At 37.4% G+C, this 52,649-nt stretch carries 42 protein-coding genes and 2 tRNA genes; 19 read left to right on the forward strand and 25 right to left on the reverse strand.

The annotated features are described in order from the left end of the window. From LIV57_RS19935 to LIV57_RS19975, 9 genes are all read right to left on the reverse strand, one after another. Positions 1-2,761: DUF6443 domain-containing protein (locus LIV57_RS19935; RefSeq protein WP_227943999.1), on the reverse strand; the 2,761-nt coding region annotated here is incomplete at its 3' end. Positions 2,762-2,831: 70 nt separating this feature from the next. Beyond that, positions 2,832-5,576, reverse strand: a complete 2,745-nt coding sequence (locus LIV57_RS19940; RefSeq protein WP_227944000.1) for a hypothetical protein — start codon at positions 5,574-5,576, stop codon at positions 2,832-2,834. 11 nt (positions 5,577-5,587) lie between these two features. Next, on the reverse strand, positions 5,588-7,249 hold the full coding sequence (locus LIV57_RS19945; RefSeq protein WP_227944001.1) for a T9SS type A sorting domain-containing protein: 1,662 nt from the start codon (positions 7,247-7,249) through the stop codon (positions 5,588-5,590). A gap of 827 nt (positions 7,250-8,076) precedes the next feature. Then, a complete protein-coding gene (locus tag LIV57_RS19950; protein WP_227944002.1) occupies positions 8,077-9,726 on the reverse strand; it encodes a DNA repair protein RecN in 1,650 nt (549 codons plus the stop codon). A gap of 176 nt (positions 9,727-9,902) precedes the next feature. Continuing rightward, positions 9,903-10,808, reverse strand: a complete 906-nt coding sequence (locus tag LIV57_RS19955) for a DUF4835 family protein (protein WP_227944003.1) — start codon at positions 10,806-10,808, stop codon at positions 9,903-9,905. A 36-nt stretch (positions 10,809-10,844) separates the two neighbouring features. Beyond that, the gene (gene coaBC, locus LIV57_RS19960; protein ID WP_227944004.1) at positions 10,845-12,050 is read right to left on the reverse strand and encodes a bifunctional phosphopantothenoylcysteine decarboxylase/phosphopantothenate--cysteine ligase CoaBC; all 1,206 of its coding nucleotides are present in this window, start codon (positions 12,048-12,050) and stop codon (positions 10,845-10,847) included. A gap of 123 nt (positions 12,051-12,173) precedes the next feature. Beyond that, on the reverse strand, positions 12,174-12,497 hold the full coding sequence (locus LIV57_RS19965) for a DNA-directed RNA polymerase subunit omega (protein WP_029298198.1): 324 nt from the start codon (positions 12,495-12,497) through the stop codon (positions 12,174-12,176). A 42-nt stretch (positions 12,498-12,539) separates the two neighbouring features. Further along, the gene (locus LIV57_RS19970) at positions 12,540-13,535 is read right to left on the reverse strand and encodes an outer membrane protein assembly factor BamD (RefSeq protein ID WP_110011530.1); all 996 of its coding nucleotides are present in this window, start codon (positions 13,533-13,535) and stop codon (positions 12,540-12,542) included. Positions 13,536-13,638: 103 nt separating this feature from the next. Continuing rightward, positions 13,639-14,268, reverse strand: coding sequence for a TetR/AcrR family transcriptional regulator (locus tag LIV57_RS19975; protein WP_034692722.1), 630 nt, complete (start codon positions 14,266-14,268; stop codon positions 13,639-13,641). Positions 14,269-14,364: 96 nt separating this feature from the next. On the opposite strand from LIV57_RS19975, the gene LIV57_RS19980 reads away from it, so the two are divergent. The 4 genes from LIV57_RS19980 to LIV57_RS19995 all read left to right on the forward strand — a co-directional run bounded on the left by LIV57_RS19980 (position 14,365) and on the right by LIV57_RS19995 (position 16,937). After that, positions 14,365-14,991: a TatD family hydrolase gene (locus LIV57_RS19980; protein WP_227944005.1), complete on the forward strand. Its 627-nt coding sequence runs from the start codon at positions 14,365-14,367 to the stop codon at positions 14,989-14,991. Continuing rightward, positions 14,984-15,715 carry a ThiF family adenylyltransferase gene (locus LIV57_RS19985; protein WP_110011532.1) on the forward strand — a complete coding sequence of 244 codons (732 nt, stop codon included), beginning with the start codon at positions 14,984-14,986 and terminating at the stop codon, positions 15,713-15,715. Before LIV57_RS19980 ends, LIV57_RS19985 begins: the two co-directional genes overlap by 8 nt. Then, on the forward strand, positions 15,715-16,086 hold the full coding sequence (gene rnpA / locus LIV57_RS19990) for a ribonuclease P protein component (RefSeq protein WP_227944006.1): 372 nt from the start codon (positions 15,715-15,717) through the stop codon (positions 16,084-16,086). The genes LIV57_RS19985 and rnpA overlap by 1 nt, the downstream gene beginning before the upstream one ends. A gap of 242 nt (positions 16,087-16,328) precedes the next feature. Continuing rightward, complete coding sequence (locus LIV57_RS19995) at positions 16,329-16,937, forward strand: DUF4126 domain-containing protein (RefSeq protein ID WP_227944007.1); 609 nt, start codon at positions 16,329-16,331, stop codon at positions 16,935-16,937. Positions 16,938-16,976: 39 nt separating this feature from the next. Here LIV57_RS19995 and LIV57_RS20000 read toward each other — a convergent pair whose 3' ends face one another. From LIV57_RS20000 to LIV57_RS20050, 11 genes are all read right to left on the reverse strand, one after another. Then, positions 16,977-19,115: a hypothetical protein gene (locus LIV57_RS20000; protein ID WP_227944008.1), complete on the reverse strand. Its 2,139-nt coding sequence runs from the start codon at positions 19,113-19,115 to the stop codon at positions 16,977-16,979. A gap of 1 nt (position 19,116) precedes the next feature. Further along, a complete protein-coding gene (locus tag LIV57_RS20005) occupies positions 19,117-19,668 on the reverse strand; it encodes an LptE family protein (protein WP_227944009.1) in 552 nt (183 codons plus the stop codon). Beyond that, the gene (locus LIV57_RS20010) at positions 19,658-20,362 is read right to left on the reverse strand and encodes a hypothetical protein (RefSeq protein ID WP_227944010.1); all 705 of its coding nucleotides are present in this window, start codon (positions 20,360-20,362) and stop codon (positions 19,658-19,660) included. The genes LIV57_RS20005 and LIV57_RS20010 overlap by 11 nt, the downstream gene beginning before the upstream one ends. Positions 20,363-20,375: 13 nt before the next feature. Beyond that, the gene (locus LIV57_RS20015; RefSeq protein WP_227944011.1) at positions 20,376-21,665 is read right to left on the reverse strand and encodes a sigma-54 interaction domain-containing protein; all 1,290 of its coding nucleotides are present in this window, start codon (positions 21,663-21,665) and stop codon (positions 20,376-20,378) included. A 36-nt stretch (positions 21,666-21,701) separates the two neighbouring features. Then, positions 21,702-22,499: a tetratricopeptide repeat protein gene (locus LIV57_RS20020; RefSeq protein WP_227944012.1), complete on the reverse strand. Its 798-nt coding sequence runs from the start codon at positions 22,497-22,499 to the stop codon at positions 21,702-21,704. A gap of 226 nt (positions 22,500-22,725) precedes the next feature. Continuing rightward, complete coding sequence (miaB, locus tag LIV57_RS20025; RefSeq protein WP_227944013.1) at positions 22,726-24,162, reverse strand: tRNA (N6-isopentenyl adenosine(37)-C2)-methylthiotransferase MiaB; 1,437 nt, start codon at positions 24,160-24,162, stop codon at positions 22,726-22,728. Positions 24,163-24,341: 179 nt separating this feature from the next. Next, positions 24,342-24,824 (reverse strand): hypothetical protein, encoded by a 483-nt coding sequence (locus LIV57_RS20030; protein ID WP_227944014.1) that lies wholly within the window; start codon positions 24,822-24,824, stop codon positions 24,342-24,344. A 127-nt stretch (positions 24,825-24,951) separates the two neighbouring features. After that, on the reverse strand, positions 24,952-26,685 hold the full coding sequence (locus tag LIV57_RS20035) for a thiamine pyrophosphate-dependent enzyme (protein ID WP_227944015.1): 1,734 nt from the start codon (positions 26,683-26,685) through the stop codon (positions 24,952-24,954). Positions 26,686-26,929: 244 nt separating this feature from the next. Then, positions 26,930-28,132, reverse strand: coding sequence for a diaminopimelate decarboxylase (lysA, locus tag LIV57_RS20040; protein ID WP_170872057.1), 1,203 nt, complete (start codon positions 28,130-28,132; stop codon positions 26,930-26,932). A gap of 261 nt (positions 28,133-28,393) precedes the next feature. Beyond that, entirely contained in the window at positions 28,394-29,617 is a 1,224-nt protein-coding gene (locus LIV57_RS20045; RefSeq protein ID WP_227944016.1) for a PolC-type DNA polymerase III, read from the reverse strand. A gap of 150 nt (positions 29,618-29,767) precedes the next feature. Further along, entirely contained in the window at positions 29,768-31,294 is a 1,527-nt protein-coding gene (locus LIV57_RS20050) for a helicase HerA-like domain-containing protein (protein ID WP_227944017.1), read from the reverse strand. A 141-nt stretch (positions 31,295-31,435) separates the two neighbouring features. On the opposite strand from LIV57_RS20050, the gene LIV57_RS20055 reads away from it, so the two are divergent. The 4 genes from LIV57_RS20055 to LIV57_RS20070 all read left to right on the forward strand — a co-directional run bounded on the left by LIV57_RS20055 (position 31,436) and on the right by LIV57_RS20070 (position 34,817). Further along, on the forward strand, positions 31,436-32,497 hold the full coding sequence (locus LIV57_RS20055) for a hypothetical protein (protein ID WP_227944018.1): 1,062 nt from the start codon (positions 31,436-31,438) through the stop codon (positions 32,495-32,497). Positions 32,498-32,712: 215 nt separating this feature from the next. Beyond that, positions 32,713-34,122, forward strand: a complete 1,410-nt coding sequence (locus LIV57_RS20060) for an MBL fold metallo-hydrolase (RefSeq protein ID WP_227944019.1) — start codon at positions 32,713-32,715, stop codon at positions 34,120-34,122. 4 nt (positions 34,123-34,126) lie between these two features. After that, positions 34,127-34,504: a rhodanese-like domain-containing protein gene (locus tag LIV57_RS20065; RefSeq protein WP_227944020.1), complete on the forward strand. Its 378-nt coding sequence runs from the start codon at positions 34,127-34,129 to the stop codon at positions 34,502-34,504. Positions 34,505-34,517: 13 nt separating this feature from the next. Further along, positions 34,518-34,817: a thioredoxin family protein gene (locus LIV57_RS20070; RefSeq protein WP_076595323.1), complete on the forward strand. Its 300-nt coding sequence runs from the start codon at positions 34,518-34,520 to the stop codon at positions 34,815-34,817. 134 nt (positions 34,818-34,951) lie between these two features. Here the strand turns inward: LIV57_RS20070 and LIV57_RS20075 are convergent, their stop codons facing one another. Further along, complete coding sequence (locus LIV57_RS20075; protein WP_227944021.1) at positions 34,952-35,704, reverse strand: nitrilase family protein; 753 nt, start codon at positions 35,702-35,704, stop codon at positions 34,952-34,954. Positions 35,705-35,924: 220 nt separating this feature from the next. Between LIV57_RS20075 and LIV57_RS20080 the strand changes: the two genes are divergently transcribed. From LIV57_RS20080 to LIV57_RS20105, 6 genes are all read left to right on the forward strand, one after another. Next, entirely contained in the window at positions 35,925-36,365 is a 441-nt protein-coding gene (locus LIV57_RS20080) for a DUF6646 family protein (protein ID WP_202840121.1), read from the forward strand. 106 nt (positions 36,366-36,471) lie between these two features. After that, on the forward strand, positions 36,472-37,962 hold the full coding sequence (rseP, locus tag LIV57_RS20085; protein ID WP_227944022.1) for an RIP metalloprotease RseP: 1,491 nt from the start codon (positions 36,472-36,474) through the stop codon (positions 37,960-37,962). Between the two features lie 80 nt (positions 37,963-38,042). Next, positions 38,043-38,116: transfer RNA gene (locus LIV57_RS20090), tRNA-Asn, on the forward strand. Positions 38,117-38,388: 272 nt separating this feature from the next. Next, on the forward strand, positions 38,389-41,538 hold the full coding sequence (locus tag LIV57_RS20095) for a S41 family peptidase (protein WP_227944023.1): 3,150 nt from the start codon (positions 38,389-38,391) through the stop codon (positions 41,536-41,538). Between the two features lie 369 nt (positions 41,539-41,907). Next, positions 41,908-41,981, forward strand: a tRNA-Asn gene (locus LIV57_RS20100). A gap of 275 nt (positions 41,982-42,256) precedes the next feature. Further along, a complete protein-coding gene (locus LIV57_RS20105; protein WP_227944024.1) occupies positions 42,257-44,788 on the forward strand; it encodes a DUF5686 family protein in 2,532 nt (843 codons plus the stop codon). An 88-nt stretch (positions 44,789-44,876) separates the two neighbouring features. Here the strand turns inward: LIV57_RS20105 and LIV57_RS20110 are convergent, their stop codons facing one another. The 3 genes from LIV57_RS20110 to rplU form a co-directional block, all read right to left on the reverse strand. After that, positions 44,877-45,041, reverse strand: a complete 165-nt coding sequence (locus LIV57_RS20110; RefSeq protein WP_227944025.1) for a bacteriocin-like protein — start codon at positions 45,039-45,041, stop codon at positions 44,877-44,879. A gap of 176 nt (positions 45,042-45,217) precedes the next feature. Continuing rightward, entirely contained in the window at positions 45,218-45,475 is a 258-nt protein-coding gene (gene rpmA / locus LIV57_RS20115; RefSeq protein WP_002984034.1) for a 50S ribosomal protein L27, read from the reverse strand. Between the two features lie 12 nt (positions 45,476-45,487). Further along, positions 45,488-46,066 carry a 50S ribosomal protein L21 gene (rplU, locus tag LIV57_RS20120; RefSeq protein WP_110011737.1) on the reverse strand — a complete coding sequence of 193 codons (579 nt, stop codon included), beginning with the start codon at positions 46,064-46,066 and terminating at the stop codon, positions 45,488-45,490. 184 nt (positions 46,067-46,250) lie between these two features. Here rplU and LIV57_RS20125 point away from each other — a divergent pair, with 184 nt between their 5' ends. Together LIV57_RS20125 and LIV57_RS20130 are read left to right on the forward strand one after the other, a co-directional pair. Further along, entirely contained in the window at positions 46,251-47,138 is an 888-nt protein-coding gene (locus tag LIV57_RS20125; protein WP_227944026.1) for a metalloprotease, read from the forward strand. Positions 47,139-47,284: 146 nt separating this feature from the next. Next, positions 47,285-48,382, forward strand: coding sequence for an acyltransferase family protein (locus tag LIV57_RS20130; RefSeq protein WP_227944027.1), 1,098 nt, complete (start codon positions 47,285-47,287; stop codon positions 48,380-48,382). 12 nt (positions 48,383-48,394) lie between these two features. On the opposite strand, the gene LIV57_RS20135 is transcribed toward LIV57_RS20130, so the two are convergent. Then, the gene (locus LIV57_RS20135) at positions 48,395-49,564 is read right to left on the reverse strand and encodes a porin (protein WP_227944028.1); all 1,170 of its coding nucleotides are present in this window, start codon (positions 49,562-49,564) and stop codon (positions 48,395-48,397) included. Positions 49,565-49,765: 201 nt separating this feature from the next. Between LIV57_RS20135 and LIV57_RS20140 the strand changes: the two genes are divergently transcribed. From LIV57_RS20140 to LIV57_RS20150, 3 genes are all read left to right on the forward strand, one after another. Then, positions 49,766-50,344, forward strand: coding sequence for a tRNA-(ms[2]io[6]A)-hydroxylase (locus LIV57_RS20140; RefSeq protein ID WP_227944029.1), 579 nt, complete (start codon positions 49,766-49,768; stop codon positions 50,342-50,344). A 23-nt stretch (positions 50,345-50,367) separates the two neighbouring features. Then, positions 50,368-50,985, forward strand: coding sequence for a DUF502 domain-containing protein (locus LIV57_RS20145; protein WP_047377240.1), 618 nt, complete (start codon positions 50,368-50,370; stop codon positions 50,983-50,985). A 94-nt stretch (positions 50,986-51,079) separates the two neighbouring features. Continuing rightward, entirely contained in the window at positions 51,080-52,456 is a 1,377-nt protein-coding gene (locus LIV57_RS20150; protein WP_227944030.1) for a tryptophanase, read from the forward strand. The last annotated feature ends 193 nt before the right edge of the window (positions 52,457-52,649 follow it).

The raw sequence follows: 52,649 nt of genomic DNA on the forward strand, positions 1-52,649 counted from the left end.
TGCCGTCAGGATCACGCATTGAAATTGGGTTGTTGCCTACATACGCATATGTGCTTGTAGAAGTATAGGCTTCTGCCAGCTGATCTATGCCGTACCATTTGCCTGTTTCCGGCATATACTGTCGCCAGCCATAATCCAGCCAGCCCGTTTCTTTTTGTAATTCTTTCCCGTTATACTTATAATTGTAGGCAGGATTGCCAGCCAAAACATTATACCCTTCATGCTTCATCCCAAAGGGATAGTAGTTGTTTTCTTCAAGAACTTCTGCTCCATTCCCATTGCTGAAATAGCTTAAGCGTACATTTCCTAAATGGTCTTTGTAATTGTAAATATACTTATTATCCTGAAAACTGTAATATCCTTCTGCGGTAGGCACAAATTTCAGTGTGTACGGCGTTACATTCTGCACTTCTTCATACTGGAAACCATCCAGATAATCCGTCGTTTTTTTTCTGTATACAGAATTTTCACTGTATCTATGCTCCTTTCTATGCTTTGTGCCGTCTGCTTTATAAAAATAATAGGTGTTTTCATTCTGCCAAAGTCCCCGGGTATAATACATCTTATCAAACATCATATAATCCGGAAGGTTCAGGAAATTGTAATTAATCTGCAAAATACCTTTGTCCTGATGGGCGGTCATATTCCCGTTATTATCATAGGTAATGGTTTTTCCCGAAGTATCAGGATAACCTTTATAGTTATAAGAGGCATCCGCAACGGAAACAAGCCGGTTGCCGGTATAGGAATAGCTGAGATTATCTATCATTTCCGCCATTCCTGCCGTACTTTTTCCATTCCTCTGCAATGCTGTGATATTCCCGTTCTGATCATAGTTTAAAGCTTCATTAAAGAAATTGTTTTGTGGTACGGATGAACCGGGCTCCGAATAAATTCCTTTTTTCATCCGGTTGAGTGCGTCATATTGGTAATCATACCTTCTCAGTACCTGATCATTGGATGTTTTCCAATCTATTTCCGAAATCCCCCCATTATATTTTGCCGGAGCCTGGGCCGGATTTGCCGGGGTATTATACTTAATCTCATACCCAAAAAGTTTTCCGTTCAGATTGGCAGGATCATTGATTTTGGTAAGCCATCCCCTGATATTGTACGTATAATCTATATTTTGAAGAGGTGTGCTTCCATTTGTACCTCCTATTTTTTTGGTGATAATCTGAGAAAGCTCGTTATAGGTATTCTGAGACAGGATTTCTTCAGGGTTATTATCTACTTTATGTTTATGCACCAATAATCTGTTCTGATGATCATAGGAATAGGTTTGAGTAATTACTTTTTCCGCATCTGTATTCAGTCTTTTATGATATACTTTGGTTCGCTGGGCAATTCCTGCAAAATCAAGCTCAGATTCTGTTTTGGTATAGCCCCCAAGGTGATTGATACTGTAAGATCCTACGGTTCTTCCTTTCTGGTCATAATAAATATAGTTTTTTGTCCAGTTATCATCTTCAATATTTTTCACAAAACCCATCACGGGAAGCCCTTTACTGCTTTTACCATTAAGAGGAGTATCTTTTAAAACGGCAGCTCCCTGGATCGTCTGGGGAAAAGCAGGATTAAAGCTGTAAGCAGGATAGGTGTCATAATAATTCACGGATAACAAAGCGACCCATTTGGAAGCATGGGGATATGAAGTGGCAGGATCATAAAAGACATCCATTCCCTGCCTGTTGAAGACAACCGAACTGCTTATTTTCACATTATTGTTTATGATTCCATCAGCCAGTCCCTGCTCCGTATTTCTTTCTCCCCCGGAAGCTATTCCGGTAAAAGCCACTCTTCCCAACTGATCATATTTTACATACATCCACTGCCCTTTTTCCTTAAGGTTGGCATCCTGCGAAGCTACCAGTCTGTTCTGGTTATCATAGACCATGTACTCCCAGCCTTTTCCGGGAAGCTTTTTCTCTACCAGTCGGTTTCTGCTGTCATACTTATACTGATAACATATATTATCTACTGCTGCGGAATTCAAAGCTGCGGCTGATGCCAATGGCGGGATAATATAGGCAAGCTGCTTGTAATCATTGTATACGTAATAGGTATCTGCATTTTGGGCAGCATCCACTATTTTCCTTGAAAGCACGGTCTGCCCGGAGCCGTCTTTAAATTCAACCACTTTATTACCATCTTCATCGGTAACGGTATTTTTTACGAGCTGTCCGGCTGCATATTCTGCGACGGTATACTGTAATTCATTTCTGTAGAGTTTTCCCGCAGTATCCCAACCTGCTGTTACCTGGTATTTTTTTACATGGTCAGCAGCTGTATTGAGATCATAACCCAAAAGCACAGCCTTTCCGTTCCAGTCGTTCCCCGTCATTTTCTGCTGTAAAACCCTCTGTAACGGAGAGTTTTCAAGAACAGTCTCAGTATAGATCTTTTCTCCGGAATAGATATTGGTTACATCTGCAACAGGAAATGAAACCATTCCCGGAGTCTGTGAGTACATCCCTCCGTTAGATGTAGAGCTCTGGGGAACCGGGAGGTAACTTCTGGTCTTTCTTCCCTGGTCATCATAGACAATGGGAGTTACGATATCTCTTCCTAAAGGGGTTGCTTTCACATTCACGATCTGTCTGGGTCTTCCCAGAAGGTCAAAATACTGTACCGTTTCTGTTTTTTTGCTACAGTCTTCATTCATACAGTCTGTAGCCGATATAAAGTTTTCTGTTGTCGTTGTCTGGGCGTTTGAGAAGCCTAAGGACAAGAAACCGAATATAAGTGTTAGTTTTTTCATCTTAATTAAGATATTAGATGTTAAAAATTGGATGTACAAATTCTTATAGTAAAGTTTTCATACTTCATGATCAATGTCCGGTATTGTACTGGTATTTCTTCAGCAGCTTCCCGGTTTCATCTTCTATTTTTTCAAGCCTTCCTGCCGTATCATATTGATAAACCACACGGATTCCCGTAGGCGGAGTCGTCATTTTCATCCTTGCCTGGGAATCATATACATAAGTGGTGATCTGATAATCTTTAAGATTGGCATTGTTTCTGAACACATCCAAAGCATTTTGAAGATCCTGTTCTGAGACAACAACCGCATCAGATTTTGCTATAATATCTCCCAAATACGGAAGAACCTGATCATAAGCAGCTCCCTCTACTTTAGCAATAGGCTGTGTTTTATTATAGCCCCAGATCATCGAAACAGGAATTCCGTCCTTAGTAGTATACTGCTCCAGATTCCCCCTGATATCATATCTGTTGAAAGTAACTTCGGAAGATAAAAGATTCTGAGAATCATACGATCTGACTGAAGAGGGGTATTTATTTCCCGGATTGTCATACATGGTTTCTGTTCTTGCCATTACTTTTCCGGGATCAGAAGCGTGTTTCTTCAGTACGGAAGTTGTTTCTAAAGGCAGGCCAACCATATTGGAGCTTAGCAGCTTCTGATTATTTTTCTCCAGCGCATATTGATAAGCGGTCTCCTGAATACTGCCATCAAAAGAAGTAGTGCGCTCAAGATTAGGTTTATTGTTATGGGTATTTCTGAAGATCTCATTCTTCATCTCTATTGTTCCCGAATCAAAATAACTTTTAGAGGTCACTTTATTGTTCCTGATCCATGATGTTTTTACCTGTAATGAGAGCAAATTATAGAGCGGCCCGTCAAATTCTTCTATTGTATAATCATATGTATCCTCAGATATTTTTTGATCCGATGCATTATAAACTTCTTTTTTATCAAGGAGACCTTCACGGGTAAGATTGTAATGAGGCCAGAAATCTCCCTGTTGAGGATAAGCATCCGGTGCCTTAAAATAATATTTGGTATATCCCATATTATTGCCACTGGAAACTTTTACATTTTTATAAATCCTGGTATCTCCCACCGAAAATCCACTGGAAACCCCGGCATCATCGAACTTATTATATTCGTATTCTTCTATTTTCGCCGGTGCAGGAGGATTGGCAGCATCAATTGCAGAAGCGTTATAATATTTGATATTTTTAATCCTTGCAGGACCTGTCATCTGACGTTCTTTAATAGTGACCTGAGCAGCCGGACCGTCCCCTTCACGCCATATCTGAACAACAGCAGGATCACTTAGTGTAGTAGTTGGACATGACATATCATTACAATACAAATCAAGATAATACTCTCCAGGCTCAAATGTCCTGCTTTGCACATATTCAAAACCAGAGACAGGATCTATCGGTTCTCCTAAACTATGCGAAATCACATAGGTGCTTCCTTCTTTTTTCCAGAATTGGAGCGCCCATGGAAAAGCCGCTACCTGCCCGATCCCTGTAGCATCTATATCAAGAGTTTTAGTATCTGTTAAGGTAAAAGCATATTTTCTTTGCCCATTGGCCCTTGTAAATGAAATATCAGTAAGAAGTACTTTAGGAATAGGAAGGGTTTCTATTCTTTCAGTATCCCTCGTCGGAAAGCCAAAATTATATTCAATCATTCCGCGTGTTGGTAACTGAATTCTTTTCAGTTCAGAAATACCACTATTGATCATTTGATTATTTTGATCAGGATAGAATACATTCTCATAAGTAAATGCATATTTTCCAATGGCAGCTCCGCTCTGATCTACCTGGCTGAAAGAATTCAAATACCTTCGGAGTGCCGGAGACCCGCTTGCAGGCTTATAAGAATAATCGAACGTATATTTCTTAACAAAAGTATTATTTGCAGTCTTTAATACAATACTGGTAATGGCAAATATATCATTGTGCTCAGCATATTCTTCATTTCTATCATAGTTCATTTCTATAATTCCCCGCCCTTTAACTTCTATGCGGCTAAGTTTATTGGATTCTGCATCGATAATCTGATTTCCTGAACCGGGAGCATATTTCAGATCCCGTAAATAAATATACTTTACCAGTTCCTGACCATTTTCGTCAAGAACAGAGGAAAGGTAAAAAGCACTTCTGTATTTCTGATCGGCATATTGAGCTCCGGAAGGACGATCGAATTTCCATACCGTCATCTGGTTAATATCATAATCACTGAAAACATATTGAATTCCCGTTTCACTTGTTATCGTAAAGGAATTTAAAATAAGAGTGGCCTGATTGGCAGTGCGCTGATATTCTACTTTAGAGGTATAGGGGGTAAGCTTTACAACACTAAATGTATTATTGGCAATATCCCTGACTATCTTAAATTTTCCCGATTCTTCAGGAGTACTGAAATTATAAATATCATTAAATTCATTCTTGATATAATGACTATAGCTGCTATCATCAAAAGATTCATCAAAGTCTCCTACGATCTCCCGGGAGACAACACCTCCTCCAAAAAACGACCATCCTCGTCCTACTTCACTTACCCATTCATCATTGAGTGTATTACCCGCATGATAGCTAATTCCTAAATTGATGCTAACCGGCTTATTACCCGTTCCAAGGCTAACTAACGGATAAGAAATATCCGGTATTCCGGTCTGTATCGAAACAGGCATTGTAGTGTAAGTAGACAACCCTGCAGCAGAGGGTGTTGGCCGTGTAATTTCAATATTTGCACTTTGTCCGGTATATAATGTAAAATATAAAGTACATACCAGTAATAGCAATGTTTTTTTCATGATCTGTGTTTTTATTTCTTAATCAGTTTCGCATTCGCCGTTTTATTGGCATCCGTTTTTATCGTCACCAGATAAGCTCCCTGCACCAAAGCCTGGGTATTAATCTTAGTCACTTTATTCCTTGTTTTAATACTCTGAAGCTGTCTTCCACTCATATCATATAAGAGAATTTCTGCATCCTTAAAACTCTGTCCTGAGCCTGTCGAAGGATCGAAACCTATTTCCACATAAGCATAGTCTGAAACTGGGTTTGGATAGATCTTGATATCATATTTTTCAATCAGCTGATCAATCTGCTTGTCTCCAAGTTTTACAATCTTCCAGTTTTCTTTACCCAGTTCTTCAGCACTGGTTCCGGCCAAAACAATAGAACCGTCTCTGTTCAGCTTTAAATCAGAAAGCCTTTCTTCCTTTTTTCTGGATTCTCCTTTGACGTGTTTTCTCCACTGCTCATTTCCGTCTTGGTCAAGATAGAGCATCCAGAAGGTCTCATCATCGGTTTCTACTCTTCCTTCTGCCTGTGTATAACCTCCTAACAGAATGCCTTTAGACTTCCCGCTTCCATCTTCCTGCTTCCCGCTTATTACACTCATTCCCATCAGGATATCACGGTTTCCGAAACTGTAAGACTTTTGAAATTTCTCTTCGCCATTTTCCTTTAAAAAGATAAGCCAAAGGTCAGTTCCTTCTTCTATTCCGGCAGTTTTGTTTCCTGATCTTTCTGATCTGGATTCGCCACCAACGATAAATCCATTGGAAGTTAATGCCAGCGTTCTGATATGATCATCTCCTTTACCTCCAAAGTTCTTTTCCCATTCAATTTTTCCGTTTTTGTCCAGCTTTACAATCCAGTAATCGCCTTCACCGAAATTGTCGCTCTGCTTTGAGGTTGCAGATAACAGGTTATAGGTTGCAGGTTTATCAGTCGAAGTATTAGTGTTGATCTTTGATTGCTGATTATTCGTTTTAACAGATGAACTCCTCGAATAAATTCCTAATAGCGCTCCTCCGTCTTTCGTTGGAATCATCTTCTCTACTTCGTCTAACCCTTTTCCACCTAAAATCAATTGTGATAATTCTTTTCCGTCTTTGTCTAATCGGGTGACTAAAACATCTTTGGAACCATAGCCCTTTGATGAGTTTTGGACATTCCCTGTAACAAAGAATCCTAAATCAGTAGTTTGGATAACAGCTCTGGCTTCTTCATCGGAAAAACTTCCTAAGGTTTTCTGCCAAAGTTCGTCTCCAAATTCATTGATTCTGATCAGCCAAAAATCTGAACCTCCTTTGGAATCCTCTTTTTTGTCCAATCCTTTTCCTGAATAAGAAGTTCCTGCCAAAAGAAATCCGCCATCCTGCGTGGTAACAGTAGCAGACAGATAATCATGGTTTTGTCCTGAGAAATATTTTTTCCATACTTCCTGCCCCTGCTGGTTGAGTTTTACCAGATGGAAATCATAGCCTTTGTTTTGCTTTTGGCTGCTGGCTGCTGGCGATTGGCTTTTAGACTGTATAGAGCTTCCTGTGATCAAATACTGCTGATCAATGGTTGTTGTAACCTGACTTAGAAAATCCTGGGTAGAGGATTGTATGTCTTTCTGCCATACCACTTCCTGCGCAGATGCGCCCAATGCTGTGCATAGAATGAATGCACTGAGAGAGATTTTTTTCATTCCTGTGTTTATTTTAAGTTAACATTGTTATTATGATAGATCATGGTTAGATCCGGTTCTTTTTAATCCTTATCGTTTCTGAGAATCAGGTCCCTTACAGGATAAAGAATACTTCAAATATAATATTCTTTGATGCAAAAAATAGTGTATTTCACATGCATAAAAATTTATCTGAATTTGTACATACGAAATTGATTTTTAAATATTTAGAAATAATTGAAGAATATACACCGAATGGATGTAATCGAATAAAAATTTCATAGTTATTGTTTTTTAGCCATAATGGACCTGTTTATAAAAACCTGGCAAATTTAACATTTTTTAACATGATTATGTGAATATTGCTTTAACTTAATACAAAAATATTCTCTCAAAGCGACAGAACATGTCGTATTAGAAATACATTTTCGCCACTGTAAAAAAAATATAGTATTTAAACATGACTGTGTGATAAAAGTATCAATACATTGAAATATCAATATTTCCGGTATGAATTAACAGGTCGCTCCTACGGAGCTTTATGGGTTACGGGGATTTCATTTTTCTATTAACAGCAGATCCCGATGGCATCAGATTAATCTCCAATGGAAGCTAACGGTTACAGAACGCATTTGTTTTAAAATTATAGCACTGACGTAGCGACCTGCCAATTATGCGTTACATTGAAATGCTGAAAAAGGAAATCCAGCAGAAAGATACAGCAATAGAAGCTCTGAAAAAAAGAATTGAAGAGTTAGGAAAATAGCAAATCCTTCGACAGGCTCAGGATGACATCGCTAATACTAATTGTTTACAGAGGTAAGAAATCGGGTTTATAATTGGCTGAATTAGCCTATTAATTCTTTAGCCTGTGCCAGCGCTGCTTCCGTAATTTTACTTCCGGAAAGTAACTGGGCAATCTCGTTCAGTTTTTCTTCACTGCTCAAAGGAATAATAGTAGATTGTGTTCTGCCGGAAATATCCTGTTTCACCACTTTGTAATTATCATTTCCTTTGGCTGCGACCTGTGCAAGGTGGGAAATAACAATCAATTGCATATCTTCGGACATTTCGCGCATCAGATTTCCGATTTCTTCGGCTACTTTTCCTGAAACTCCGGTGTCTATTTCGTCAAGAATCAAGGTCGGAAGTTCATCGCTTTCTGCAATAATCTTCTTTACGGCAAGCATTACTCTTGATCTTTCTCCTCCGGAAATGGCCGTTTGGATCGGCTTTAAAGGGAAACCTGAATTGGCCTGAAACAACAGCTGGATATTTTCTTTTCCAAACGGGTTGAATTCATCTGCATCGTGTAATTCTATATCCACTTTTGCCTTTTCGAGACCTAACTTTTTAAGAAGTCCTTCTGCTTTTTTGATAAAAACAGGAACATTCTTATGTCTGTTCTTTGAAAGTTTTGCAGCAAGGCTCTGAAGTGTTTTTTCTTTCTGAGAAATATTTTCTTCAGTTTCTTCAATCTGTTCTTCTAATTCTGAAGCTCCTTTCTGGTCTCCAGCGAGCTGATTTCTGATCTCAATCAGTTCATTAAGATCTGAAACATTATGTTTAAGGAATAAGGCGTTGATTTTATTATTAAGATCGGTAAGGTAGACCAGGTTTTCAGGATTAATTTCCACCCTTTCTGCTTCATGTTCCAGTTCGGAAATGATGTCTTTAAGCTCTACAAAAGTGGTTTCCAGCCTTTCATCTAGTTCTGCGAAACTCGTAGAAACTTCGGAAATTTTTGACAGTTTGTTGGTCGCTTCGTTAAAGAATGACAGAATTCCTATTTCCTCCTGATGAAATCTTGATAGAATCTGGCCTACATTTTCGGAGATCATTCCCGCATTTTCCTGAATGGAAAGCTGGTTCTGAACATCTTCAAAATCAACATCATCAAGCTTCAGCTCTTCCAGTTCGTTGAGCAAAAATTCTTTATAATCGCTTTCTTTATTGGATTCCGAAAGCTGGGTCTTTAATTTTTTCAACAACAATTTCAGCGTTTGAAACTCAGAAAATTCCTGTTGGTACTCTTCAATGATTTTTTTATTTTCAGAAAGTCCGTCGATAATTTTAAACTGGTATTCTGAAGTAAAAAGATTGGATGTTTCAAATTGGGAATGAATATCGATCAGTTGTGAGGAAAGCTCTCTAAGAATATCCAGCGTTACCGGCACATCGTTGATAAATGCCCGCGATTTCCCTGAAGGAAGTATTTCTCTTCGGATAATAGTCTGAAGTTCGTAGTCCAGGTCGTTCTCTATAAAGAATTTTTTAAACTGGTTATTGAGGGAAAACTCGGTTTCCACCACACTTTTTTCTTCAGCTTTGGCGATTGATTTTACATCTGCTCTTTCACCTAAAATAAGCCTGAGAGCACCTAAGATGATCGATTTACCCGCCCCCGTTTCTCCGGTAATGACCTGTAAACCATTCTTCAATGATACTTCAAGGGTATCAATCAGGGCAAAGTTTTTAATGTAAATTCTCGAAAGCATTGATAATCCGGGTTATAATCCAATTTGAGTTTGAACTGTAAAAATAAGTTTTTTTTCCATTCTTCTCCGATTAAATTAAAGCATAATTAGCAGGCAGTGGTTGTTAGTGAAGGAACAAAATGTTTTTTTTGACTCTTGAATAATCAACCGCCCATCTTCAATGTATCCACCAATTTTTAGACCTTCCATTTATTCCACTTATTATCTATATTCTTCGGTGAGAGGATGATCATTGTTTGCTTAAGATCATTAAGAATCAACCCTCCATTATTCCCGGAATTGAAAATATTGAAAATTTCATCGCTTTTGGTATCCATGAAAAGATTAAAGAAGAATGCCTGCTGGAAGTTATTCTCGTACATTTTTAATTGCATCAGTGCATCGAAAATGACTTTTTTCCCGGCAGTCTGATCCTGGTTGAAAAGGTTATCCAGACCTGCTCTGTGATAGGTATAAATGGTGGAACGTAACTGATTCCAATTAGGGTTCATAATTTCGTTGATCAAAATAGAACGGCTTCTCGGCTCATTGATAGTGTTCCAGCCTTCATAGTTCCTGTTTTGGGAATTCTGTGCAATCTGCTGCGCTTTCGCATACCATTGTGATCCTCCCATAGACTGGAAGCTATCTGCATCCAGACCCAAAACAACATAAATATAGAAACTGATCACATCCGTAAGATTCTTGCCGGAGAACTGTCTTTCATTAAAAATAAGACTTTCATTCTCAATATATTCAAAGCCAAATCTCTGATCCTGAAGATTAATTAAAGGAGATTCGTAGGTTGTATTGTACACAGGTCTTACTGCCTGAATCACAATCGTTCCTTTGAATTTGTTAACATCTCTTTCCGAAATAACAATAGAAAAAGCACATTTTATTTTTTCAAAATTCTGAAGTCTTTTACCGGTCCAGCTGGTGTTATTGATAAAATCCCTGAGACTTTTCTCCAACGCTTTATAGGCCTGCTGGTTACTTCCTCCCAGCTGATTGGCGTTTACCTGCACCGTTGCCAGCAGCTCCTGAGAAAAACTTTGGGTGTATAGAAATAACAGAAAAAATAAACTTATAATTTTTTTCATTGTCTAATAAAAATTGAGAACGGAAATTTATTAAAATTATTTTAAAAGTTGAGTCTCAACAAAATTGAGAATATCTTTCGCTACATCATCCTTGGATTTCAGATTGAATTCTTTCTTCTCTGTTCTGGTAAATATTTTGATTTTATTGGTATCATTTTTAAAACCGGCTCCTTCATCACGCAGAGAATTCAGAACAATCATATCCAGGTTTTTCTTTTCCAGTTTTCCTTTGGCATTTTCTTCTTCATTTTGCGTTTCCAAGGCAAATCCTACCAAAAACTGATAGGTTTTCTTTTCACCCATTGTTTTAAGAATATCGGGATTTTTAACCAACTCTATCGTCAGGTTTTCATCGTTTTTCTTGATCTTCTCCTTAGCAACTTCTTTGGGAGCATAATCCGCTACTGCCGCACTGGCAATTCCGATGTCTATTGTATCGTAAAATTCAAATACTTTGGCCAGCATTTCTTTTGCTGAAGTCACTTTATGAACTTCAACATTCGGATTGTTTATAGTCTGAGAACTTGGACCGGAAATCAGGATTACTTTTGCCCCTCTTTTTGAAGCTTCTTCTGCCAGAGAAAATCCCATTTTTCCGGATGAATGGTTTCCGATGAATCTTACAGGATCTATCGCTTCGTAGGTAGGTCCTGCAGTAATTAAAACCGTTTTTCCTTCAAGGCTTCGGGATTGGATATCCGAATTAAAATAATGTTCAACAGCATTAAAAATTGTTGCCGGCTCTGCCATTCTTCCCTGCCCGATGAGTCCGCTGGCCAGCTCTCCGTTTTCCGCAGGAATAATAATATGTCCGAAGCATTCCGCCAGCTCCAGATTTTTTTGGGTAGAAGGGTGTGCATACATATCAAGGTCCATTGCAGGAGCAATGAATACCGGACATTTTGCAGACATATAGGTTGCAATAACGAGATTATCACACATCCCGTGAACCATTTTAGACAGCGTATTGGCCGTACATGGGGCAACAATCATAACATCCGCCCACAGAGCCATTTCCACATGGCTGTTCCATGTTCCGTTATCACTGTAAAAATCCGAATACACCGGTTTTTTGGATAATGTAGACAGACTTAGTTTCGTCACAAAGTTTTCTGCATCAGGAGTCATAATAACCTGTACTTCGGCACCTTTTTTCACAAAATCCCTGATCAGAAAGTGGATTTTATATGCCGCAATTCCTCCGGAGACAGCGATAAGTATTTTTTTACCGGAAACACTCATTAAGTTCTAATTTTTTGAAACACTAAAGTACTTATTTTTTCCCACACAATGAGGTTTTAAAACAACAAAGGTCATAAAAGAAGTGAATTCCTTTATGACCTTGATTTATTAAAATACAGAAGATTACTTTCTTTCTTCTGTTTTTCTGAAATAAACATCTCCGTTTAACCATTCTTCAATAGCAATTGAAGTTGGCTTTGGAAGCTTTTCGTAATGTTTAGAGATCTCAATTTGTTCTCTGTTTTCGAAAACCTCTTCTAATGTAGAATTGTGAACGGCAAATTCATCTAGTTTGTTGTGAAGTTCCGTACGGATCTCCGCATTGATCTGCTCTGCTCTCTTTCCCATGATAACAATAGCTTCATAGATTGAACCTACTTTATCTTCAATCTTATCTTTATCGTAAGTAATTGTATTTACTTCTGCTTTTGTATCTTTTACACTCATTTTGAGAAAATTATTTTTATTTTAAGATGGCAAATTTACGAATTATCTTTGAATTTTGAAAGTCGCTGCCGGCGGAGGTGTTTTAAGTGCTGCACTGTCCCTCTGTAACTGCATTGCTTTCTTTTCATTACTGATCTGATCTTTGATCTGCTGGTCAGCTTTATCCTTATCAGCCAGTTTTTCAGCTTCTTTTTTCTGTCTTGCTGTTAAAGCCGCCATTCTTGCTTCAGTTTGTTTTTTAACAACTGCGAAGTTTTGTTTTTCTTTTTCCAGTTTTTCTCTGAGATCTGTTGCCGTTTTAGAATATTCTGTATTTGGAAGCTCTTTCTCTACAAGCTTTGTATACGTAAGGGCGCTTTCAATACGTTCATCTTTAAGATTATAAACAGATTTCATCGCCAGTTCATAACGTGCTTTCATGATATAATCATAAATTTTTGAACGAAGTTTTGTACTTGGAAAATCTTCCAGCACATTATCAAATGCTACGTTTGCTGCTTTATACTCACCCATTTTGTAGTATTGTCTTGCATTTTCATAAGCTTTAAATTCCAGCTTATAAGACAATTCATCAATTAATTGGCTGATATTCTTAGATCTTTCAGAGTTGGGATAATTGTTCAGGAATTCCTGAAGCTCATTAATGGCCAATTCTGTACTCGACTGATCCAGGTTGTAGTCCATAGAACCTTCATAGTAACATAAAGCAGACATATATGCTGCTTCTTCTGCTCTCGGGTCTTTTGGAAAACTTACTGCAAAATTCTTAAACTGGTGTCCTGCCAGCTTATAACTTTTGTCGTAATAGTTGGCATAAGCTGTATTGAAACCTACGTTAGGAAAATCATCTGTTCCCGCCACAAGATTGGCAAGCCTGTCGTAAAGAGCCAATGCATTTTTCCATTTTTTCTTGGCAAAATTTTCATTAGCTGCCTTTAAGATAAATTCTTTATCAGCACTTCTCATTGCTCTCTCCTGCTGACTTACACAAGATGTAATCACCGCTACAGCAAAAAGACCTAAAATATATTTTTTCATATATAAAATTCAACAGTTTTCGGATTATACAGCCGATTTACTAATTTGCAAAAATATAACTTTTTTGCCAATAGATTTTTTTTTATGAATATTTAACGTAATTTTAGTCTGCAGCGTATCCCAAAATCGCAAAAACACTTAATAAAAGATTCATTCTCACCTTTTTCTCAGCTTCTTTGGCGTAAGTTTCCTCATTTTTGCTCGGAACATAGAGCTCATAGAAATTTTTATTCCTGATGACAAATAAAGTGGATCCGATAATCATGGTAAGAATATCTTCAGGTTTGGGTGTAAAAGTAAAAACTCCTGATGCAACACCTTTCTTAATGACTTCATCCAGTTTTTTCACGAATAGCTGATAGAAATCCAGCAGTTCATCTTTAAGATTCTCCGTATGACGAAGCTCCTGGGTTACAAAACCATGGAAATAATTATACTTGAAAAGCTGAGAAACGATATACTTGATCATTTCCCGCAGCTGCATTTCAGGTTTACCTTCTTTGATGGTATCCGCAAATTCTGAAAAATTCTCTCTTGTTTTCAATACTCTGTACTGATAGAGATAGGACATCATTTTCTCTTTAGAACCGAAGTAATAAGAGATCATGGCGACGTTGATATTCGCTTTAGAACAAATATCTCTTACAGAAGTTCCCTCATATCCTTTCTTCGCGATAAGCTCTTCTGCAATATCCAGTATGTGAATCTGTTTTTCTGTAAATTTTTTTTTCATGAAGTGTACTTTGAGTAAAGTTAAGAAATTTTTAACACATTTATAAACGATCGTTTAATAATTTTAGATTAAATCTGAAATTGCTTACTTTTGAATATGGAATTTTTTGATTTTCATCATCATAAGAAATATATCAGAAACGGAATTTACAATCTGAACATAGAACAAATTCCTCCTGATTCTCCTTATTCTATCGGAATTCATCCCCAGGATATTGATGTTACCCATCTCGAACAACAGTTTTCATGGATGGAAGGCACGATGTTTCAAAACTGTTTTGCTATTGGTGAGTGTGGTTTGGATTCTTTGGTTTCTATTGATCAGAAAATCCAGGAAGAAGTTTTTTTAAGACAGATAAAGATAGCCAATGAAGTCAAAAAACCTATGATCATTCATTGTGTCAGAAAATTTTATGAGGTCATTTCTTTGGGGAAGAAGGCCAGACAGCCCATGATCATTCATGGTTTTAATAAAAAACATCAAATTGCAGAAGATCTTCTTGCCAATAATTTTTACCTGAGTTTTGGAAAAGCTGTTTTGTATAATTTATCTTTGCAGGATATTTTGAAAAACACTCCGCTCAATAAAATCTTTTTAGAAACTGACAATGAAGACTTTAACATCGGAGAATTATACCTTAAAGTTTCGGAAATAAAAGAAATTTCTCTGGAGCAACTTAATGAACAAATTTTAGAAAATTTACATACAATAAAAAATGGATAAATACTGGCTGGAAAGGACTGAACTTTTGATAAAGGAAGATGGATTGGATAAGCTCATCAAGGCCAATGTGCTTGTGGTAGGCTTAGGAGGAGTAGGTTCTTTTGCCGCAGAATTTCTTGCCAGGGCCGGCGTAGGAAATATGACCATAGTGGATGGAGACACCGTAGATATTACAAATATCAACAGACAGCTTCCTGCCTTACATTCTACTGTTGGCAAACATAAAGTAGAGGTTGTAGCTGAAAGGCTTCTTGATATCAATCCACAGCTTAATTTAATCAGGATCAATGAGTTTCTGAATCCTGAGAGAATGGATGAAATCCTTGATTCCGGAAAGTTTGATTATGTACTTGACTGTATTGACAGTGTAACCCCGAAAATCTGTTTAATAAAAGCTGCCAGAAGAAGAAAGATCAAGATTGTAAGTTCTATGGGAGCCGGAGGAAAAACAGATCCGAGCATGGTGATGGTAAGGGATATCAGTAAAACCCACAACTGTTTCCTTGCAAAGCAGGTAAGAAAAAGGCTTAAGAAAGAAAAAATCAATAAAGGAATCAGATGTGTATTCTCCAATGAAATTCAAAAGGAGGAAAGCTTAAAAATGACCGACGGAAGCAATTTCAAAAAGTCATTCTATGGCACCATCAGCTTTATTCCTGCAATTTTCGGATTGTATGCAGCCGCTGAAGTGATTAATCATTTAGTGAAAAAGATGAAAGATTAATGCAGAACTTCAAATATCCAAGAGCGGAAAAGCTCAAAAAAAACACGGAAATAAGTTTGCTTTTTGAGAAAGGCAAATGGAGAACAAGCGGAAATCTAAGGATCATTGTTCTGAAAGACAAACCTAACCTTCCGCTAGAAGCTGCAAGATTTGGAGTTTCTGTTTCTAAAAGATACTTTAAAAGAGCTGTGCATAGGAATCGCATCAAGAGGCTGCTGAGAGAATGTTACCGGCTGAATAAAGATCTTTTCAGGCAGGCCTTTGGAGAAAAATCTATGGCAATGCTGTTTTGGGTTTCTTCTGAGATGCCACCGAAATTGCAGGACGTGGAGGCACAGTTTATCAAGCTTTGTGAAGCTCAGAAAAAGTAATCATCTATTCTGATGAAATAATATAGAACTGTGAGGTATTTTCTTACAGTTCTTTTTATTTCCCACAGATCGCACAGGGTTGTCACTGATAAAATCTTCTTTTTACTTTCTGGCAAATCACAAATAGTAAAGCTCAAAACCTCGTACCCCGCATCCCGTATCTGGAACTCTAAAATCAACAACGCTCCAAATATCATATAGTTTTTGTATTTTTAGGGAAAACAATAAATCTGAAAATTAATATGTTAGACAATGTTCCCTATTTTTCTTATATAATCAGTGCTTTTATCGGTATTGGACTGGCGGCAGCTACAGGCTTCCGGGTATTCCTTCCCATGTTCGTTGTAAGTCTTGCTTCTTATTTTAACTGGATTCCGATGAATGAGCATTTTGAATGGCTTGCGGGTCTCCCTACGCTTATTACAACAGGAATAGCTACTGTTATTGAGATCCTCGCTTATTACATCCCTTTTGTAGATCATTTACTGGATACTGTTTCCATACCTATGGCAACTGTTGCTGGTTCCATATTATTTGCCAGTCAGTTTGCTGAACTTGGGACTTTTCCACAATGGGCACTGGCATTGATTGCCGGAGGAGGTACGGCAGCTACGATCAGCTCCGGATTTGCAGGAATAAGGGCTGCTTCCACTGCTACTACAGGAGGTTTGGGAAATTCTATGGTAGGAACAACGGAGACGGCAGGTGCCGGTATAATGTCTGTTCTTGCGATGGCAGCACCGGTTATCGCCGCAATATTTGCCATCATTACATTAATTGTTGTTATCGTATTCGGACGAAAGGCCTGGAAAAAATTACGAAGTAATAAAGGTACTTCTCAGAAATTATAAAATAAAAAGGTACTGTTTTTATCAGTACCTTTTTATTTTTTAGTTTTTACTTCTGAAGTCCTTGATATCCTGAATTTTGGATTCAAAATATTCTTTTTTCTCAGGACTCTTTTTGATTAATATTTCAAACGCCTTTATTGCCTTTGTATAGAGTTTCTGTTCAAAATAAAGATTAGCTAATGTCTCGGTCATCAAATGCGAGATATCATCGTTCTTTTCTTTTACAACATAGGTACTTTCTTCCTTTAGCTGACTGATTCTGGGATTGTTCTCAATAAAGGTTTCAATAGCCTTTTCTTTGATTTCGGCTTTGTCCTTTACGGTTTCTTCTGTTCTGTCAATCTTAAGCCAGCTCTGCCATGTATTGATAAAACCCGGAACATTACTGTCTATTGATGATTGAGTGGTATTTTTCATAGTAACCTCCTGTACTTTTTCTACAGGTTCCTGTTTCTTTTCTTCAACCTTAAGGGTAGAAATATCGGTTCCAAAGAAAGAAACATTCATTACAGGAACATCTTCATTTACTGTTTCTGTTTCCGTTTTTTCTTCCTGAGCTGATTCAACCGGAGCAGAATGATCCTTTTCAACTTCAGAATTTTCTGCTATTGGTAAAACTTCTTCCTGAGCAGTTTCTTCAATAATTTCATTTGTCTCACCTGATTTGGACTCCACGGTAGTCACTTCCGGCTCTGCAACAGTTACAGCTTCTGTTTCCTGAGTTTTAATTTCAGGGGTTGACGCTTTTTCTGCTGTACTGATCAATGAATCCGGCAAATGGGATTCCACACTCATTGGCTTCCATGCAGTCTGCACTTCAGGTGTTTCCTGTAATTCTTCTTCTGCAATTTCTGATGTAACATCCTCGACTACAGGCGTTTGATTTTCAACAACTTCTTCCTTTACAGGCTCTTTTTTTATTTCTTCAGGTTTTTCTTCACTAGTTGACCAGAAATGGAAACTTTGGGTATCAGCGAAGCTAATTTCATGATCTTCAGAAGCTTCCGGCTCAAATTTTTCTTCCTGAACAACAGGTTTGGCTTCCTTCATTTTCTTTTCAACTTCCTCAATAAGGCGTCTCATCTCCTCCTCATGCTTATTTACACTGGATTGAGATACTTCAGCTGTTTCAGAAATCTCCTCGTTGTTGGCCTGGATTTTAACTTCCGGCATAAACGATTCTGTTCCATGGAAGCTTACTTCCGCATCAGATAATTTCGCTGAAGGCGCTTCTTCATTACCATTTTCTTCTTCTTTTTCAAGAGAAATCTGATCTTCGTCAATGATGGTTTCCGGTGTAAAGTTTTCTCCGGCGTTCTCTTCTGCTGCAACTTGTATTTCTTCTTGCAGAACAGGTTCTTCCTCAGAAACAGTTTCCGTTTCATGTGCTGTTGATTCAGCTTTTACAGGTTCTTCTGCTACCGCCTCTTCAATATGTACTTCCGGTGCTAAAGGGGCTACTTCATGGAAGCTGACATTTTCTTCTTCCTCAATCTTTTCTTCCTCTTTTTCTGAAGAAATCTGCTCTTCGTGAATGATGGTTTCCGGTGTAAAGTTCTCACCACCATTTTCATCACCCTGAGTCTGTATGGATGCTGCTTCCTCCTGAACCGGTTCTTCAACTACAGTATCTGTCTTTTGTGTTACCAGAGTACCTGATTCAAGGGTAGATTCAATATCGATGGTCTCAGGATTTACTTCATCCAAGAAGTTTTCTTCTCCTTCAAATAAAATTCTGTTTCGTTCACCTTTTACATAAATAGGCTTAGCTTCCTGTGAGATTGGTAATACACAAGTATTTTCTTTTTCTTCCGATGGCATTTCCAAAGAAATATCTTCTTCTCTTTTAATAGGGAAAGATTTTGCCTTTGGAGCTAATTGAGCAGGCTTTTCGATTGTTGCAGAAGGTTTCTTCTCTTCAACAATTTCCGGTTTAGGCTCTTGTTTGATCTTCCCGTTAATCAACTGATACAGAATTTTCTTATCAGTAGTATACGCAGCTGTTGTAGAAAGCTCTTTCTGATAGTTTTCTTTTTCGTACAGATGCACGCCATACAGGTGAAGGGCCCTGATATTCTGAATATAAGGAAAAGTGTGAATCTCTTCTTTCAAAAGACCAAGGTCTTCAGACTGAATATTTTTCGGATTTTTTATTAATTCTAAAACTCTCGGATTCATCTTACCAGTTCGCTACAATGTCGTTAAATATCTTGTTAATAATTCTATCTGTTACCAGTTTTACCTGCTGGTCTTCGATCTGACTTAAGGATACATCACTGTTGAAAGCGGCTTCATCAGAATACGTTCTGTCAAAACTTGCATCCGGATGGATTTTATTTTCATAATGTACCTTTACCGTAATCGTAAGTTTATTCTGTGCCTGTTGAATCACTCCACCAGAAGGGTTGGTCTGGGTATTGGAGCTGATGGTGGTAGGCGTAATGGAATAGTCTGTTATTTCTCCTTCAATCAGGATATCCGGATTTTCTTTCGTTCCCTTCAAAGTTGTTCTTTGAAGGAATCTGTTTTGTATTGCTGTAGAAAACTGTTGTGATAATGCAGGGTTCACAAGCGGTGCATTATTGGGAAATTCATTGATCTGAACTGTTTTCTCATCTGTAAGAGACGACCCCGTAAAGCTGTAGCATGAATTTAAAACTCCCAGCAACGCAAAGAGCATTCCCGTGAGTAATGATTGTTTCAGGCTTATATTTTTAATTTTAAAATCCATCTTTAAATCCGATTTCCGTAATTTCATCATACTCAATTTGTTGAATAGCATCTTCATAAGCAAAATAATTTGCTGTATATAAGAATGGTAAGGTAAGAAAAATTCCTATCCCGCAGGCAATAATACCAATCTGAGCCAAAATACTTACTACCACTGAGAAAAGGAAGATTGACAATAGATTTCCTTTGGTCATTATTTTTGAAATAGTCCAGGCTTCTTTTACTTCCCTGATGCCTTTAAGACTGATTAATGGTATGATATAAAAACCCTTTAATACAAAGTAATATATCGCTCCAATCAATAAAAACATATAGGGAAACACAAAAAATGCTACCATTGGATTGGGTTCATTACCCTCAGATAATGCACCTGATATACCCAGCACAGCAAATAAAGGAATGTAAAGCAGTAAAACACCTCCGAAAACAATTAACTGCAGCATAAAATAAGGCATAAAATCTTTAAAATCAAAGATATCTCCGGGACTTGCCGGCTGGTTTCTGTTCAGCCTTTGAAGGTATTTGTATAAATTACCCATCGCTAATAATCCGCAGAACGGAATGATCGACATGATAAAGCACATTAAAAATGCTACAAAAATATTTCCGAAATCTTTCTTTAAAAGTTCGAAACCTTTATTAATATATTCTCCGAGTTTAAAATTGATCGGCTTAGGTGTTAAATTGACTTTCATTATTTATGTTGTGCTAATCTTCCAGGTTATATTGTTTTATTTTTCTGTATAAAGTTCTTTGTGAAATTCCCAGCTCATCTGCAGCTCTGTTTCTACGTCCCTTATGCTTCTCCAAAGCCTTGATAATCAAATCTTTTTCATTATTCTGAAGGGAAAGTGATTCCGGTCTGTTTTCTTCAATTTCGATATCTTCAATATCTTCATAGCTGTCATCAGGGTTTGAAATAATCGTAGGAGTCTGCACGGCCGGCGTATCATTATTATTTTCAAAATATAACATCGATCCGGAATTCACTTGTGGCTGATTATCAGAAGTATAAATTCTGTTGATCAGATTTTTCTCATGATTGCTCAGATCTGCTGTACCTCTGTTCTTGATCAGTTCCGAAGTTAAGGATTTTAAATCATTAATATCATTCCTCATATCGAACAGGATTTTATACATGATTTCCCTTTCGCTTCCGAAATCGCTCTGCTTGGGAGTACTTTGAGTATTTACCACCATTGGGAGATGGGTTTCCATCGGAATATACTCGGCAAGTTTTTCAGCAGTAATATTTCTGTTTCTTTCCACAACGGTCATCTGCTCTACTAAATTTCTTAGCTGGCGGACGTTCCCCGGGAAAGAATAACTTTCTATATAGTGAACAGCACTCTGCTCCAGCTCCAGTTCCGGCATTCTGTATTTTTCAGCAAAATCTATTGCAAATTTTCTGAATAACAAATGGATATCTCCTTTTCTTTCTCTCAAAGGAGGCATATCAATCTGAACGGTATTCAAACGGTAATATAAATCCTCACGGAACCTTCCGTCATGGATGGCCTTCATCATATTAACGTTGGTAGCTGCCACAATCCTCACATTGGTTTTCTGCACCTGTGAAGAACCTACTTTCATAAATTCACCACTTTCCAGCACTCTTAAAAGACGTACCTGAGTCTGCAGGGGAAGTTCTCCCACCTCATCCAAAAAGATGGTTCCGCCGTCTGCCACTTCAAAATATCCTTTTCTTGTAGCTGTAGCTCCTGTAAAAGCTCCTTTTTCGTGCCCGAATAGCTCAGAGTCTATGGTCCCTTCCGGAATGGCTCCACAGTTTACCACGATATAAGGCTGATGTTTTCTTCTGGATTCTGAATGAATGATTTTCGGAATAAATTCTTTTCCCACCCCACTTTCTCCAATTACAAGTACAGAGATATCTGTGGGTGCAACCTGGATAGATTTTTCCAGGGCACGATTGAGTGCAGGAAAGTTTCCGATAATTCCGAAACGGTTTTTTATGTTTTGTAGCTCGTTGCTCATAAGTAAATTTTTGATTATTGATTGAATGTTAATCTTCTACAGCACTTCAACCTGTTGTGTGTAGACCTTGTTAAATTGATGAGTGCAGACAGCTTTCATGGTCTTTCCTTCATCATACGTTTGCAGGGCTAACATGTTTAAATCCAAATAATCTTTGTTTCTGATCTTAGAAACTTTACTTTTAAAGTATGTATTCTCAGCAAAGCCGTACCCTTTGCTTTGTTTTTCAAAATTTTCCAGGGCTTTGTCATATCTTCCCAGCTCAAGATAGGTAACACCCAGCTGATAATGATCAAACATTCCCTTCGCATAACCTCTGGCAGCCAGAAGCCTTTCTATAATCCCAGATGCTTTTTCTTTCTGTCCTGAAGCACTGTAGGATATCGCTCTTACTAAGTCCGTACTATAGTCTCCGTTTTGAGACCTTCCTAAGTCTCCAGGCTCATATATATTTAAACCTTCTAAATCCTGAATGGCTCCTTTATAGTCTCTTAGGAACTGAAACTTTGTCCAGCCCCGGTAGCTAAGGTGCATTTTGGGATTTAAAGCAACCGCTTTATCAATTAAAATTTTCCAGGTTACAAAATCTCCTTTTTTAAGATATGGAACGGCTTTTTCCATGTAAGCATGGGAGAAATCCGGACACAATTCAATGGCTTTATCAAAACCTTCCTGAGATTCTGCGAGACCTTGTAAATCTGAAGCCCAGTTGTATAACTCACACGCTTTTTTGCAGTTCTCACCCTCTACTGCATTACAGTTGACCTGTGCAATAGTATTGGTGTAAACGATAAGTAACAAAAAGCTAAGGTAATACCTCTGAAACTTTTCCATTTTCAATTTTATAGGTTAAATCCTGATAATAATCTACTTTTAAACCTTTTATCTCTTCCGGCATCCAGCCTTCGAGTGATTTTGTAAACTGCGTAACAATTTACTAAAAATCTTACGGTAATATACCCGTTGATTTTTTCAGAATATATATTTTTCTTTTAAGTTTTTCAGGGATAGCATCTTTTCGCTTGTCTGTCCAAATTACTTTGAACCCTGAAACTTAATTTTATTCTGCTGTTCTCCCTAAAAGTGTGCCTTGCGTATTGTCATACACAAAAACGTTCACAATGTCACCTATTTTCTGTCCTTCCAGTTTATCGAAGACACATACGGCATTCTGAGAGTTTCTTCCTTTCCACTGGTTTTTATTTTTCTTGGAAATTCCTTCAATCAGAATCTGATGCTCTCTTCCAACATACGATTTCATTCTTTGTTTTGAAAGCTCTCCCTGAAGGGCAATAACCTCAGCAAGACGTCTCTGCTTCACATCAGCCGGAATATTGTCTTCCATTTTCTTGTGAGCAGGGGTTCCCGGCCTTTCTGAGTACGCAAACATATAACCGTAGTCATATTCCACTTCTCTCATCAGACTTAGTGTATCCTGATGGTCTTCTTCTGTTTCATTACAGAATCCTACGATCATATCCTGTGAAAATGCTACTTCCGGAACAATTTCCTTCGCTTTTCTGATCAGATCAAGATATTCTTCACGGGTATGCTGTCTGTTCATCGCTTCCAGCATATTATTGCTTCCGCTTTGTACAGGAAGATGTACATATTTACAGATGTTGTCATGTTTTGCCATCATTCTGAATACGTCCAGACTCATATCCTGAGGGTTGGAAGTAGAGAATCTGATTCTCAATTCAGGAACAGCTTTAGCCACTAAATCAAGAAGTTGAGCAAAATTTACAGCTGTTGCTTTCTGCATTTCAGATGCCTTTGCAAAATCTTTTTTAGGACCACCTCCATACCAAAGGTAAGAGTCTACGTTTTGTCCTAAAAGGGTAATTTCTTTATATCCGTTATTGGCAAGATCTTTACATTCTTCAATAATGGAGTGTGGATCACGGCTTCTTTCTCTTCCTCTGGTAAATGGAACCACACAGAATGTACACATGTTATCACAACCTCTTGTAATGGTAACAAAAGCGGTAACACCGTTTCCTCCTAAACGGACAGGATTGATATCGGCATAAGTCTCTTCTTTGGAAAGAATTACGTTGATGGCATCTCTTCCATCGTCAGTTTCTTTCAAAAGGTTTGGTAAGTCTCTGTAGGCATCCGGACCTACAACAAGATCTACCAACTGTTCTTCTTCTAAAAACTTGGTTTTTAATCTTTCTGCCATACATCCCAAAACACCAACCGTCATATTCGGTCTTTCTTTTTTAAGATTTTTAAACTGAGAAAGACGCATTCTTACGGTCTGTTCCGCTTTTTCGCGGATGGAGCATGTATTTAAAAGAATCAGGTCAGCTTCTTCAACTTTCATCGTTGTATTATAGCCCTGTTCATTAAGAATGGATGCAACAATTTCAGAGTCAGAGAAATTCATCTGACAGCCATAGCTTTCTAAAAACAGTTTTTTAGAGTTCTCCGGTCTTTCTGCAATAGCAAAAGCTTCGCCCTGTTTTGTTTCGTCTATATATTTTTCCTGCACGATAATCGATTTAAGGTTCGTAATTTAAAATTACGAACGAATAAGTTTGCAAAGATACAAAATATTGTGACAGAATGTCAGCGCTATTATTTTAACAAAATCATAAATTGAAAAAGTGTTGGAATTCTCTCATTGAACCTCCCATTACTTTAAATTTGAAAAAGAAAACTATTAAAATCCTAATCGATATCTGCAGACATTGAAGAGAAGTTCATTTTAACTTTAATCTGTGAGGCTACTGGCTTCCCGTTACAAGACGCCGGAATCCAGTTTTTCTTTATCCTTCTTACAACGTACTGCATATCATCAAAGAAAACTTCGCTGTTGGCCACCTTAGGCATTCCTTGCACATCCGTTACTTTTCCTTTGTCATCAAGCACTAAGGTAAAGGTAAAATCTCCCGTCAAAGCATAGAAATCAGAATTCAGGTACGCATACATATATCGGTTCAGGATATCTTTGTAGGCTGCAACACCTCCTTCAAAAGCAGCGGGTTTAAAATCATTACATTTTACAGCAACCTGCATAAAGGGTTCTCTAATATCTATTTTTAAAAGATTTTTATTACTCTCTCTGATAAAAGAATCATCCCTTTCTTCCTGATCCTGCGCCAGTGAAAAATTCATTGTACATAAAGCCAAAAATAAAAATATAGTTCTCATGCTTGTTTCCTAATAATAAACAAAGGTAAATATTTAGCTTATGTATAAAAAAGAAAAACTTCACGCCAAGCATGAAGTTTTACATATGGGTTCTGGATTTCAGATGACTTTCTTTTTTCTTTTCTTCTTAAAGCAGGCCTTTGATATGTTTATAATTGGTCTTCACTGTTTCAAAAACCTCATCCATTTTACCGCCAAGCATGAGCTGAGCCATAGACTTGGTCATTCCCATAATCTGATCAAATTCAACCTTCGGAGGAAGAGCCAGCGCATTAGGATTGGTGAAAATATTCAGAAGATAAGGTCCTTCATAATTCAGGCATTCTTTGATAGCACTTTCCACATCTTCCGGAAGATGGACATTTTTTCCCGGATATCCCATGGCATGCGCGATCATGGCAAAGTCAGGATTAATCATGTCTGTCTCATTATCGGGCATTCCGCCAACTTCCATCTCCAGCTTTACCATTCCCAGGGTTCTGTTATTGAAAACAATTAATTTGATTGGTAATTTATACTGAAAAATAGTAGCCATATCTCCTAACAGCATAGATAACCCTCCATCTCCACAAAGGGCAATCACTTGTTTTTCAGGATGTGCCAATGCAGCACCTATCGCCATTGGCATCGCATTAGCCATTGAGCCATGGTTAAATGATCCCAGCATTTTCCTTTCGCCTGTTCCTGTAATAAAACGGGCTCCCCAAACGCAGCACATTCCGGTATCTACGGTAAAAATAGCATCATTTTCAGCAAGTTTATCTAAAGTGTGGGCCACATATTCCGGCTGAATGGCGTTCTCTTTTCCAGAATCTTTTACATATTCCAACTGGTTTTCTTTTACTTTATCATAAAATGCCAGCTGTTCATTCAGAAAATGAACATCCGTTTTTTCGTCAAGTAAAGGCAATAATGCTTTAATGGTTTCTTTGACATCTCCGGCAAGTCCTAAATCCAGTTTTGCTCTTCTTCCTAATCTTTCAGGACTTTCATCAATCTGGACGATTTTATTTTTTACAGGCATGAATTTCTGATAAGGGAAATCCGTTCCCAGGAGAATGACGAGATCAGCTTCATGCATAGCGTGATAGGCTGAAGGAAATCCTAGCAGACCTGTAAGTCCCACTTCATTTGGGTTATTGGGCTGAATAGCCATTTTTCCCCTAAATGAATATCCTACAGGTGCTTTTAACAGCTTTGACAAAGCGATTACCTCATCACGTGCTTCAGCAGCACCTATCCCGCAGTATAGGGTTACTTTTTTGCTTTTATTCACCAGTTCCGACAAACTTTTCAGCTCATCATCCGATGGTCTTATCACAGGATTGGTTTTAAATATTTGGGTGGAAGTAGAACCTTCTTCGGCATCCAGCTCAGAAACATCTCCCGGAAGACCTATGACCGCAACTCCTTTTTTGGATATAGCATGCTGAATAGCAGTTTGCACGGTTCTCTGTACCTGTTCAGGTCTTGTAATCATTTGATTATAATAGCTGCAGTCATCAAACAGCTTTATCGTATTGGTTTCCTGAAAGTAATCCATGCCCATTTCATCACTGGGAATGGTGGAAGCAATCACCAGCATAGGAACATGAGAGCGATGAGCTTCATACACTCCATTGATCAAATGAACGTGTCCGGGGCCGCAGCTTCCGGCACAAACTGCCAAACCATCAAGCTCAGCCTCTGCCGCTGCGGCATAAGCCCCTACCTCTTCGTGTCTTACATGAATCCACTGGATACTGCTTTTTTTAACGGCAATATTCAGATGATTGAGACTGTCGCCGGTTACTGCATAAATTCTTTTCACATTGGCATTTTCGAGCATTTCAACAATTTGCTCTGCTATGTTTTTTGCCATAATTAGTCTGTTTTGGTGGTTATTTTTTGGTGAAAATAGTATTTGAGAAGAAGAAAATCTTCCTATCTCTATCAAATTTAACTAATAAAGTTGAGACTCCATCCCTAACTCGATGTTAAAAAATTGTAATTTAATTTTGATTCTATTGAAACCTCACGGGTTTTGAAAACCCGTGAGGTTTCATTTCCATGTAAAACAAAACAGCCGCCAAAAAGGCAGCTGTTTATATCATATGTTTCGGATTTTACATCACTATTTCAATCTGATTTCTCAACAGATCTTCAAACTCGTCTCTTTTACGGATCAAATGAGCTTTTCCGTCTAAGAATAAGACTTCAGCAGGCTTTAATCTAGAATTGAAGTTCGAACTCATTTCAAAACCGTAAGCTCCCGCATTATGGAAAGCAAGAATATCTCCTTCTCTTACTTCATTCAGTTTTCTGTCCCATGCGAACGTATCTGTTTCGCAGATATTTCCTACTACCGTATAAATTCTTTCTGCACCTTTTGGATTGGACAGGTTTTCAATCATATGGTAAGAATCATAGAACATCGGACGGATCAGGTGATTAAATCCGGAATTCACTCCAACAAAAACAGTTGCTGTTGTCTGCTTGATCACATTAGCTTTCACTAGTAAATATCCGCTTTTTCCCACCAGGAATTTTCCAGGCTCAAACCATAATTCGAATTTTTTTCCTGTAGATTTTGAAAATTCAGAAATTACTTTTTCCACTTTTTTTCCTAATGTTTTCACATCAGTTTCTTCTTCACTGTCCTGGTAAGGGATTTTGAATCCGCTTCCCATATCCAGATATTTCAGGTTCGGGAAATGCTCAGAAAGTTCCAGCATAATCTCCAAAGCCTGAAGGAATACATCAGGATCTTTTATTTCGCTTCCCGTATGCATGTGAAGACCTTCAACATTCAGGTTGGTACTCTTCATCACTCTTTCGATGTGACGAACCTGGTGAATAGAAATCCCGAATTTACTGTCGATGTGCCCAGTTGAAATCTTATAGTTACCTCCTGCAAAAATATGCGGATTGATTCTTACTAAGATCGGATAGGTATTTCCGTATTTATTCCCGAATTGCTCAAGAATAGAAATGTTATCAATGTTAATATGAACTCCAAAAGTCATTGCTTCCTCTATTTCCGCCAGGTCAACACAGTTGGGTGTAAATAATATCTTTTCTTTCGAAAATCCTGCCTTTAATCCCAGCTTAACTTCGTTGATAGATACACAATCCAAAGATGCACCCAGATTCTTGACATACTTAAGAATATTGATATTGGTCAAGGCCTTCGCTGCGTAGAAGAACTTAGTATGTTTTAAAAATGAAGAGGTAAGTTTTTCGTATTGAATTTTGATGGATTCAGCATCATAAACATACACCGGTGTACCAAACTCATTGGCAATCTTTAATAATTCTTTTGAATTCATAATTTCATTTTAACATAAAAAAAGGCAGATTCTTCGAAAAAGAGCCTGCCACATTGATTATTTTTTATGCAAGACAACTCTTTTAAATATTCCAAACCTTAGAGAACTTTACAGTTCCCTTTTTTCCAGTTTTATTTTGTTTAAAATTTTGCATTGCTTCTATTTATTTTTTTGCAAAAATACTATTTATTTTTTGATTTCAGGAAAATTGATTTGAATTGTATTCTCCTCAGAATAAACTTATAACATATAAATACTCTGTCACTTCGGCAGTGGTAATGTCTCAAAATCCGCACGAAGAAGGGCCAGCTGCAACTCGTTATTCAGATCCGTAGAAGACAGCGGAAGGTCAATTTTCAGCTTAGCCAGCTTACTCAGCGTCTGAATTTGTGTAAACAATTCATAGAAACCAAATGAAACCACTTTTCCGTTTTCTATGATTAAAAACAGTTTCTCTCCTAATTTTCTTCCTGGTCCGAGCCAAAGCTCATTTCTTTTTCTGAATTCAATTTTCTGTTTCAGGGCAGAAAAATCTTTAAATTCTTCCTGAGATCCTATGAACTGAACCGCTTTTGCGCCCTGGGTAAATGATCTGAATTTTAAGACCGGCTTCTCAGTTTTATTAAGCTTATTTTTCTCAACTACATATTTATTATTCCTGAAATATAATCCGAAAGGTAAGACCTCTTTCTTTTTAATATTTTTGGAATTAAGGATCAGTTTGGCAATAATATCTGTTCCTGTAAGCTCAAAATTAATCTGCTCAACATCCTTCTGGATCTGTTCCCATTTTTTTGATTTGGAATTGAAAACCTTTTTGGAAAATTTGTTGATATCCTGAACATAATCAGAAAACATAATACGTCCTGCTTCATCCTGAAAATACACAAAACCTTTGTCATTAGGAAGATCCTGAGTCAGTTCTTTAATCTTGTTGATATACGTTTTGGCATTAGACTCATCATGCTGCTTCTGAATAATCTCATTTTCAATATCTTTTGAGATCAGAAGTTTGAAAAGTTCTAATGTAGCTCTTGCATCGCCTTCCGCCCTGTGATGGTTGGTCAATGGAATACCCAATGATTTCACCAGTTTTCCCAACGAATAACTTACTTCATCAGGAATCAGTTTTTTTGCTAACGGAATTGTATCTAAAGTATTGATTTTAAAATCATAACCAAGCCTTTTGAATGACTGGCGAAGCATCCTGTAATCAAAATCAATATTATGACCTACCAAAGTTGTATTCTGAGTAATTTCTATCACTCTTTTGGCAATTTCATGAAATTTCGGAGCAGTCTTGACCATTTTTGGGGTAATACTGGTCAACTTTTGTACAAAAGGAGTAATATCACCTTCGGGGTTTACAAGGGATATAAACTGATCTGTAATTTTCTGACCGTCATATCTGTAGATGGCGATATCTATAATGCATTCATTTCTATAACCTGCACCATTACTTTCTATATCTATAATTGAATACATGAATGTGTGTTAACTGCTGTTTTTCTAGTTTACTATTTAGACCTGCTTTTATTCCCCAATAAAATAAGGCTCTGTTTTTTACTGTTATGTAAAGATAACCTGCTAAAATAACAAAAAATATATCAAAACACAGCAGGTTAGCTTTCAAAATTATCTTCTTCTGCCTCCCAGCCCGAACATTCCGAGAATAGCTTTTGCTCCTTCCCTCATTAAAGTAGAGGTAAAGGTACGGCCAGCCTTACTCTGTAAAACCTGTTCGAACATTCCTGGTTCTTCTTTTACGGGTTTTGCCTTCTGTGCAGGTGCGGGGTTTTGTGCTGCCTGTTCCATTCTGGTGGTCAGCATTTCGTAGGCAGACTCTCTGTCTAATGCCTGCTCATATTTTGCTACCATTGCTGATCTGGAAGTAAGATCGGAGACTTCCGCCTCACTCAGAACATCCATTCTCGATTCGGGAGAAATCAGGTAAGTATGCACTAATGGTGTCGGTATTCCTTTTTCATCCAGAGCTGTCACAAATGCTTCTCCAATTCCCAGATTCTGGATCAGGCTGGAAGCTTCGTAATATTCTGTGGTAGGATAGTTTTCAACGGCTTTGGTAATTTCTTTTTTATCTTTTGCCGTAAAACCTCTTAATGCATGCTGTATTTTTAATCCTAATTGGGAAAGGACATTTTCTGGAACATCCCCGGGAATCTGGGTAATAAAATAAATTCCTACTCCTTTGGAACGGATTAATTTCACCATTGTTTCGATCTGTGAAAGAAGCGCTTTGGAAGCTTCATCAAAAATCAGATGGGCTTCATCAATGAATAGTACCAGCTTTGGTTTCCCACTGTCTCCTTCTTCCGGAAACGTCATATAAATTTCAGCAAAAAGCGAAAGCATAAACGTTGAGAAAAGCTGTGGCTTATTCTGAATATCTGCTACTCTTAAAATATTAACCACTCCTTTTCCATCTCTTGTTTCCAGTAAATCATGAACATCAAAACTTAATTCACCGAAAAATCCTGCTGCTCCCTGCTGCTCCAAAGCTACAATAGATCTTAAAATAGCACCGAGAGAGGCTGATGCAATGGATCCGTAATTGGCTGCAAGCTCAGCTTTTCCCTGTGCATTATCCGTTACATACTGCAGTACTTTCTTCAGATCATTAAGGTCAATTAAAGGAAGTCCTTTATCATCACAATATTTGAAGACAATAGACATGATGCTTTGCTGCGTATCATTCAATTCAAGGATTTTGCTTAATAAAACAGGCCCGAATTCTGTAACCGTAGCCCTCAGTTTCACCCCTTTTCCTCCGGAAATACTCATCAATTCTACAGGAAAGCCTTGGGGATTATAAGGAAGCTGTGTCTTCGCATATCTTTCCTCAATGATAGGATTCATTTGTCCTGCTTCTGCAATTCCGGAAAAGTCTCCTTTAATATCCAGAACCAGAGACGGAATTCCTGCGTGAGAAAGCTGTTCTGCGAATACCTGTAATGTTTTTGTCTTACCGGTTCCGGTAGCTCCTGCAATAAGACCGTGGCGGTTAATCGTTTTCAGGGGAATGGTTACGTTTACTTCCGTAACAACTTCTCCATCCAACATCCCTTTTCCTAATATTATATGTTCTCCTTTAGGAGTATATCTAGCATTAAGTTCTTCAATAAATTGTGTTTTGTCTGCCATTTGATTGCTTTTTTAAACTTATAAATATAAAATTTTTTAGAAAAATTTGAGTAAATAAAATAATATTAATGATTAAATTATCTTCTAAGTTCCCTAAATTTATTTTCTAATTTAGCCTTGAGAACAACATATATACCACACATGATTTCATTAAAAAAAATTCTACTCGTTATTTTTGCTTTTTCCTCCACCTTGTTTCTTGCTCAGAAAAGAAATGAACCTGTTAATTTACAGATTAAAGGCGATTACACCCACTTGCCGACATCAGCCGTTTTCCCTGTTTTATGGTCTGGCTTTCAAAGAGAAGAAATAGTATCTTATGATCTACAGAATAAGCACATTGTGGTAAGCTATGTACAACAACACCGTAAGAAAAGTAAAACGATCCTGACCTTATATATTTATCCTAAAAAATTAGTTGACAACCAGCTTTTGAGAGATGAATTTTCCATATATGAAACAGTTCTGAATCAGAATTCCAATAAAAATGTAGACTTAAAACCTATGTTTGGAAATATATCCAATGATAAGGTAAAAGTAAACTATATCTATTCAATTTTTGATCATTCAATGGGTGAACGTGATTTTTTCAAAGGTGTAAAATATACTGATAAGAAGTCACTCCTTTCTATTTATGAATGCGGAGGATGGGGCTTTAAAATCAGAGGATCAAGCGATGAAATGACCCATGATCAACTGTCTGAACTCAAAAACAAAGCTGAGACCTATTTTGGTGTATTGGATATCGCTGCTAAAAAAACTCTTCCTATTAGCCATACTCCGGATATCATCTTATCTCCTGTTATCAAAAGAGATTCCATGATGACTAATGCTGTGCTTGCTTCGGTGTATGCAAAAACAAAATGGCTGGGAGAAAATGCAGACAAAAAAGAACTTCTGACAGGCTTCAATGATATGAATATCGAGTCTGAAGTATATGCCATAGACAAAATGATAGAATTCTATAAAACTCATGAAACAAAGTGGCCGATGCACGAAGACACTAAAAAATATTTTGGTGAAATAATTAGATTAGCAAACAACGGAAAAATTAAAGATTACCTCTATGACAAGTACAAAAGACTGATCCGTTATGATGAGGGAGAAGCTAATAAAGAGGAATATCTCCAATTCAAAACAGAGAAGAACATTACAGAAAACACCAATGAAATTCTGTACAAAATATATTATCAGATAGAGTAAAATGAATGCTTTAAAGACATTGTTCCAGAAGCAGGACATGATATAAAACAGCATTTGCCAATTGACATTATGTAAGGCATTCTTTTTGCTAAAAAAACAGCAGATACCAAACGTACGTTTAAGAAAGTATTGAAAGAAACTATCAATGGAATTTAACATTTCATTTAGAATTGATCTAATACTTCGTATCTTTAACTCATTAAAAAAAAGACCCAATGAAAATTGAACAAATATATACGGGCTGTCTGGCTCAGGGTGCCTATTATATTGTATCAGAGAATGAAGCTGTCATTATTGATCCTTTAAGAGAAGTAAAACCTTATCTGGATCGTCTGGAAAAAGATAATGTCACTTTAAAATATATTTTTGAAACTCATTTCCATGCTGATTTCGTATCCGGACATTTGGACTTAAGCAAGAAGACAGGTGCTCCGATTGTATACGGACCTACTGCTGTTCCGGAATTTGATGCCATTATTGCTGAAGATAATCAGATTTTTGAGATCGGAAAAGTTAAGATAAAGGTACTTCACACACCGGGACACACCATGGAAAGCAGTACTTACCTTTTAATAGACGAAAATGGTGTTGAAACCGCAATTTTCACAGGTGATACATTGTTTCTGGGAGATGTAGGAAGACCGGATCTTGCCCAAAAGGCAACTAATCTTACCCAGGAGGATCTTGCGGGAATTCTATATGACAGTCTTCAAAGCAAAATCATGCCATTGGATGACAGCATAACAGTTTATCCGGCTCACGGCGCTGGTTCTGCCTGTGGAAAGAATATGCAGAAGGAAACCGTTGATATTCTGGGGAACCAGAAAAAAACCAATTATGCTCTTAACCAACCGGACAAAGAATCTTTCATCAGAGAAGTTCTGGATGGGTTAACAGCTCCACCGAAATACTTCGGAATGAATGTAGCCCTAAACAAAGGTGGTTATGAAAGCCTTGATGTTGTAATGAACAAGGGACTACATCCTGTTGAAGCGGAGGACTTTGAAGCTTTGGCGGAAGAAACTGGAGCATTAATTTTAGACACAAGAGGAGCTGCGGACTTCCATAAAGGATTTGTTCCCAACTCTATCAACATAGGACTGAAAGGAGATTTCGCCCCATGGGTAGGAACGCTTATTGTAGATGTAAAACACCCTTTATTATTAGTTACTGATGAAGATACTGAAGAGGAAGTGATCACCAGACTAAGCAGAGTAGGTTTTGATAATGTGATAGGATACCTGAAAGGCAGTTTTGAAGCATGGAAAAATGCAGGTAAGGAAACGGATGAAATCAAAAGAATTACTCCGGCTGAATTTGCAGAACAATTTACAGCAGACGCTACAGTAATTGATGTAAGAAAACTTACGGAGTATTCCGCAGAACACATTGACAATGCTTATAACAAGCCACTAGACACTATCAGTGACTGGGCTCGTACCATTGATGATTCTGAACATTTCTTCCTGCACTGCGCAGGTGGGTACAGAAGCATGATTGCCGCAAGCATTCTTAACTCACACGGAATCAGGAATTTTACTGAAATAGAAGGTGGTTTTAACGGGATCAAAAAAACGGAAAGACTGCCAACTACCGATTTCGTATGCCAATCTAAGACCCTGTAAGATCATGAAAATTCAGTTTTCCGGATTAATTTTAGTGTTAGCTTTTATGCTAAGTAGCTGTAAGACATCACCTACAACAGCAATTCCTACTGCCAGCATTAAAGAAGTAGTCAACAGTCCTGAGGTAACACTGGTAGATGTCAGGATTCCGGAGCAGTATGCTGCAGGAACAGCAAAAAATGCAATCAATATTCCTTTGGCAGAGATTCAAAACAACATAGAAACTTTAAAAGGAAAAAAAGTTGTTGTTTTTTGCAATAAAGGAATTCAGGCAGATCAGGCAATGGAAATTCTGAAGAAAAATGGTGTGGAGGCTTATGATGGTACAACCTGGAAAAATATAAAAGCGATTCAGGACGAAACAAACAAAAAAGCAAACTAATAAAACCAAAACTATGTCACAAAAATTTCAGGAAATTATAGATTCCGAAAGACCTGTTCTGATAGATTTTTTCGCAACATGGTGCCAGCCTTGTAAAGTACAATCTTCGGTATTAAATACGGTAAAGGAAAACATTGGCGAAGGGGCCAGAATTATAAAGGTAGATGTAGATCAATATCCCGCATTGGCCGCTCAATACGGTGTGCGCGGGGTTCCTACACTGGCCATTTTCAAAAAAGGAGAAATGCTATGGAAAGAAAGTGGTGTTCATGATGTGAATACCCTCACCCAACTTTTACAACAATACGCTTAAAACTGTGATTTTTCACAGTTTTTTGCTTTTTTATAATTCCCGCAGATCGCACGGATTTCCACAGATAATTACGCTTGTTTTTCTTTAAATAGAAATTAAAAACCTGTGAAGATATGCGAGACCTGTGGGAAATCCTAAAATTCAATAGAAAAAGAATCGCGGTCATTCAAAAACTGGAAATGTTTTCTAAAGTCCTTCAATTCCTCCAGATACAGTTCTGCAGATACGAGATTTCCCTGTTTCTGAGAAATTTCTTTTCCGTCACCAAAGAAGCAGTGAGAACTTTCCTGATACAACAGATCATTTCCATCAGTTCCTATTCTGTTGAGACCAAATACGAAAGATAAATTTTCAATAGCTCTGGCTTTCAACAGATGCTCCCAGGCTCCTACTCTCTTCTCGGGCCAGTTGGCAACATATAAAATGGCATCATAATCATCATTATTTCGGGCAAAAACAGGAAAACGAAGATCATAACATACCTGAAGCAGGAAACGTATTCCTTTGTATTCAACAATTACTCTTTCTTTTCCCGGTGTGTAGACCTTATCTTCTCCGGAAAAAGAGAACAAATGCCTCTTATCATAAAAAGAGATTTCGCCATCCGGCTTCACAAAATACATCCTGTTGTAGAAGTTTCCATTTTGTTCTACCGGAGCACTTCCGCAGAATGCTGCATTTTTCTCTTTTGAGATCTTTTTCAAAAATTCCAGCGATTCATTATTCCTGTCTGATACTTCGGAAGCATCCATACAGAAACCTGTTGAAAACATTTCAGGAAGAAGAAACAGATCTGCCTCCACATTCAGCAGTTCACTTTCTATCCGTGCAAAATTCTCAGTTTTATTTTTCCAGATGATATCTAAATTTAGCCCTGCAACTTTCATCTTTTATTCTTTTAAATTATTTCAAATATGAAGTATAAAAATACAGATTTTATCTTTACAAAAGGAGAATTAAATGGTTGAAAAAGTAGTTTTCCACACAAAAATCGGGCACTATTTCTTAATAATGTATTAAAGTCAACCATTTTTATACTATTACCGTTCTTTCGGTTTCATTTTTGATAGAAATATTTTTTATTATTATCCTTAAAATTAAAAATTTATGAAGAAATTGTTTTTTATGGTGGCGATCTTCTTTTTTGGTGCTATGGCTAATGCTCAGGCCTGGACAGGAAAGGGAGATCAGAAAATACAACTGGGGCTGAGCGCCTGGGGATATGGAACCGGAATTACGGGAACTTACGACTATGGACTCAACAAACTTATTTCAGTGGGTGCCGGGATCAATGGGTATTTTGACAATTACAAAGACAACGATAAGGATAATCGTGTTTTTGTTTTCGGAAGACTGAACTTTCATTTGCAGGAAGCCCTGAATCTTCCTTCAAAATGGGATATTTACCCTGGCGTAGACCTTGGAGTGCTTGGAAGAGACTTTGGAGTAGGCGCTCACATCGGAGCCCGTTATTTCTTCACAGAGAAAATTGGGGTTTTCGCAGAGGTAGGTAACAATGGCAGTCTTGGTGTTTCTTTCAATTTATAATCAAATCGTCTTTAAATATGACAAAGCTTCTCGTTTCGGGGAGCTTTTTTATTTGGCATAGTTTTGATAATTGTTACCTTTGCAAATTAAAATCTAAAATTTATTAATGGAAATAGCAATCAAACTTTTTCAGTTCATTCTGAGCATCTCTATACTTGTGCTTCTTCATGAGCTTGGGCATTTTTTACCGGCAATATGGTTCAAGACCAGAGCAGAGAAGTTTTTCCTGTTTTTTGATCCTTACTTCTCCATATTCTCCATGAAGAAAATCAACGGAAAATGGCAGTATAAATTTTTATCAAAAAACTTACCGGATTCTGAAGTAATAGAAGTGAATGGAAAGAAGGAAGAAGTTCCTATCGATATATCAAAACTTCCGGACAACGACTGGAGAAAACACCCTGAACAAACAAAATACGGAATCGGATGGCTTCCTTTTGGAGGATATGTGAAGATTGCAGGAATGGTGGACGAAAGTATGGATACTGCCCAGATGAAAAAGCCGGCAGAACCTTGGGAGTTCAGATCAAAACCGGCCTGGCAGAGACTTATCATTATGCTGGGAGGTGTTACCGTTAACTTTTTTCTTGCGTGGTTAATCTACAGCTGTTTATCGTTCTTCAACGGAGAAACTTATACGGATATCACAAAATTTAAAAATGGGATTGAAGCTACTTCTGCAGGAAAGAAAATGGGTTTCCAGAATGGTGACAAAATCATTAGTGTAGACGGAAAACCGGCAGAAAGACTTGAAAATACTTCCATCAATATTCTTTTGGGAGATAATGTTACTGTAAACAGAAACGGACAGGAAGTTACTTTCCCGGTCAATGCAGACGGTGTTGCAGATGTTCTTAAGCAGAAAGAAGCAAAACTATACATCTCTCCAAGGGTATCTATGGTTATTGATTCATTGGCAACTCCTTCTTCACAGTCATCCGGACTGGCAAAAGGTGATAAAATTGTAGGAATCAACGGAAAGAAAGCGGCATTCTTTGATGAAGTAAGCACTCTTTTAAGTGAAAATAAAGGAAAAACAGTTTCTGTTGATGTTGAAAGAAACGGAGCTGTACAGACAATACCGGCAGTTTCTGTGGACAAAAACGGAAAACTGGGTATCGCCATTGATACCAAAAGCATAGCAAAAGATATTGTAACGAATAAAAAGTATTCTTTCGGAGAAGCTATTCCAAGAGGATTTACAAGAACTATCGAAGCATTGACTACTCAGGTAAAGCAGTTCAAAATCATGTTCAATTCTAAAGTTCAGGGGTATAAAAACGTTGGAGGGCCTATTGCTATTGTAAAGAATATGCCTGTAGATAAGGATGCGGATGGAAGCGTTAAAATCAACTGGGTTGCTTTCTGGAGCTTTACAGCGATGTTCTCTGTATGGTTGGCATTCCTGAACCTTATTCCTATTCCGGGACTTGATGGTGGGCACGTTTTATTTACTTTATATGAAATTATTGTAGGAAAACCGGTTCCTCAGAAAGTTTTGGAAAACGCACAGATGATCGGAGTTATCTTCCTGTTAGGATTGATGTTACTGATCTTTGGAAGCGACATCTTCAAAGTATTTATGGGTAAATTATAATTTTTTTAAAATTTTTCTTAAAAATATTTGTAGGGTATAAATATTCGTCCTATATTTGCACCACTTAAAACAAAGGACATTCCTCCTTAGCTCAGTTGGTTAGAGCATCTGACTGTTAATCAGAGGGTCGCTGGTTCGAGCCCAGCAGGAGGAGCAAAAAGACTTACAGAAATGTAGGTCTTTTTTTGTGCCTTAATCTGACGAATTGTACAACTGCACTATACAATAACCATGTGCAACTTACTTTCTGTTTCAACGAATATTATTCAGTTTTCCAGGTGTTTCATGTAACTATTTCCGTAATAATTCGACTATTATTGGAAGAGTTATTCAAACTGAGAAAATTTTCTTCAGATGAATATTTCTCTGCAAAAACAAAGAATAATAAAATCAATATATCGTATTGCATAAATACCCCTTTCTACCATGAAGAAAACAATTATTTCGTTATTAACAGCATTTTCTATTGCAGGGATTTCGGCACAGGAAAAGTCTTATTTTTTATCAGGTCCCTCATTAAGTCCGGATGGAAAAACAGCTTACTTTGCATATGACGGCGATATCTGGAAAGCAGACTCCAATGGAGGAAATGCTTCAAGAATTACCGCTCTGGATGGAGAAGAGATCAATCCCCGCCTTTCTCCGGATGGAAAATGGCTTGCTTTCAGTTCTAATCAATATGGAAATTATGATGTGTATGTAATGCCCGCAGGCGGAGGAACTATCAAGCAGTTAACCTTCCATACCGGGAGGGATGAAATGGAAAGCTGGGCGTGGGACAGCAAAACGATTTATTTTACTTCCAACAGAAATAATAATTTCGGCAGCTTTAAAACTACAATTGAGGGAAAAACCCCACAAAAGCTTTTCAACAATTATTTTAACAACACCAATGGTCTTGTCGAAACTCCTTCAGGAGAATATCTTTTCACAAGTTCTTCAGAAAGTGCCCATCAGGTACAGCGTAAGCGTTATAAAGGAGAAAATAATCCTGATATCCTTGGGTACAACCCCAAAAACAATTCTTTCAAACAGTACACCAACTATGAAGGGAAAGATTTTAACCCAAGTGTAGATAAAAATGGTATTATCTATTTTATTTCTGATGAGAATAATGGAGAATACAATCTTTATAAAATCGAAAATGGTAAAAAGACTGCCTTAACAAAATTTGAAACTTCCATTAAAAAACCGTTTGTTTCAGCAGATGGCTCCAAAGTTATTTTTGAAAAGGATTACCAGCTTTATACTTATGATGTAGCCTCAAAAAACACAACTCCTCTCAACATCAGCCTGAATACCAACAAAACCCTGGAAAAGGCTCAGAATTTCAATGTGGAAAATAATATTTCCTATTATGACGTATCTCCGGACGGTAAAAAAATGGCATTCATAAGCCGTGGAATCATATTCGTTTCTGATATTGAAGGAAAATTTGCCCAGCAGGTCTCTGATGGAAAAGAACGCGCCATGGAAGTGAAATGGCTGAAAGATAACCGTACTCTTCTTTACAACCAGACTTACAACGGATACCAGAACTGGTTCACTATTCCGGCAGACGGAAAAGGCCAGCCAAAGCAATTAACAGAAGATTCAAGGAATAACCGCAGCATTACGCTGAATAGCGACCTTTCAAAAGCAGTGTATTTAAGCGGAAGAGATGAAGTACGATTATTGGATTTAAAAAGTTTTACATCTACAACTATTGTAAAAGATGAGATCTGGGCATTCCAAAACTCAAGACCTTCTTTCTCCCCTAATAACGAATATGTGTTATTCTCGGCAAAAAGAAACTTCGAGCTCGATATTTTCATCTATAACATCAAAAAAGGACAGACTTTAAACCTTACCAATACAGGCGTTTCTGAAGAAGATCCCGTGTGGTCTCCGAACGGAAAATATATTTATTTCGCCAGCGACAGGACCAATCCGTCTTATCCTTTAGGCATGCAGAAATCCAACATTTACCGTATGGCTTTAGATTGGTTTGACGAGCCTTTTAAGTCTGAAAAATTCGACAATCTCTTCACTGAAGAAAAGAAGGAAGAAAAATCTTCAGATAAAGAAAAAGACAAGAAGGATAAAAAGGAAGAAAAAGAGCCGGTAATCAAAGAACTAAAGGTTAATCCTGATGATACCCTGGACAGAATTGAACTGGTTACCGACCGATATGGATACCAGGATGATCCAGCTGTTTTCGCTGATGATAAAAAAGAAATTCTTCTTTTCAATTCTAATCAGGACAATGGAAAAAGACAGCTGTTCAAAAAGGTATTCACAGATTTTGAGCCTGCCAAATCTGAAAAAGTTTTCGATAAAGCGGCTTATTATCTAACCAAAAATGATAAAAACCTGTTTGCCCTGATAGAAGGTAATATTTACAAAACAACTGTAGCGGCATTAAAGCCTGAAAAGATAAACATCCAATACAGTTTTGATAAAGATCTGGCATCAGAATTTACCCAGATGTACGCTGAAGCATGGACAGGTGTGGAGGAAAACTTCTACGATGAAAAATTCCATGGTATCGACTGGAAAGCTAAAAAGGAGCAATATGCCAAGTATCTTCCGTATGTACATAACAGGAATGATCTCAGAATATTATTGAATGATCTTTTAGGAGAGCTTAATTCTTCACACACCGGATTTTCTTCTACAGGAAAGGAAGAAACCATGTTCCTGAACTATTTTACGAACGAAACAGGAATTATCTTCAAAAAAGACCAGCCCTACACGGTAGAAAGCATTCTGAGAAAATCCCCTGCATACCGTTCCGGTGTTGACATCAAACCTGGAGATCAACTGACTTCTGTAAACGGGAAAAAGATTGATCTTAACGAAAATATCGAAACGTATTTCACAAGCCCTAAAAAACAGGATGAGCTGGTTCTTACCTTTAATCGTGATGGTAAAACGGTAACTACCAAAGTACATCCGATTTCTAATGGAGAATTAAAAGGATTGCTTTACGACGATTGGATCTACAATAATCATCAGCGTGTAGATAAGCTTAGCAACAACCGTATTGCCTACTCCTGCATGAAAAATATGTCTACTGATGAGCTGGATCGTTTTCTTCTGGACATGGTAGAACAGGAAAACAGAAAAGATGCTGTTATTCTTGACTTACGTTACAATACCGGTGGAAATGTGCATGATAAAGTATTGAATTTCCTTTCTCAAAGACCTTATTTACAATGGAAATATCGTGAAGGAAAAATAACAACCCAACCCAACTTTGCTCCTTCCGGAAAACCTATCGTCCTTTTGATTAATGAAGCTTCATTGAGTGATGCCGAAATGACTGCAGCCGGGTTTAAAGCACTGAAACTGGGGAAAATCATCGGTCAGGATACTTACAGATGGATTATTTTCACTTCAGCCAAAGGATTGGTAGACGGATCTTCTTACAGACTTCCTGCATGGGGAACCTACACATTGGACGGACAAAATCTTGAAAAAACAGGGGTAAAACCAGACATTTATGTTAAAAATACTTTTATGGACCGTCTTCAGAATAACGATCCTCAGCTGGAAAGAGCTGTTCAGGAAATACTAAAAGACTTAAAGAAGTAAAATTTCAGAGCTATAAAAGATAAAAAGACTTACATTTCTGTAGGTCTTTTTATTTGATCTTATTCCAGTATTTGATTCTAGAATGACAACTTTTTTATCACTGCAAATTTTTTCAAGCTCGCGGATAAACCTGGAATTGCAGATGAGAGCTATCTTAACACATTTTTTACAAACAAAGCGGGTAAAAATTCCAAAGCTACAGACTGAAATTTAAGACATCTCTAATAATCTCTGCCCATCACAAAAAATATTTAAAATTTAATTTATTGAAAAATAAACCAATAGCTTTTTTCGTTCAATATTCAAGAATAAAAACTTGCTTGGTACGGATATTCCTATTATATTTGCACCACTTAAAACAAAGAAAATTCCTCCTTAGCTCAGTTGGTTAGAGCATCTGACTGTTAATCAGAGGGTCGCTGGTTCGAGCCCAGCAGGAGGAGCAAAAAGACTTACAGAAATGTAGGTCTTTTTTATGATATAAATTCTTCATAAGGGCTGCAAAATATTTCTAAAAAGCAGGAACGCTATCTTTCTTTTAATCCCCTGATTATTATATTTTAAGCATAAAAAATTCCCGATTAATTTTTAATCAATACATATATTATTTTCGCTACTTTTGTCGTTTTATAGGATAGAATAAAAATATTTTATTTTTTTACCTGTTTTTTAATTAAACTGCATGCTTTTTGTTTATGCTAAATGCCTGAAGAAACAAATGATGTTAAACAATAACTCCCAAAAACACTATCTTTTATTTTTTTTCCTGATTCTCGCCGGTTCCGTATGTGCTCAAAACAAGGTCAGCGGTAAGGTGGTTGACGAAAAGAACAATAAAGAACTGAATAACGTTGATATTTTTATCAACAATGATAAAACACCTGCCTTAACGACAACTTCGGGCAGTTTCATTGTTCAGTCAGACAGCATCATCCATCAGTTAAGATTTTCCAGAAAAAATTATACCACAGAAACCCTTGAAATCACCCCTGAAAATGCTGACAATATTTTCGTACAGCTATCACAGGCTAAAGTAAGCGATATTCAGGAGATTGTTCTTCAAAGCGGTAAAACAAAATACAAAAACAAGAAAGAAAATCCGGCTTATGCAATTATGCAGAAAGTGTGGGCGCAAAAAAGAAATAACGGACTGGAAAAATTCGATACTTATTCATATAAAGAATACGAAAAAACACAGTTTGATCTGAACAATCTTGACAGTGCGTTCATGAAGAAAAAGATTTTCAATAAACTTGATTTCATCTTCAGTTATGCAGATTCTACTGCGAGCGGAAGACTTGGTCTGCCTATCTTCCTGAATGAAGCCGTTTATGAAAATTATGGTAAAAACAGACCGGACAAAGACAGCAAAAGAACACTGGTTGCTCAAAAAACCTCAGGCTTCCAGGACAATCAGGTTATAACGGTTTCTGCAAAAAACTTATACCGTGATATCAATATCTACGACAATACCCTGAATTATTTCGATATCGGATTCCAGAGTCCTGTTGGTACTGATGGCTTCAATACGTACGACTATAGTCTTATGGACACCATTACGATTCGTGGGGAAAAAGCCTTCCAGATAAGATACCAGCCGAAGAGAAAAGATGTCCTTGCATTCCAGGGAAACCTTTACATTGATACAGATACTTATGCCGTTTTAGGAGCAACATTAAAATCAACACAGAAGATTAACGTCAACTTTGTCAACAGTGTGTATACTCAGGTAGAATATGACAATCCTGATGATGCTACGTTTCTTCCCAAAAAACTGGTGACAGAATTTGAAATGAGCCCTTTCTCAAAGAAGAAAGGCGCGAAAAGTATCATCGCCAAAAGATCGGTAGATTATTCCGATTATCAGTTCAATACACCTCTTGATCCGAAAGTATTCAAACGTACCGAAGAAGAATACGAAGATAAATTTACCAATAAAGATGATGCTTACTGGACAAAAGTCAGACCTGACACCTTATCCAAAGCAGAACAGGGCGTTTATAACATGCTTGATCAGCTTCAGCAGACCCCGAAATTCAACCGGATGGTAAAACTGTTTGAAACGCTTGGCTCACGTTATTATAATGCCTTCAAAGGAATAGATATTGGTCCTATTTTCTCAATTTACGGAAGAAATGAAGTAGAAGGAGACAGAATAAGATTAGGAGCAAGAACCTATTTCGGATTGAATGATACCTGGAGAGCGCAGTTTTATACAGCTTATGGTTTCAAGGATCAACAGTTTAAATATGGTGTAGAAGCAAGATATATGTTCAATAAGCTTAACCGCTTTATGATTGGAGCCGGAACCAGCAGAGATATTGTTCAGCTTGGAGGACAGCTTACATCAGGTGATGGAGTTACTCCGCAATCCTCATCTACCAGTACCTTTTTTGCAAGAGGAGAAAACATTTCCTTAAGTTCTGTAAATAAAACAAGTGTTTTTGCAGCTATCGAGCCATGGAAAAACTTTCAGATAAGAATAGATGGAGTGATGCAGAGTATTAAATCTGCTATCCCTGAAAAATTCAATCTGATGTATTATAAAGACGGACAGTTGAGACAGACAGTTAATGACTCACACGTTACCATCAGTTTAATTGCCAAACCTGGTGCAAAATTCTCACAAACCGGTATTGACCGTTATCAGGCAAGAAACCTAGCACCAACCATCGTTTTAAGATACACGCGAGGTATTGAAGGGCTATTCAATGCTGACTTCAATTATGACAAGCTTCAATTCATGCTATACAAGCCGTTTTTGATTGGAAGTATGGGAAAACTAGTGGTTAATTTTGAAGCTGGAAAGAACTTCAGTACAGTTCCATTGGCATTACAGAATATTATTCCTGCCAACCTTTCATATGGTCTGGTACCAAATACTTTCTCCCAGCTTAATTATTATGAATTTGTGACGGATGCCTATACTACACTTCAGCTTGAGCATCATTTTAACGGTAAAATACTTTCTTATATTCCATTGATTAAAAAGCTGAAATTGAGAGAAGTTGCATTTATCAGAGGAGCCTACGGTACATTAAGCGATGCCTCCAAAGCGATCAATGTAGAAGGTTTTAAATATTCTGCACCAAGCGAACATATCTATTATGAATACGGATTCGGAATTGAAAATATAGGAATCGGAAACCTGAGAATCTTCAGAGTAGATTTCAACTGGAGAGGAAATTATCTGGACAGACCGGATATCTCAAAGTTTGGCGTTAAAGCAGGATTCCAGGTAGGATTTTAAACAGAATATTATATAAAACAGATTCGGCGGCTTCAAAGAAGCCGCCGAATTTTTTTTAAAGCTTATATAATAAGGACTGCCTTGATGATTAAAAGCACTCGCAACCTTCTACATCAAGCAGGCAACGCATTTGCTGCTCCTTTGTCAATCCGCACCATACACTACATGATGTAATTGGTTTTGCCGGACACCACACTTCTCCGCCGTTAATACTTCTCAGACTGGCTTTGGTTAGTTTTCTTAAATTTTTCATGATTGTTTAGTTTTATTTACTGCCTACTCTATTTGCTTTTCGGCTTCCGCAACTATTTTAAAGCATGTCAGTTATCAAATATAAACATATTTCACCAAAAAAAGAATTTTATAAAAACCAGTACATAAAAAAACCTCAGTAAAAACTGAGGTTTTAATTTTTATAAAACGCTTAAATTACGCATTTGGTTCTACAGATACGAAAGATCTGTTGTTTGCTTTCTTTCTGAAAACTACTTTACCATCTACTAATGCAAACAAAGTGTGATCTTTACCGATTCCCACGTTATCACCTGGGTGGTGCTGAGTACCTCTTTGTCTAACAATAATATTTCCGGCAATAGCTTCTTGTCCTCCGAAAATCTTCACACCTAATCTTTTAGAGTGAGACTCTCTACCGTTCTTGGAACTACCGACTCCTTTCTTGTGTGCCATTTTATTACTGGATTATTTATTAAGTGCTTTAAATTGATCGATGTTCTTAATGATAGCAGCATCTACTTCTTCATGAGTAAGAACATTCTTTTCTAATTCAACTTTAACTGCTTTACCTAAAGTAATTAAAGTTTCTCTGTTCTCTTTAGACTGAGACAAGTTGTTTTTCTTTAAGTGATAGTTCAACTCGTGATCTTCACCAAAGTTAACAGTTGCGTTGTCAGAAAGAACTTCACCTTTCACAGTTTCTTTTTTAGCAGCAGCTTTTTTAGCACCACCTTCAAAACCTGTAATACCAGTGATTACGATTTGAGTTAAAGATTGTCTGTGACCGTTTTTCACTTTGTAACCTTTTCTTCTTTTCTTTTTGAAAACGATTACTTTATCAGCTTTAACGTGGTCAAGGATCTCTGCTTCTACAGTGATTCCGTTTACAGCTGGGGCGCCTACAGTGATTGCACCGTTTACAGTAAGAAGAACTTTATCGAAAGAAACTTTTCCTCCTTTATCTCCTTTTAAACGGTTTACAAACAACTTCTGGTCTTGCTCAACTTTGTATTGAAGCCCTGCTATTTCTACAATTGCAAACATTGTTTATAAATTTTTAGTTATTTCGAGGTGCAAATATACATATAAATTTCTAAATAGCTTACAATCAAAGCAATGTTTTTTTAAATAAAATCTTATTCACTTTATTTTGATTAATTTTTCTCATTAATGTATTCACAATTAAGAGATAATTTCATAAATTCGTTTTACCAAATTGATATTATATATGAAAAGAAACTTTAATCTCTGCTTACTAGCAGGCGCCATTGCTGTAACTTCATTGACAGCATGTAGTGATGACCAAATGGACAACAATGTTCAACCTCAACAAGAAGCACTGAGTGCAAAAGTTGATCAGCCGGGAACTACTGAAAAAGGATGCTCCTATGTAGACAACAACTGGAGCACCAATTCAGTCTTACTGACCGGGCTTCAAAACTCCACAGACACCAATTTTATGAACGGCCAGATGACCAGAATTGCAAGCATGTGGGGAAGAAGCACCCCTACCCTGCGTTTTGTAAATGATCCGTCCAATTTCAATTCAACCTATAATGCTATTTCCTACTCAACAGGAAAGATCTATTATGGGTACGCTATTTATTATGATGCAAAATCAAAAGGCGGCGATATTGTAAACGCAATGATTCTTGCTCATGAATACGGACATCAGCTGCAGTATATCTTCAACCTCCCTTCTGTATCGGAATCAACGTACAGACCGAACGAGCTTGAAGCAGATGGCTTTGCAGGATATTATCTGAGGAGGCCTAACGGGTACAACAAAACCAGCTTCCCGGAAATTGCGGCAGCCTATGAATTTGCTCAAAGTATTGGCGATTATCAGACCACCAGTGTAAATCATCATGGAACACCGGCGCAAAGAAGATCGGCAGTTCGTTTAGGATTCCTTTTGGGCCAGTACGATCTTAATGCTTCCAATTTCGATTACAACTTCTTCTATTATTATCAGGGAGTTTTAAATGGTACTTATAAGATGGCCAAAAACACAGTAAATCCTGAAATTGATGCCTACATGAGTCAATATATAGATGAGCTGAGAAAAATTCAGACAGGAGAAATTTCTGCGGAAGAATTTAAACATCTTCAATAAACGAGAACATTCATTTTTAGCATATTTAAGAAAGGAGGCGGGCAGTATGTTCCGCCCCTTTTTTGTTTAAAAAATCTTTTATGTCTTAAACAATCAATTTGTTTGTATTTTTGAAAAAATTACAAAGAACTTCCAACCCACCTATAATGAACAGAGATCTCTATATTGATTTCGCCAAAGGACTGGCAACACTTTCCATCATATTTATCCATACCGCTTTCTGGTCCGGACAATTTTATATTCCCGCTGAAGTAAGAGTTTTCTCGCTTGTTTTTGACGTCGCTCTTTTTTATGCTTTGAGCGGAATCACTTCGGGAGCAAATATTGAAAAAACATTATACCGTCTTCTGAAACTCCAGATCACCTATATGATTTTTGTGACTTTCCTGTTCTTTTTAGATTACTTCTTTAAAGTGTTTGGCCTGAGTTTCTTTTCCATGGAATGGCTTCAAAGTTTTTATTCAACATTTGGGTCAAAATACTCCGCAACCAGTGTTTCAATATATCCGCAATGGGAAAATCTCGGAAACTGGTATCTTCATCAGTACACCAATGCCGACACGTTTCCGGTGGTAATGGGAAGTTTCTGGTATTTAAAAGTCTATTATGTACTTACCGTTTTCGGAGTACTCATCCTAAGATTTTTCCCAAAACATATCAATTGGTTTATCGGGCTTTGTATTGCTCTAACCTTGATATTCAATATCTTCCCGGAATATTACCCAACAGGACAAGTGGGATATGTTGCTTTCTACCTTGCTGTTTTTTTAACAGGACACAAAATGCGTGGAAAAAAGATCTCCACCAAAGCAATTCCTGTACTATATGCACTTACAGGAATGGCTCTTATATGGATGTTCTGGTACTATGGAGGAGATATTTTCTACAAAATCAATAAAAATAAATTCCCGCCGAAAATCCCTTATATCATCTGGGCATTATTCTCTCTGGTAACCTTATTTGTTCTTTACAACCGGCTGAAGATCACAAAAGAAAACTTTATTACCTATATCGGGAAGAATGCTATTTTCTTCTATTTTGCACAGGGAATAAGCTCTTCGCTCGTTTATTTCCTGGTAGTTCCACTAAAAGAAAATATGCCATGGTGGCTTTTAATGCTCATTATTTATGGGATTAATATTATTTTAGCATTCATTATCTCCGCAGGATTGAAAAAAGTAGATGAAACAGGGTGGAGACTTTTAGAATACTTCAGGAAAAACACAGCCAATAATAAATCATAATAATTATATCTTTTAAAGGTCAAAATTTTTAATGAAAGTTTTGGAGAGATCAATTTTTAGTCCAAGAGTAAAAACACTTTTTTCTCTTTCTCCCAATGATGTTTTACCCATAGAAATTCTTTGTTCTGAATAAATCTGGACAAAATTAAAGGGTTGATAAGAAACACCAACAATACAATCATTCCTTTTAAAACCCGGATCCAGATGATACTGCCCGGGAATTATTTCTGTATTTTTTATATCCGGGACATATAAATTATATCCCGCAAGAATAGAAAACTTATCAAGTTTATATTTTCCAAAAAACTCCAGTCCTTTAGCATTGAATACCATAATTGATTGAGCTACCTCCATTCCAGGGTTCTGATAAAAACTCTGTGAAAAATCTCCGTTTTTATGCAGAACAAAAAGAACACTCCAATCCAAAATTTTCCCGGTGTACTTTGCTCCTAAAGAAAAATAAGTGGGCTGGCCGGTAATACCTATTGCCCCGCCATTCTGTATTAGACGATCACTCAGAAAAGCCCTGTTATAAGCTACTCCGGCAAAAAAACCATCTGTAATTTTATATTGAACAGAGCCACCAAATCCATCAATAAAATGATCATTATTTCCCCCTCTGGCCTGGATCTGCCCTCCGATATACAGATTTCCAAAGCGGTTACGGTAAATAAGGGCCTGATCCGCACGCCCTGTTCCGGTTTCTCCACCATCAGTACCTCCGACAAATGTAGCAGATGCTCTTGCCCCAAAAACATTAAACCGGTCAGTGTAAGAAGTGATGTCCCGATAAACACCCCATTGCTTGCCAATGGTAAGGATTCCATATTTCCCCAGATCAATTCCCAAATAACCAAGCCTATTACCGAAAACCTGTCTAGATTGTGAGGATTCTATCGAAACAAATCCACTGGAAAGGCTTCCATCCACATTAAATGAGGTACTTCCACGAAACATATTTAACTGCACTTCTCCGCCTGCAATAAAACCCAATGTTCCTTTTTTGATATTCAGCTCCATTCCGATTCTTGACGCATTTTCCTGAAGTTCCATTTTATGGTCATACACTGCCATATGACCGCGAAGACTAGCATAGGGTCTTAGAGATATTTCAACTGAATCTTTTACATTTTGACCATAGACAGGTAGTCCTTTCACCGTAAAAAGTAATGAAAATAGCATGGGCAAATAGTATTGTCTAATCATTGTGATTGAGTCATTAGTTTTTTTATTACCGTAAAATAACAGGATATCATTAATTCATATTTGCAATGCTACAAAAAAGACAGTTCTGATTGTACAAAATTCAATAGAAAATAAAATCTGTCACATCAGAAGCATTAAATATGTCCAATTTGCTTAAATTTACAAAAATTTTACAACATGTTTAAGTTGAAACTACCTACCGACCCAAGGTGGGCAAATATTGCAGAAGGAAACATTGGAGAAATTTTAACGGATCATGCCTGGTGTGAGCAAAAAGCTGCAACCAATGCAATAGGCCTGATCACGATGCTTCCGGAATATCCCGAAATTGTAACGGAACTTCTTGCCATTGCACAGGAAGAGCTGGATCATTTCAATCAGGTGCATGAGATCATCAAAAAAAGAGGCTTTACTTTCGGAAGAGCAAGAAAAGATGATTATGTGAATGAACTGGCGAAATTTATCGTACAGGGAAGTAGAGAAGACCTCATCGTAGACAAGATGCTGTTTGCTGCTATGATTGAAGCCAGAAGCTGTGAGAGATTCAAAGTTCTTACCGAAAATATCAAAGACGAAGAGCTTAAAGTTTTCTACAAAGAACTGATGATTTCCGAAGCCAATCATTACACTACTTTTATCGGGTTTGCAAGACAGCTGGGAAATCCTGAAAAAGTAAACAAGCGCTGGGAAGAATGGCTGGAATATGAAGCCAGCATTATTAAATCCTACGGAAATAAAGAAACGATTCACGGTTAAAATAAAATAGTAAAGAATACACCTTGAAGAAGCCAAGCTTTGAAAATATTGCCAATCTGTTCCTGAAGAATTTCTTCCAGGGGTTGGTTATTATTGGGCCTATCGGACTAACTATTTTTGTGATCTGGTATATTGTAAGTGCGATTGACAACCTTGTTCCTTCCCTTGCCAAGCAGATTCCGGGGCTTGTATTTGTATCTATTATACTGTTTACGGCTATTCTGGGGTATTTAGGAAATAAATTCGTAGTCGGAAGATTCTTTTTCGACACGATGGACAGCTTACTGGAGAAAACTCCGGGAGTAAAACACATTTATACTCCTACGAAAGACGTCATGTCTTCATTTGTAGGTGACAAGAAAAAATTCAACGATCCTGTATGGGTAAAAACCAACGAAAATCCGGAAATCTGGAGAATTGGCTTTTTAACCCAAAAAGAAATGTCGGACGTTGACAAGCATAATTACGTTGCGGTATATCTTCCCCACTCGTATGCCATCTCGGGCTGGGTAATTGTTACTGAAGAAAAAAACATCAAACCTGTAGTAGGAATGACAGCAGCTTCTGCAATGAAATTTGCTGTGAGCGGCGGTGTAGCCGGATTCCATTCTGATGAAAATATATTTAAGGCTCCGGAATAATCCCTTTTTCCGACTTATCTATACATTGATGAATTTTGAAAAATTATTTTCAAGCACATTTTCTTTACAAACAATTTAAAACATAATTTAACTCATGAATTTACCGTACGCGGAACCTTTCCGCATTAAAATGGTGGAAGAAATCTATCAATCCACCAGAGAAGAAAGAGAGCAATGGCTTAAAGAAGCTAATTATAACCTTTTCAACTTAAGATCTTCACATGTTTATATTGACCTGCTTACCGATTCAGGAACGGGAGCTATGTCTGATAAACAATGGGCTGCTTTAATGACCGGAGATGAAAGCTATGCCGGATCACGTTCTTTTGAACAATTGCAAAAAACTGTTGAAAGAATTACAGGATTCAAATATTTATTACCTACCCACCAGGGAAGAGCTGCAGAAAACGTTCTCTTCTCAGTATTGGTAAAAGAAGGCGATGTAGTTCCGGGAAACTCACATTTTGACACAACAAAAGGACATATCGAATTCAGAAAGGCACATGCTGTCGATTGTACGATAGACGAAGCTTTTGATATTAATGATCTTCATCCTTTCAAAGGAAATATCAACCTTGAAAAACTGGAAGAAGTTTATAAAAGCCATCCTAAAGAAAACATCCCTTTCTGTTTAATTACCATTACGTGTAACTCTTCAGGGGGACAGCCTGTTTCTCTGGAAAATATGAAAGCTGTGAAAGCCCTTTCAGACCAGTACGGAATCCCGGTATTCTTTGATTCAGCGAGATTTGCGGAGAATGCTTACTTCATCAAAAAAAGAGAAGCAGGACAGGAAAACAGAAGCATTAAGGATATCTGCAAGGAAATTTTTTCCTACGGAGACGGAATGACAATGAGTTCTAAAAAAGACGGCTTAGTAAACATCGGAGGATTCATTGCTTTGAATAACGAAGAAGTTTTCAGAAAAGCATCCAACTTCACCATCATTTACGAAGGTTTTATTACTTATGGAGGAATGGCGGGAAGAGATATGGCTGCATTAGCTGTAGGTCTGGATGAAGCTACTGAGTTTGCTTATCTTGAAAGCAGAATCTCTCAGGTTGAATATCTGGGTAATAAATTAATTGAATATGGAATTCCTGTTCAAAAACCTATCGGAGGACATGCTGTATTCATCGATTCTTTAAACTTTCTTCCGAATGTATCCCGTGAAGAATATCCGGCTCAGACATTAGGACTGGAAATTTATAAGGAGGCAGGGATCAGAACTGTAGAAATCGGAACACTATTGGCAGACAGAGATCCTGCTACCAGAGAAAACCGTTATCCGAAGTTAGAGCTGGTACGACTGGCTATTCCAAGAAGAACCTACACCAACAACCACATGGATTATATTGCGGCTGCTATCAGAAACGTATATGAAAGACGTGATGAAATAGCAAAAGGATACAAGATTACGTGGGAACCGGAAATCTTAAGACACTTTACTGTTCAGCTTGAAAAAGCTTAATCATACAACCGGAATTTTTTCCGGTTTTTTTACGCCCTAAAACTCAAAGCTTGTGAAACTAAAAACAATCTTGTTCATTACGTTCTCAAACAAGCCATCGATTAAACTACTAAAAACCATTAAGATATTGAAAACAAACATCTTTTATAAACAAATATAAATTAATCATATTTTTTTATCATATAGTATATCT

Source organism: Chryseobacterium sp. X308 (assembly GCF_020733145.1).
In the GTDB taxonomy this organism is placed as follows: Bacteria; Bacteroidota; Bacteroidia; order Flavobacteriales; family Weeksellaceae; genus Chryseobacterium; species Chryseobacterium cupriresistens.

Bases quoted from the DNA above. Each gene is read 5' to 3' on its own strand.
- rnpA (WP_227944006.1), top strand. From the start codon at position 15,715: ATGCAGAACTTCAAATATCCAAGAGCGGAAAAGCTCAAAAAAAACACG.
- LIV57_RS20070 (WP_076595323.1), top strand. From the start codon at position 34,518: ATGTCACAAAAATTTCAGGAAATTATAGATTCCGAAAGACCTGTTCTG.
- LIV57_RS20045 (WP_227944016.1), bottom strand. From the start codon at position 29,617: ATGTATTCAATTATAGATATAGAAAGTAATGGTGCAGGTTATAGAAAT.
- LIV57_RS20125 (WP_227944026.1), top strand. From the start codon at position 46,251: ATGAAAAGAAACTTTAATCTCTGCTTACTAGCAGGCGCCATTGCTGTA.
- rseP (WP_227944022.1), top strand. From the start codon at position 36,472: ATGGAAATAGCAATCAAACTTTTTCAGTTCATTCTGAGCATCTCTATA.
- LIV57_RS20150 (WP_227944030.1), top strand. From the start codon at position 51,080: ATGAATTTACCGTACGCGGAACCTTTCCGCATTAAAATGGTGGAAGAA.
- LIV57_RS19970 (WP_110011530.1), bottom strand. From the start codon at position 13,535: ATGAAAAAATATATTTTAGGTCTTTTTGCTGTAGCGGTGATTACATCT.
- LIV57_RS19945 (WP_227944001.1), bottom strand. From the start codon at position 7,249: ATGAAAAAAATCTCTCTCAGTGCATTCATTCTATGCACAGCATTGGGC.
- LIV57_RS19950 (WP_227944002.1), bottom strand. From the start codon at position 9,726: ATGCTTTCGAGAATTTACATTAAAAACTTTGCCCTGATTGATACCCTT.
- LIV57_RS20110 (WP_227944025.1), bottom strand. From the start codon at position 45,041: ATGAAAAATTTAAGAAAACTAACCAAAGCCAGTCTGAGAAGTATTAAC.
- LIV57_RS20030 (WP_227944014.1), bottom strand. From the start codon at position 24,824: ATGAGAACTATATTTTTATTTTTGGCTTTATGTACAATGAATTTTTCA.
- lysA (WP_170872057.1), bottom strand. From the start codon at position 28,132: ATGAATTCAAAAGAATTATTAAAGATTGCCAATGAGTTTGGTACACCG.
- LIV57_RS20050 (WP_227944017.1), bottom strand. From the start codon at position 31,294: ATGGCAGACAAAACACAATTTATTGAAGAACTTAATGCTAGATATACT.
- LIV57_RS20035 (WP_227944015.1), bottom strand. From the start codon at position 26,685: ATGGCAAAAAACATAGCAGAGCAAATTGTTGAAATGCTCGAAAATGCC.
- LIV57_RS19985 (WP_110011532.1), top strand. From the start codon at position 14,984: ATGGATAAATACTGGCTGGAAAGGACTGAACTTTTGATAAAGGAAGAT.
- LIV57_RS20080 (WP_202840121.1), top strand. From the start codon at position 35,925: ATGAAGAAATTGTTTTTTATGGTGGCGATCTTCTTTTTTGGTGCTATG.
- LIV57_RS19995 (WP_227944007.1), top strand. From the start codon at position 16,329: ATGTTAGACAATGTTCCCTATTTTTCTTATATAATCAGTGCTTTTATC.
- LIV57_RS20020 (WP_227944012.1), bottom strand. From the start codon at position 22,499: ATGGAAAAGTTTCAGAGGTATTACCTTAGCTTTTTGTTACTTATCGTT.
- LIV57_RS20055 (WP_227944018.1), top strand. From the start codon at position 31,436: ATGATTTCATTAAAAAAAATTCTACTCGTTATTTTTGCTTTTTCCTCC.
- LIV57_RS20095 (WP_227944023.1), top strand. From the start codon at position 38,389: ATGAAGAAAACAATTATTTCGTTATTAACAGCATTTTCTATTGCAGGG.
- rplU (WP_110011737.1), bottom strand. From the start codon at position 46,066: ATGTTTGCAATTGTAGAAATAGCAGGGCTTCAATACAAAGTTGAGCAA.
- LIV57_RS20135 (WP_227944028.1), bottom strand. From the start codon at position 49,564: ATGCTATTTTCATTACTTTTTACGGTGAAAGGACTACCTGTCTATGGT.
- coaBC (WP_227944004.1), bottom strand. From the start codon at position 12,050: ATGAGTGTTTCCGGTAAAAAAATACTTATCGCTGTCTCCGGAGGAATT.
- LIV57_RS19955 (WP_227944003.1), bottom strand. From the start codon at position 10,808: ATGAAAAAAATTATAAGTTTATTTTTTCTGTTATTTCTATACACCCAA.
- LIV57_RS20005 (WP_227944009.1), bottom strand. From the start codon at position 19,668: ATGGATTTTAAAATTAAAAATATAAGCCTGAAACAATCATTACTCACG.
- LIV57_RS20075 (WP_227944021.1), bottom strand. From the start codon at position 35,704: ATGAAAGTTGCAGGGCTAAATTTAGATATCATCTGGAAAAATAAAACT.
- LIV57_RS20015 (WP_227944011.1), bottom strand. From the start codon at position 21,665: ATGAGCAACGAGCTACAAAACATAAAAAACCGTTTCGGAATTATCGGA.
- rpmA (WP_002984034.1), bottom strand. From the start codon at position 45,475: ATGGCACACAAGAAAGGAGTCGGTAGTTCCAAGAACGGTAGAGAGTCT.
- LIV57_RS19975 (WP_034692722.1), bottom strand. From the start codon at position 14,268: ATGAAAAAAAAATTTACAGAAAAACAGATTCACATACTGGATATTGCA.
- LIV57_RS20000 (WP_227944008.1), bottom strand. From the start codon at position 19,115: ATGAATCCGAGAGTTTTAGAATTAATAAAAAATCCGAAAAATATTCAG.
- LIV57_RS20065 (WP_227944020.1), top strand. From the start codon at position 34,127: ATGAAAATTCAGTTTTCCGGATTAATTTTAGTGTTAGCTTTTATGCTA.
- LIV57_RS20060 (WP_227944019.1), top strand. From the start codon at position 32,713: ATGAAAATTGAACAAATATATACGGGCTGTCTGGCTCAGGGTGCCTAT.
- LIV57_RS20130 (WP_227944027.1), top strand. From the start codon at position 47,285: ATGAACAGAGATCTCTATATTGATTTCGCCAAAGGACTGGCAACACTT.
- LIV57_RS20140 (WP_227944029.1), top strand. From the start codon at position 49,766: ATGTTTAAGTTGAAACTACCTACCGACCCAAGGTGGGCAAATATTGCA.
- LIV57_RS20010 (WP_227944010.1), bottom strand. From the start codon at position 20,362: ATGAAAGTCAATTTAACACCTAAGCCGATCAATTTTAAACTCGGAGAA.
- LIV57_RS19980 (WP_227944005.1), top strand. From the start codon at position 14,365: ATGGAATTTTTTGATTTTCATCATCATAAGAAATATATCAGAAACGGA.
- LIV57_RS20105 (WP_227944024.1), top strand. From the start codon at position 42,257: ATGATGTTAAACAATAACTCCCAAAAACACTATCTTTTATTTTTTTTC.
- LIV57_RS19940 (WP_227944000.1), bottom strand. From the start codon at position 5,576: ATGAAAAAAACATTGCTATTACTGGTATGTACTTTATATTTTACATTA.
- LIV57_RS19965 (WP_029298198.1), bottom strand. From the start codon at position 12,497: ATGAGTGTAAAAGATACAAAAGCAGAAGTAAATACAATTACTTACGAT.